Annotated in this window: 51 protein-coding genes (2 of these 51 cut by a window edge); 37 read left to right on the top strand and 14 right to left on the bottom strand. The window is 59.6% G+C overall.

Features of this window, described 5'->3' with window-relative positions:
• From leuO to lpxC, 21 genes are all read left to right on the top strand, one after another.
• Positions 1-101: the 3' portion of a transcriptional regulator LeuO gene (gene leuO / locus HF675_RS19820; protein WP_105229758.1), read on the top strand. Its footprint begins 847 nt before the window's first position; the window shows 101 of its 948 coding nt (coding positions 848-948); the start codon falls outside the window, past its left edge; it ends in the stop codon at positions 99-101.
• Positions 102-545: 444 nt separating this feature from the next.
• Entirely contained in the window at positions 546-2,345 is a 1,800-nt protein-coding gene (locus HF675_RS19815; protein WP_105229759.1) for a long-chain fatty acid--CoA ligase, read from the top strand.
• Between the two features lie 402 nt (positions 2,346-2,747).
• On the top strand, positions 2,748-4,466 hold the full coding sequence (gene ilvI / locus HF675_RS19810) for an acetolactate synthase 3 large subunit (protein WP_105229760.1): 1,719 nt from the start codon (positions 2,748-2,750) through the stop codon (positions 4,464-4,466).
• A gap of 2 nt (positions 4,467-4,468) precedes the next feature.
• Complete coding sequence (gene ilvN / locus HF675_RS19805) at positions 4,469-4,960, top strand: acetolactate synthase small subunit (protein ID WP_015670906.1); 492 nt, start codon at positions 4,469-4,471, stop codon at positions 4,958-4,960.
• A 206-nt stretch (positions 4,961-5,166) separates the two neighbouring features.
• Positions 5,167-6,171 carry a catabolite repressor/activator gene (gene cra, locus HF675_RS19800; protein ID WP_105229761.1) on the top strand — a complete coding sequence of 335 codons (1,005 nt, stop codon included), beginning with the start codon at positions 5,167-5,169 and terminating at the stop codon, positions 6,169-6,171.
• Positions 6,172-6,890: 719 nt separating this feature from the next.
• Positions 6,891-7,349 carry a division/cell wall cluster transcriptional repressor MraZ gene (gene mraZ, locus HF675_RS19795; RefSeq protein WP_105229762.1) on the top strand — a complete coding sequence of 153 codons (459 nt, stop codon included), beginning with the start codon at positions 6,891-6,893 and terminating at the stop codon, positions 7,347-7,349.
• A gap of 2 nt (positions 7,350-7,351) precedes the next feature.
• Positions 7,352-8,293: a 16S rRNA (cytosine(1402)-N(4))-methyltransferase RsmH gene (rsmH, locus tag HF675_RS19790; RefSeq protein ID WP_105229763.1), complete on the top strand. Its 942-nt coding sequence runs from the start codon at positions 7,352-7,354 to the stop codon at positions 8,291-8,293.
• On the top strand, positions 8,290-8,610 hold the full coding sequence (gene ftsL / locus HF675_RS19785; RefSeq protein WP_105229764.1) for a cell division protein FtsL: 321 nt from the start codon (positions 8,290-8,292) through the stop codon (positions 8,608-8,610). Before rsmH ends, ftsL begins: the two co-directional genes overlap by 4 nt.
• A 42-nt stretch (positions 8,611-8,652) precedes the next feature.
• Complete coding sequence (locus tag HF675_RS19780; RefSeq protein WP_105229765.1) at positions 8,653-10,416, top strand: peptidoglycan glycosyltransferase FtsI; 1,764 nt, start codon at positions 8,653-8,655, stop codon at positions 10,414-10,416.
• On the top strand, positions 10,403-11,890 hold the full coding sequence (gene murE, locus HF675_RS19775) for a UDP-N-acetylmuramoyl-L-alanyl-D-glutamate--2,6-diaminopimelate ligase (RefSeq protein ID WP_187043629.1): 1,488 nt from the start codon (positions 10,403-10,405) through the stop codon (positions 11,888-11,890). The genes HF675_RS19780 and murE overlap by 14 nt, the downstream gene beginning before the upstream one ends.
• Positions 11,887-13,248 (top strand): UDP-N-acetylmuramoyl-tripeptide--D-alanyl-D-alanine ligase, encoded by a 1,362-nt coding sequence (gene murF, locus HF675_RS19770; RefSeq protein ID WP_105229767.1) that lies wholly within the window; start codon positions 11,887-11,889, stop codon positions 13,246-13,248. The genes murE and murF overlap by 4 nt, the downstream gene beginning before the upstream one ends.
• On the top strand, positions 13,242-14,324 hold the full coding sequence (gene mraY / locus HF675_RS19765; protein ID WP_015670914.1) for a phospho-N-acetylmuramoyl-pentapeptide-transferase: 1,083 nt from the start codon (positions 13,242-13,244) through the stop codon (positions 14,322-14,324). The genes murF and mraY overlap by 7 nt, the downstream gene beginning before the upstream one ends.
• A 2-nt stretch (positions 14,325-14,326) precedes the next feature.
• Positions 14,327-15,646 (top strand): UDP-N-acetylmuramoyl-L-alanine--D-glutamate ligase, encoded by a 1,320-nt coding sequence (gene murD / locus HF675_RS19760; RefSeq protein ID WP_187043628.1) that lies wholly within the window; start codon positions 14,327-14,329, stop codon positions 15,644-15,646.
• On the top strand, positions 15,643-16,845 hold the full coding sequence (ftsW, locus tag HF675_RS19755; protein ID WP_187043627.1) for a cell division protein FtsW: 1,203 nt from the start codon (positions 15,643-15,645) through the stop codon (positions 16,843-16,845). Before murD ends, ftsW begins: the two co-directional genes overlap by 4 nt.
• Before the next feature lie 3 nt (positions 16,846-16,848).
• Positions 16,849-17,913, top strand: coding sequence for an undecaprenyldiphospho-muramoylpentapeptide beta-N-acetylglucosaminyltransferase (murG, locus tag HF675_RS19750; protein WP_105229770.1), 1,065 nt, complete (start codon positions 16,849-16,851; stop codon positions 17,911-17,913).
• A gap of 85 nt (positions 17,914-17,998) precedes the next feature.
• On the top strand, positions 17,999-19,480 hold the full coding sequence (murC, locus tag HF675_RS19745) for a UDP-N-acetylmuramate--L-alanine ligase (RefSeq protein ID WP_187043626.1): 1,482 nt from the start codon (positions 17,999-18,001) through the stop codon (positions 19,478-19,480).
• Entirely contained in the window at positions 19,473-20,393 is a 921-nt protein-coding gene (locus tag HF675_RS19740; protein ID WP_105229772.1) for a D-alanine--D-alanine ligase, read from the top strand. The genes murC and HF675_RS19740 overlap by 8 nt, the downstream gene beginning before the upstream one ends.
• A 1-nt stretch (position 20,394) precedes the next feature.
• Complete coding sequence (gene ftsQ, locus HF675_RS19735) at positions 20,395-21,249, top strand: cell division protein FtsQ (RefSeq protein WP_105229773.1); 855 nt, start codon at positions 20,395-20,397, stop codon at positions 21,247-21,249.
• Positions 21,246-22,502: a cell division protein FtsA gene (gene ftsA / locus HF675_RS19730; protein WP_015670921.1), complete on the top strand. Its 1,257-nt coding sequence runs from the start codon at positions 21,246-21,248 to the stop codon at positions 22,500-22,502. Before ftsQ ends, ftsA begins: the two co-directional genes overlap by 4 nt.
• A gap of 73 nt (positions 22,503-22,575) precedes the next feature.
• Positions 22,576-23,736: a cell division protein FtsZ gene (gene ftsZ / locus HF675_RS19725; protein WP_015670922.1), complete on the top strand. Its 1,161-nt coding sequence runs from the start codon at positions 22,576-22,578 to the stop codon at positions 23,734-23,736.
• Positions 23,737-23,839: 103 nt separating this feature from the next.
• Positions 23,840-24,757, top strand: a complete 918-nt coding sequence (lpxC, locus tag HF675_RS19720; RefSeq protein WP_105229774.1) for a UDP-3-O-acyl-N-acetylglucosamine deacetylase — start codon at positions 23,840-23,842, stop codon at positions 24,755-24,757.
• A gap of 21 nt (positions 24,758-24,778) precedes the next feature.
• On the opposite strand, the gene HF675_RS19715 is transcribed toward lpxC, so the two are convergent.
• Complete coding sequence (locus HF675_RS19715; RefSeq protein ID WP_187043625.1) at positions 24,779-25,303, bottom strand: DUF721 domain-containing protein; 525 nt, start codon at positions 25,301-25,303, stop codon at positions 24,779-24,781.
• A gap of 26 nt (positions 25,304-25,329) precedes the next feature.
• Here HF675_RS19715 and secM point away from each other — a divergent pair, with 26 nt between their 5' ends.
• From secM to mutT, 3 genes are all read left to right on the top strand, one after another.
• Positions 25,330-25,863 (top strand): secA translation cis-regulator SecM, encoded by a 534-nt coding sequence (secM, locus tag HF675_RS19710; RefSeq protein ID WP_105229776.1) that lies wholly within the window; start codon positions 25,330-25,332, stop codon positions 25,861-25,863.
• 82 nt (positions 25,864-25,945) lie between these two features.
• Positions 25,946-28,657, top strand: a complete 2,712-nt coding sequence (gene secA / locus HF675_RS19705; RefSeq protein WP_105229777.1) for a preprotein translocase subunit SecA — start codon at positions 25,946-25,948, stop codon at positions 28,655-28,657.
• A gap of 114 nt (positions 28,658-28,771) precedes the next feature.
• A complete protein-coding gene (gene mutT / locus HF675_RS19700; protein ID WP_105229778.1) occupies positions 28,772-29,176 on the top strand; it encodes an 8-oxo-dGTP diphosphatase MutT in 405 nt (134 codons plus the stop codon).
• A 44-nt stretch (positions 29,177-29,220) separates the two neighbouring features.
• Here the strand turns inward: mutT and yacG are convergent, their stop codons facing one another.
• Genes yacG through coaE form a run of 3 tightly spaced genes read right to left on the bottom strand, consistent with a single transcriptional unit; the run spans position 29,221 to position 30,829 of the window.
• Positions 29,221-29,412 (bottom strand): DNA gyrase inhibitor YacG, encoded by a 192-nt coding sequence (gene yacG, locus HF675_RS19695; RefSeq protein ID WP_105229779.1) that lies wholly within the window; start codon positions 29,410-29,412, stop codon positions 29,221-29,223.
• A gap of 44 nt (positions 29,413-29,456) precedes the next feature.
• On the bottom strand, positions 29,457-30,209 hold the full coding sequence (zapD, locus tag HF675_RS19690) for a cell division protein ZapD (protein ID WP_105229780.1): 753 nt from the start codon (positions 30,207-30,209) through the stop codon (positions 29,457-29,459).
• Between the two features lie 5 nt (positions 30,210-30,214).
• Entirely contained in the window at positions 30,215-30,829 is a 615-nt protein-coding gene (coaE, locus tag HF675_RS19685; protein ID WP_105229781.1) for a dephospho-CoA kinase, read from the bottom strand.
• Between the two features lie 340 nt (positions 30,830-31,169).
• On the opposite strand from coaE, the gene HF675_RS19680 reads away from it, so the two are divergent.
• Complete coding sequence (locus tag HF675_RS19680; RefSeq protein WP_105229782.1) at positions 31,170-32,213, top strand: GMP reductase; 1,044 nt, start codon at positions 31,170-31,172, stop codon at positions 32,211-32,213.
• A 44-nt stretch (positions 32,214-32,257) separates the two neighbouring features.
• Here HF675_RS19680 and hofC read toward each other — a convergent pair whose 3' ends face one another.
• The 4 genes from hofC to nadC form a co-directional block, all read right to left on the bottom strand.
• Entirely contained in the window at positions 32,258-33,457 is a 1,200-nt protein-coding gene (hofC, locus tag HF675_RS19675) for a protein transport protein HofC (RefSeq protein ID WP_187043624.1), read from the bottom strand.
• Positions 33,454-34,884 carry a type II secretion system protein GspE gene (gene gspE, locus HF675_RS19670; RefSeq protein WP_187043623.1) on the bottom strand — a complete coding sequence of 477 codons (1,431 nt, stop codon included), beginning with the start codon at positions 34,882-34,884 and terminating at the stop codon, positions 33,454-33,456. Before gspE ends, hofC begins: the two co-directional genes overlap by 4 nt.
• Entirely contained in the window at positions 34,884-35,330 is a 447-nt protein-coding gene (gene ppdD / locus HF675_RS19665; protein ID WP_187043622.1) for a prepilin peptidase-dependent pilin, read from the bottom strand. Before ppdD ends, gspE begins: the two co-directional genes overlap by 1 nt.
• Before the next feature lie 197 nt (positions 35,331-35,527).
• Positions 35,528-36,418 (bottom strand): carboxylating nicotinate-nucleotide diphosphorylase, encoded by an 891-nt coding sequence (gene nadC / locus HF675_RS19660; protein ID WP_105229786.1) that lies wholly within the window; start codon positions 36,416-36,418, stop codon positions 35,528-35,530.
• A gap of 215 nt (positions 36,419-36,633) precedes the next feature.
• Between nadC and ampE the strand changes: the two genes are divergently transcribed.
• The gene (gene ampE, locus HF675_RS19655; RefSeq protein WP_105229787.1) at positions 36,634-37,488 is read left to right on the top strand and encodes a beta-lactamase regulator AmpE; all 855 of its coding nucleotides are present in this window, start codon (positions 36,634-36,636) and stop codon (positions 37,486-37,488) included.
• Between the two features lie 69 nt (positions 37,489-37,557).
• On the opposite strand, the gene hemL is transcribed toward ampE, so the two are convergent.
• Complete coding sequence (hemL, locus tag HF675_RS19650; protein WP_187043621.1) at positions 37,558-38,847, bottom strand: glutamate-1-semialdehyde 2,1-aminomutase; 1,290 nt, start codon at positions 38,845-38,847, stop codon at positions 37,558-37,560.
• Between the two features lie 210 nt (positions 38,848-39,057).
• On the opposite strand from hemL, the gene clcA reads away from it, so the two are divergent.
• Together clcA and erpA are read left to right on the top strand one after the other, a co-directional pair.
• Positions 39,058-40,479: a H(+)/Cl(-) exchange transporter ClcA gene (gene clcA / locus HF675_RS19645; RefSeq protein WP_187043620.1), complete on the top strand. Its 1,422-nt coding sequence runs from the start codon at positions 39,058-39,060 to the stop codon at positions 40,477-40,479.
• Positions 40,480-40,582: 103 nt separating this feature from the next.
• Complete coding sequence (erpA, locus tag HF675_RS19640; RefSeq protein ID WP_015670939.1) at positions 40,583-40,927, top strand: iron-sulfur cluster insertion protein ErpA; 345 nt, start codon at positions 40,583-40,585, stop codon at positions 40,925-40,927.
• 43 nt (positions 40,928-40,970) lie between these two features.
• On the opposite strand, the gene HF675_RS19635 is transcribed toward erpA, so the two are convergent.
• From HF675_RS19635 to mtnN, 3 genes are read right to left on the bottom strand one after another with little or no spacing between them, the layout of a single operon-like run.
• The gene (locus HF675_RS19635) at positions 40,971-41,585 is read right to left on the bottom strand and encodes a TRIC cation channel family protein (protein WP_105229790.1); all 615 of its coding nucleotides are present in this window, start codon (positions 41,583-41,585) and stop codon (positions 40,971-40,973) included.
• Positions 41,585-42,391, bottom strand: a complete 807-nt coding sequence (gene btuF, locus HF675_RS19630; protein ID WP_187043619.1) for a vitamin B12 ABC transporter substrate-binding protein BtuF — start codon at positions 42,389-42,391, stop codon at positions 41,585-41,587. Before btuF ends, HF675_RS19635 begins: the two co-directional genes overlap by 1 nt.
• A 1-nt stretch (position 42,392) precedes the next feature.
• Complete coding sequence (gene mtnN, locus HF675_RS19625) at positions 42,393-43,094, bottom strand: 5'-methylthioadenosine/S-adenosylhomocysteine nucleosidase (protein WP_105229792.1); 702 nt, start codon at positions 43,092-43,094, stop codon at positions 42,393-42,395.
• Between the two features lie 138 nt (positions 43,095-43,232).
• On the opposite strand from mtnN, the gene dgt reads away from it, so the two are divergent.
• From dgt to HF675_RS19610, 3 genes are all read left to right on the top strand, one after another.
• On the top strand, positions 43,233-44,750 hold the full coding sequence (gene dgt, locus HF675_RS19620) for a dGTPase (protein ID WP_105229793.1): 1,518 nt from the start codon (positions 43,233-43,235) through the stop codon (positions 44,748-44,750).
• A 222-nt stretch (positions 44,751-44,972) separates the two neighbouring features.
• Entirely contained in the window at positions 44,973-46,400 is a 1,428-nt protein-coding gene (degP, locus tag HF675_RS19615; RefSeq protein ID WP_187043618.1) for a serine endoprotease DegP, read from the top strand.
• 179 nt (positions 46,401-46,579) lie between these two features.
• A complete protein-coding gene (locus HF675_RS19610; protein ID WP_054305125.1) occupies positions 46,580-47,731 on the top strand; it encodes a CdaR family transcriptional regulator in 1,152 nt (383 codons plus the stop codon).
• Between the two features lies 1 nt (position 47,732).
• On the opposite strand, the gene garD is transcribed toward HF675_RS19610, so the two are convergent.
• The gene (garD, locus tag HF675_RS19605) at positions 47,733-49,298 is read right to left on the bottom strand and encodes a galactarate dehydratase (RefSeq protein WP_187043617.1); all 1,566 of its coding nucleotides are present in this window, start codon (positions 49,296-49,298) and stop codon (positions 47,733-47,735) included.
• 451 nt (positions 49,299-49,749) lie between these two features.
• Here garD and HF675_RS19600 point away from each other — a divergent pair, with 451 nt between their 5' ends.
• The 6 genes from HF675_RS19600 to HF675_RS19575 are packed head-to-tail and all read left to right on the top strand — an operon-like array spanning position 49,750 to position 56,675.
• Entirely contained in the window at positions 49,750-51,102 is a 1,353-nt protein-coding gene (locus HF675_RS19600) for an MFS transporter (RefSeq protein ID WP_105229796.1), read from the top strand.
• Positions 51,102-52,439: an enolase C-terminal domain-like protein gene (locus tag HF675_RS19595; protein WP_187044773.1), complete on the top strand. Its 1,338-nt coding sequence runs from the start codon at positions 51,102-51,104 to the stop codon at positions 52,437-52,439. The genes HF675_RS19600 and HF675_RS19595 overlap by 1 nt, the downstream gene beginning before the upstream one ends.
• A 24-nt stretch (positions 52,440-52,463) precedes the next feature.
• A complete protein-coding gene (gudD, locus tag HF675_RS19590; protein ID WP_105229798.1) occupies positions 52,464-53,804 on the top strand; it encodes a glucarate dehydratase in 1,341 nt (446 codons plus the stop codon).
• Between the two features lie 44 nt (positions 53,805-53,848).
• Positions 53,849-54,622: a 2-dehydro-3-deoxyglucarate aldolase gene (gene garL / locus HF675_RS19585; protein ID WP_111737718.1), complete on the top strand. Its 774-nt coding sequence runs from the start codon at positions 53,849-53,851 to the stop codon at positions 54,620-54,622.
• Positions 54,623-54,632: 10 nt separating this feature from the next.
• Positions 54,633-55,517, top strand: a complete 885-nt coding sequence (garR, locus tag HF675_RS19580) for a 2-hydroxy-3-oxopropionate reductase (protein ID WP_105229800.1) — start codon at positions 54,633-54,635, stop codon at positions 55,515-55,517.
• 18 nt (positions 55,518-55,535) lie between these two features.
• Positions 55,536-56,675, top strand: a complete 1,140-nt coding sequence (locus HF675_RS19575) for a glycerate kinase (protein ID WP_187043616.1) — start codon at positions 55,536-55,538, stop codon at positions 56,673-56,675.
• Between the two features lie 42 nt (positions 56,676-56,717).
• Here HF675_RS19575 and barA read toward each other — a convergent pair whose 3' ends face one another.
• Positions 56,718-57,671: the final stretch of a two-component sensor histidine kinase BarA gene (barA, locus tag HF675_RS19570; RefSeq protein ID WP_105229802.1), read on the bottom strand. The gene runs 1,776 nt beyond the window's last position; the window shows 954 of its 2,730 coding nt (coding positions 1,777-2,730); its start codon lies off the right edge, out of view; the stop codon is at positions 56,718-56,720.

Below are 57,671 nucleotides of genomic sequence, written 5' to 3'. Positions count from 1 at the left end.
AACAGGTGACCTGCTATCTCTCTTGGCACGAGTCTGCCGAACGGGATAAAGGACATCAGTGGATGAAGTCTGTACTTAGCGAATCTGAAGCGCTGCGTTAACAGGTGGGAAATTAACCCGAGGGATCGCTCTCGGGTTAATTGTTTTTTATTATCCTCAGCGGTTTTATAAGTTAATCGAGTTTTTTATTTAGAATTTTCCTGTTTCAGTACGGCAGTGATTCATTTTTATCCCTTCAAAGCTAAAAACTACAATCTAATAAAATAATGGAATTTTGTACTGTCTGTGGGGCAGGGCGTTTCGGTATCGTGAGGGCGCTGTAGCGGAATGCTTTTAGACTGTCGTTCTCCTTGTCGCGTGCTTTGCATCACGTTCAACGGATTTACCCGGCGTTTGAGCTCACAGAACGACGCTGAAATTTCTTCCCCCTCAATCAGAGAGTCGGTAGACTGCGCGGAAAAAAGTAAACACGTGTAAGCTGAGATTTTGGGGCGTCGACGCCCGGCTACCGCTAACCGATTGATCCGTTTCAGGCTTAAGGCTTTATGACCAGACATTTACAGCACTACCATCTGATCCAGCGTATCCAGCAGCAACGCAGCCAGCGCGCCGAATGCATTGCTTTTCGCCAATGGACGCCAGAAGGGGAAACCCGCCTGAGCTGGCGGCAGGTCGGCACGCATATGGATCATATCGCCAGCGCTTTGCTGGCGTTAGGCGTTGAAGTGCAGGAGCGCGTGGCAATTTTTGCCAACAACAGCATGGCCTGGTCATTAACCGATTTGGCTATTTTGCAGCTGCGTGCGGTCAGCGTGCCGCTGTATGCGACGCATACCGCCGCGCAGGCGGCGTTTATTTTGAATGATGCTGATATCCGCATTCTGTTTGTCGGCGATCAGGCGCAAATGGATGCCGCCATTGCGCTGCGTGGGGTTTGCCCGCAGCTGACGCAGATTATTGCCTTTAACGACGCGGTGGAGCTGCACGGCTGCGAGATTGCCTGTTACCTGAACCAACTGGAGCGAGACGCGGACGTCGAGCGTTATCAGGCGCAGCTGGATGAGCGCATCAACGGTCGTGAACTGCAGGATCTATTCACGCTGATTTACACCTCGGGCACTACCGGCGAACCAAAAGGCGTGATGCTGGACTATCGCAATATGGCGGCTCAGCTGTATCAGCATGATGAGCGCCTGACGGTGGGCGAGGCAGATGTTTCCCTCAGTTTCCTGCCGCTGTCGCATGTGTTTGAACGTGCCTGGAGCTTCTTTATCATGCATTCCGACGCACAGAATGTTTTTCTGCCGAATACCGACTGGGTGCGTGAGGCAATGACGGCGGTGCAGCCAACCGTAATGTGCGCCGTGCCGCGCTTCTATGAGAAGATCTTTAGCGCGGTGCATGAGAAAGTCGCCCGCGCGCCGTGGTGGCGTCGTCTGTTGTTCCGCTGGGCGATTGGCTGCGGTGAGCGTAAATTCTTGCAGGAGCGTGCCGGTACGTCTGGCGGCCGGCTGTTTGCTCAGACGCATCGCTGGGCCGATAAGCTGGTACTCAGCAAACTGCGCGGTCTGCTGGGAGGACGGGTGCGCTTTCTGCCGGCGGCCGGGGCCAAGCTGGACGATAATGTGATCCTGTTCTTCCAGGCGCTGGGCGTAAACATCAAGTATGGCTACGGTATGACGGAAACCTGCGCCACCGTTTCTTGCTGGGAAGAACACGACTTCCGCTTCGGCTCTATCGGCAAACCGCTGTCTGACGTTGAGGTACGCATCGCCGAAGAGAACGAGATTCAGGTGCGCGGCCCGATTGTCATGCGCGGTTACTTCAATAAACCGCTGGAAACCGCGCAGGCGTTTACCGCCGACGGCTGGCTGAAGACCGGTGACGCCGGGGCGGTAGACGATCACGGCAATCTGTTTATCACCGAGCGGCTGAAGGATCTGATGAAGACCTCCGGCGGTAAATATATTGCGCCACAGATGCTGGAAGGCACGCTGGCGCAGGATCGTTTTATCGAACAGGTGGCGGTGATCGCCGATGCGCGCAAGTTTGTTTCCGCGCTGATCGTGCCGTGCTTCGAATCGCTTGAAGAGTATGCCAAATCGCTCAATATCAAATATCACGACCGTCTGGAACTGCTGCGCCATAGCCAGATTATCGAGATGTTTGAGACGCGTCTGCGTGAGATGCAAAGAGAGCTGGCCCGTTTCGAGCAGGTAAAGAAATTCACTCTGTTGCCGGCGGCATTCTCGATGGAACTGGGGGAGCTTACGCCGACGCTGAAGCTGCGGCGTAAGGTGATCTCTCAGCGTTATCAGAATGAAATTGAGGCCATGTATCAGTAAATCTTCTGACCGAGGACGGTTTACTATTCGCCGCTGCTGAAAAAAACGGCATAAAGTCAGCCTGATTTAGTTCTGTAATTACCGCCATTCATGAAACAATGCCTAGCCGCATCCGCTGTTGGCTAGTGCATTGTTTTAACCTGTCGCCAAATGCCAGATCGATAGCCATTTCCGCGTTTTCCTGCCGACGTTTTGCCGTTTGCCTGCCTCATATACTGACGTTATGTTAAGGGATTCTATACCCGTCATTTTCCGGATTAAGCGCCGGTTGGCCGCCTTCATTCATGACCTTATTCAGCGCGGCGATGGGTAGGCCAAAAACGCATCACGTCGGGGTATACCCGACGAGCAGGCGCCACGTTCCGGCGCCAGACAAGTATAAGTAAGCCTGGAGGCAAACCCATGGAGATGTTGTCAGGAGCCGAAATGGTCGTGCGATCGCTGATCGACCAGGGCGTTAAACATGTATTCGGTTATCCGGGCGGGGCGGTGCTTGATATTTATGACGCCCTGCACACGGTGGGCGGAATCGATCACGTACTGGTGCGCCATGAGCAGGGGGCGGTGCATATGGCCGATGGCTACGCACGCGCCACCGGCGAAGTCGGCGTAGTGCTGGTCACCTCCGGCCCGGGCGCGACCAATGCGATTACCGGTATTGCCACCGCCTATATGGACTCCATTCCGATGGTGGTGCTTTCCGGCCAGGTGCCGAGCTCGCTGATTGGCTACGACGCCTTCCAGGAGTGCGATATGGTGGGGATTTCGCGTCCGGTGGTGAAGCACAGTTTTCTGGTCAAGCGCACCGAGGATATTCCCGGCGTACTGAAAAAAGCGTTTTATCTGGCCGCCAGCGGCCGTCCCGGCCCGGTGGTAATCGATCTGCCGAAAGACATTGTCGGCCCGGCGGTGCGCATGCCGTATGCCTATCCGCAGGAGGTCAGCCTGCGTTCTTACAACCCGACGGTGCAGGGCCACCGCGGCCAGATCAAACGTGCCCTGCATACTCTGATGGCGGCGAAAAAGCCGGTGATGTATGTCGGCGGCGGCGCGATCAATGCCGAATGCCATACGGAGGTGGCGGCGTTGGCGGAACGGCTCAACCTGCCGGTCACCTGTACGTTGATGGGGTTGGGGGCTTTCCCGGGCACGCACCGCCAAAGCGTCGGTATGTTGGGGATGCACGGTACCTATGAAGCTAACAAGACCATGCACCACGCCGATGTGATTTTTGCCGTCGGCGTGCGTTTTGACGACCGTACCACCAACAATCTGGCGAAATACTGTCCGGACGCCACCGTGCTGCATATTGATATCGACCCGACTTCAATTTCCAAAACCGTGGATGCGGATATCCCGATCGTCGGCGACGCGAAGCAGGTGCTGGCTCAGATGCTGGAGCTGCTGGCGCAGAGTGACAGGCAGCAGGACTTTGATGCGCTGCGCGACTGGTGGCAGTCGATTGAGCAGTGGCGCGCGCGCGACTGTCTGGGGTATGACAAAAATGGCGATACCATCAAACCGCAGGCGGTGATTGAAGCTCTGCACCGGCTGACCAAAGGCGACGCTTATGTGACGTCTGACGTCGGCCAGCATCAGATGTTCGCTGCGCTGTATTATCCGTTCGACAAGCCGCGCCGCTGGATCAATTCCGGCGGACTAGGCACGATGGGCTTCGGCCTGCCGGCGGCACTCGGGGTGAAGCTGGCGCTGCCGGAGGAAACCGTGGTGTGCGTGACCGGCGACGGCAGTATCCAGATGAACATTCAGGAACTGTCCACCGCGCTGCAATACAATCTGCCGGTGGTGGTGGTGAATCTGAACAACCGCTATCTCGGCATGGTGAAGCAGTGGCAGGACATGATCTATTCCGGCCGTCATTCGCAGTCCTATATGGAGTCGCTGCCCGATTTCGTCGCACTGGCCGAGGCTTACGGGCATGTCGGTATCGCCATCCGCACCCCGGATGAACTGGAAAGTAAGCTGGCGCAGGCGCTGGCGGAGAAGGAACGACTGGTGTTTGTCGATGTGACCGTTGATGAAACGGAACATGTGTACCCCATGCAGATCCGCGGTGGCGGCATGGACGAAATGTGGCTGAGCAAAACGGAGAGGACCTGATCATGCGGCGTATTTTATCTGTATTACTGGAGAATGAATCCGGTGCGTTGTCGCGCGTGGTCGGGCTGTTTTCCCAGCGCGGCTACAACATTGAAAGCCTGACGGTCGCGCCGACCGACGATCCGACGCTGTCGCGTATGACCATCCAGACCGTGGGCGACGAGAAGGTGCTGGAACAGATTGAGAAGCAGCTGCATAAGCTGGTGGATGTGCTGCGCGTCAGCGAATTGGCGCAGGGGGCGCACGTCGAGCGTGAGATCATGCTGGTCAAGCTGCAGGCCAGCGGCTACGGCCGTGAAGAGGTGAAGCGCTGCGCCGATATTTTCCGCGGGCAGATTGTTGATGTCACCGCGACGCTGTACACCGTGCAGCTGGCGGGCACCAGCGATAAACTGGATGCTTTCCTGGGAACGGTGCGTGAAGTGGCGGAAATCGTCGAAGTGGCGCGCTCCGGCGTCGTTGGCGTCTCGCGTGGCGATAAGATCATGCGCTGAAAAGAGGGAGGGCAGGGCGCGCTGGCGCCCCTGTCTCAGGCATTCGCGGTAAAATTTTCCCGTTTGCCGGCACCTTGCGGCAAAATCGGTTGCCCGGTAGAGGTTTCTGCTGTTAGATCGTTAAGCCGGCTTGAAGCATTGCATGGCTGCGATGCTTGCTGAGGGCTGCCTTCACTCTCTATTTTCAGCATCAGTAAGGGGTTAACGTGAAACTGGATGAAATCGCGCGTCTCGCAGGTGTTTCGCGCACTACGGCCAGTTATGTCATCAACGGTAAGGCGAAACAGTATCGCGTCAGCGATAAAACCGTCGAAAAAGTGATGGCCGTGGTCAGGGAGCATAATTATCATCCGAACGCCGTGGCGGCAGGGCTGCGCGCCGGTCGGACACGTTCTATCGGATTGGTGATTCCCGACCTGGAAAACACCAGCTACACACGCATCGCCAACTATCTGGAACGGCAGGCGCGCCAGCGTGGCTACCAGCTGCTGATTGCCTGCTCTGAGGATCAGCCGGATAACGAAATGCGCTGTATCGAGCACCTGCTGCAGCGCCAGGTCGACGCGATTATCGTTTCGACCGCTTTGCCGCCGGAACACCCTTTCTACCAGCGCTGGGCGAATGGCTCACTGCCGATCATCGCGCTGGATCGCGCGCTGGATCGCGAGCATTTCATCAGCGTCGTAGGCGCCGATCAGGAAGACGCCTTCACCTTGGCGCAGGAGCTGCGCACTTTCCCGGCGGAGTCGGTGCTGTATTTAGGCGCACTGCCGGAACTGTCGGTCAGTTTCCTGCGCGAGCAGGGGTTCCGTCAGGCCTGGCAGGATGATGAACGCCAGGTGGATTACCTGTACGCCAATAGCTATGAGCGCGAAGCCGCAGGGACGTTGTTCGCCCAGTGGCTGCAAACCCACCCGATGCCGCAGGCGCTGTTCACCACTTCGTTTTCATTGCTGCAGGGCGTGATGGATGTGACCTTGAAGCAACAAGGGCGTCTGCCGACCGATTTGGCGATCGCCACGTTTGGCGATCATGAACTGCTGGATTTCCTGCAGTGTCCGGTGTTGGCGGTGGCGCAGCGCCACCGCGACGTGGCGGAGCGCGTATTGGAACTGGTGCTGGCCAGTCTGGACGAACCGCGCAAGCCGAAGCCGGGCCTGACGCGCATTCGCCGTAATCTGTTCCGCCGCGGTAGCCTGAGCAGAAAGTAAGCGGCAAGACGGGGGAGCAGCGCGCTGTTCCCTTGCCGCAAGACACACCTGCCTGATGTTTTTAATAAACCGATATAAAACAGTGGGTTGTGTTTTTCATGCGTTTTTCTAATTGAAATGTCAAAAACGATAGGAATAAACATGTAAGGAAATGCGGCCGCATTGTAAAGTTTTTTGGGAATAATCTTAGTAATATGATTTAAATCGCAATTAGCCCGCCTGGTAATCGTAAAAATATTTATTTTATTTCCCCCTCTCGGCATTCGCCGTTTAATTGCAGTAAAATAACGCCCCCGTTATCGGACTGCCGACATCAGCCTTAATTAATATAGGGCATTATCGTCAGCCCTTTCGGGGAGGCACCGTGCCGCTGGCCTGCGCCGTCGCGGGTTTGGCCGTCATGCCGTGGGGCAAAAGAACAATTGAAAAATGAGACTTCGATTACAGAAGAAAGTATTGAGCTAATTAATCGCCAATTTGTCAGATTGTTAACCGCCTACTTTCCTTTCAAAAAATTCTCCTCGTTTATCATGGTGTTAATTTTTAATTGCCGAATAAAAAGAGTTCCTTTCGCGAGTCAGCTCCCAAAACGAACAGAGAAATATTGCCAAAGCACCGCCGCTCTGGCTTGACAAGGTTTTAATACCCTCCGTAAACTCCTTTATGTGGGAATTTGTGGGGTAAAGTGGTGAAAAAGGTCACGAAGGGGTAGCTCAGGAATGTTTCGAGGGGCGACGATGGTCAACCTCGACAGCAAGGGGCGGCTTGCCGTACCAACCCGTTACCGGGACTCGCTGAACGAGGAATCGCAAGGCCAAATGGTCTGTACCATTGACCTCCATCAGCCCTGCCTGCTGCTTTACCCGTTGCCCGAATGGGAAGTGATTGAACAAAAGTTATCCCGTCTGTCGAGCATGAACCCTGCGGAGCGCCGCGTACAGCGCTTGCTGTTGGGACATGCCAGTGAGTGTCAGATGGATAACGCCGGCCGGTTGTTGATAGCCAGTACGCTGCGCCAACACGCCGGATTAACGAAAGAAGTGATGCTGGTCGGTCAGTTCAACAAGTTTGAACTGTGGGATGAACAGACCTGGTATCAACAAGTCAAGGATGATATTGACGCTGAACAGTCGTCTCAGGAACCGTTGTCTGAGCGGCTACAGGACTTGTCGCTATAAGCATGTTGGAAAATTATAAACACACTACCGTACTGTTGGATGAGGCGGTTAACGGCCTCAACATCCGCAGTAACGGCATATATATCGACGGTACTTTTGGTCGCGGTGGCCATTCTCGTCTGATTCTGTCCCAGCTCGGGCCGGAAGGACGCTTGTTGGCGATTGACCGCGATCCGCAGGCGATTGCAGCCGCCAAATCTATTGAAGATCCTCGTTTTAACATCGTACATGGCCCGTTTTCCGAGTTGTCGCATTATGTGCGGGAGCGCGGACTGGAAGGGCAGATCGACGGCGTTCTGCTGGATCTGGGCGTATCTTCACCGCAGCTCGACGACCCGGAGCGCGGTTTCTCCTTTATGCGCGACGGACCGTTGGATATGCGCATGGACCCTTCGCGCGGCCAGTCCGCCGCCGAATGGTTACTGAAAGCCGAAGCAGAAGATATCGCCTGGGTGCTGAAAACCTTCGGCGAAGAGCGTTTTGCCAAGCGTATTGCACGCGCCATCGTCGAGCGTAATAAAACCGAGCCGATGACGCGCACCAAAGAACTGGCCGAGCTGATTGCCGCTGCCAGTCCGTTCAAAGAAAAGCATAAACACCCGGCGACCCGCAGCTTCCAGGCCATCCGTATTTACATCAACAGCGAACTGGAAGAGATCGAACGTGCGCTGGAAGGCGCACTGGACGTGCTGGCACCGCAGGGGCGTTTGTCGATTATCAGCTTCCACTCGTTGGAAGACAGGATTGTAAAACGCTTTATGCGTCACCACAGCCGCGGCGCGCAGGTGCCGGCGGGACTGCCGCTGACCGAAGCGCAGTTGCGCGAACTGGGCGGTCGCAGCCTGAAAGCGCTGGGCAAGATGATGCCGCCGGCTGAAGAAGTCGCCGAAAATCCACGTGCGCGCAGTTCAGTGTTGCGCATTGCCGAGAGGGTATCCGAGTGATTGGGAATGAGCGCCATGGGTTGGTTGGGGTTATCGGCGGCGATTTGCTGCGCAACGCCAAGATCCCGCTGATTTTACTGATAGCCGTGCTGGTTTCCGCCATTTTGGTGGTAACCACCGCGCACCGTACCCGCCTGTTGACCGCCGAGCGCGAGCAGCTGGTGCTGGAGCGCGATGCGCTGGATATCGAGTGGCGCAACCTGATCCTCGAAGAGAATGCGCTGGGCGACCACAGTCGCGTGGAGCGTACGGCGACTGAGAAGCTGCAGATGCAGCATGTCGATCCATCGCAAGAAAATATCATCGTTAAACAATGAGTGGTTTAACCGACGTAATGAAACGGAGCAAAAAGGGAACGCATGAAAGCAGCACGCCCCGGTAAGTTGAAACGCCAGGAAGATCAAGCCAGCTTTGTCAGCTGGCGTTTTGCGTTGCTGTGCGGCTGTATTTTGCTGGCGCTGGTCGGGCTGATGCTGCGGGTGGCGTATCTGCAGGTGATTAACCCGGATCGGCTGGTGAAAGAAGGCGATATGCGTTCGCTGCGTGTACAGCAGGTGCCGACATCGCGTGGAATGATCAGCGATCGCGCCGGGCGGCCGCTGGCGGTCAGCGTACCGGTGAACGCCATCTGGGCGGATCCGAAAGAGCTGAACGAGCGCGGCGGCATTACGCTGGACAACCGTTGGAAAGCGCTGTCGGACGCGCTGGGCATCCCGCTCGATCAGCTCTCCAAGCGCGTTAACGCCAACCCGCGCGGACGTTTTGTCTATCTGGCGCGCCAGGTTAATCCGGCAATCGGCGAGTATATTCACAAGCTGAAGCTACCGGGCATTTACCTGCGTCAGGAGTCGCGCCGCTATTACCCTGCCGGGCAGGTCACCTCGCACATTATCGGCGTGACCAACATCGACGGTCAGGGTATTGAAGGCATTGAGAAAAGCTTTGATCACTGGCTGACCGGACAACCGGGCGAGCGTACTGTGCGTAAAGACCGCTATGGCCGCGTGATTGAGGATATCTCTTCGGTCGACAGCCAGGCGGCGCATAACCTGGCGCTGAGCATTGATGAACGTCTGCAGGCGCTGGTCTACCGCGAGCTGAACAACGCGGTGGCGTTCAACAAGGCGGAATCCGGTACGGCTGTGCTGATCGACGTCAACACCGGCGAAGTGCTGGCGATGGCCAACAGCCCGTCTTATAACCCGAACAATATGGCCGGCACGCCGAAAGAGACCATGCGTAACCGCGCCATTACCGATATTTTTGAGCCTGGTTCTACCGTCAAACCGATGGTGGTGATGACGGCGCTGCAGCACGGCGTAGTGAGAGAAAACAGCGTGCTGAACACCGTGCCTTACCGCATTAACGGCCATGAGATTAAAGACGTGGCGCGTTATCCGGAACTGTCGGTGACCGGGATCTTGCAGAAGTCGAGTAACGTCGGTGTTTCCAAGCTGGCGTTAGCGATGCCGTCCTCAGCGTTAGTAGATACTTACTCACGTTTTGGGCTGGGAAAAGCGACCAATTTGGGGTTGGTCGGAGAAAGCAGTGGCATATATCCAAAAAAACAACGGTGGTCTGACATAGAGAGGGCCACCTTCTCTTTCGGCTACGGGCTAATGGTAACACCGTTACAGTTGGCGCGAGTCTATGCAACGATCGGCAGCCTGGGCGTGTATCGCCCACTGTCGATTACCAAGGTTGACCCGCCGGTTGCCGGCAAACGCATATTCCCTGAACCGCTGGTGCGTACCGTGGTGCACATGATGGAAAGCGTGGCCCTGCCGGGCGGCGGCGGCGTGAAAGCCGCCATCAAGGGTTACCGTATCGCCATTAAAACCGGTACCGCGAAGAAAGTGGGGCCGGACGGTAAATACGTCAACCGTTATATCGCTTATACCGCCGGCGTTGCGCCGGCGAGTCAGCCCCGTTTTGCCCTGGTGGTGGTCATCAACGACCCGCAGGGCGGGAAATACTATGGTGGCGCAATCTCCGCGCCGGTGTTTGGCGCCATCATGGGCGGCGTACTGCGCACCATGAACGTTGAGCCGGACGCGTTGCCCACCGGTGATAAAAGCGAATTAGTGATTAATAAAAAAGAGGGTTCAGGTGGCAGATCGTAATTTGCGCGACCTACTCGCTCCGTGGGTGCCTTCGGCCCCCGAGCGCGCGCTGCGGGAAATGATATTAGACAGCCGGATTGCGGCTGCCGGGGATCTGTTTGTCGCCGTAAACGGCCACCAGACGGATGGTCGCCGCTATATTCCGCAAGCCATCGCCCAGGGCGTCGCCGCAGTGATCGCAGAAGCTGAAGGCGCCGCCGAAGACGGTGAAATTCGTACGATGCACGGTGTGCCGGTGATTTACCTCGGCCAGTTGAATCAGCGCCTGTCTGCGCTGGCCGGGCGTTTTTACCATCAGCCGGCAGAACGCCTGCGTCTGGTCGGCGTGACCGGTACCAACGGTAAAACCACCACCACCCAGCTGCTGGCGCAGTGGGGGCAGCTGCTGGGCGAAACCAGCGCGGTGATGGGCACCGTCGGCAACGGCCTGCTGGGCCAGGTGTGCCCGACAGAAAATACCACCGGTTCGGCGGTGGATGTGCAACATGTATTAAATGACCTGGCGGATCGCGGCGCGACGCTGGCGGCGATGGAAGTCTCTTCCCATGGTCTGGTGCAAAGCCGCGTTGCGGCGCTGCCGTTTGCCGCGGCGGTGTTCACCAACCTGAGCCGCGACCACCTGGATTACCACGGCGACATGGCCAGCTATGAAGCGGCGAAATGGTCGCTGTTCGCCGAGCACCAGGTCGGCCAGGCGATTATCAATGCCGATGATGAAGTCGGTCAGCGCTGGCTGGCGCAGCTGCCGGATGCGGTGGCTGTCACCATGCAGGATAACCTGCAGCCGGGCTGCCACGGCCGCTGGCTGAAGGCCACCTCGGTGGACTATCACGATAACGGCGCCACTATCCGTTTCAGCTCCAGCTGGGGGGATGGCGAGATTGAAAGCCGTCTGATGGGGGCATTTAACGTCAGCAACCTGCTGCTGGCGCTGGCGACGCTGCTGTCGCTGGGCTATCCGCTGGCGGCGCTGGTGGCCAGCGCGCAGCAACTGCAGCCGGTCTGTGGCCGCATGGAAGTGTTCAATGCGCCGGGCAAGCCGACGGTCGTGGTCGATTACGCCCACACGCCGGACGCGCTGGAAAAAGCGCTGGAAGCCGCGCGTCTGCACTGCCGCGGGCAGCTGTGGTGCGTCTTTGGCTGCGGCGGTGACCGCGACAAAGGCAAACGCCCGCTGATGGGCGCGATTGCCGAGCAGTTTGCCGACCGGGTGGTGATCACCGATGACAACCCGCGTACCGAAGAGCCGCAGGCGATTATCGCCGATATCCTGAACGGTCTGCTGGACGCCGGCCGGGCGCAGGTGATTCACGGGCGTGCCGAGGCGGTAACCAGCTCGGTGATGCAGGCGAAAGAACAAGACGTGGTGCTGGTGGCCGGTAAAGGTCATGAGGATTATCAACTGGTGGGCAATCGCCGTCTGGATTATTCCGACCGCACCACCGTCGCGCGTTTGCTGGGGGTGATGGCATGATTCCCGTTTCCCTTCAGGCCCTGTCCGATGTATTGCGCGCCGAGTTAATCGGCGTCGATTGCCAAATTGATGAAGTGACGACGGATACCCGCCAAGTGACCGCAGGCTGTCTGTTTGTGGCGCTGAAAGGCGAGCGTTTTGACGCACATGATTTTGCCGCAGATGCGGTTGCCGCCGGCGCAGGTGCTTTGCTGGTAAGCAAGCGCTTACCGGTGGAGGTGCCGCAGTTGGTGGTGGCGGATACCCGGCTGGCGCTGGGCGCGCTGGCGGGCTGGGTTCGTCAGCAGGTGCCGGCCAAAGTGGTGGCGCTGACCGGCTCATCGGGTAAAACCTCGGTGAAAGAGATGACCGCCACGATCCTGCGCGAGTGCGGGGACGTGCTGTATACCGCCGGCAACTTTAACAACGATATCGGCGTGCCGTTGACGCTGCTGCGTCTGCAGCCGCAGCATGATTTTGCGGTGATTGAGCTGGGCGCTAACCACATTGGTGAAATTGCCTACACCACCGCGCTGACGCGCCCGCAAAGCGCGCTGGTCAACAACCTGGCGGCGGCGCACCTGGAAGGGTTCGGTTCGCTGGCAGGGGTGGCGCAGGCGAAAGGTGAAATTTTTCAAGGTTTGCCAGCGGATGGCGTCGCCATTATCAACGCGGACAACAACGACTGGCCGCGCTGGCAAAACCTGCTGACGGATCAAACCGTCTGGCGCTTCTCGCCGCAGGCGGCGGAAGGCGTGGACTTCTTCGCCAGCGATATCACGGTTAACGGCAACGGCACGCAGTTTACCCTGCATACCCCGTTTGGCCGCACGGATATCGCACTGCCGCTGCCTGGGCGCCATAACGTAGCCAACGCGCTGGCGGCCACCGCCCTGGCGATGTCGGTAGGCGCGTCGCTGGAAGCGGTGCGCTGCGGTTTGCAGCAGCTGCAGGCGGTGCCGGGGCGTCTGTTCCCGATTGCGCTGGCGGAAGGCAAGCTGCTGCTGGACGACAGCTATAACGCCAACGTCGGTTCAATGACCGCCGCCGCACAGGTGCTGGCGGAGATGCCGGGTTACCGGGTGATGGTGGCGGGCGATATGGCGGAACTGGGCGATGACGCGGAAGAGTGCCATCGTCAGGTCGGCGAAGCGGCCCGGCAGGCGGGCGTAGATAAAGTGCTGAGCGTGGGGGTTCTGAGTCAGGCGCTCAGCGACGCGGCCGGCAACGGCGAGCATTTTCAGGATCAAGCGGCAGCAATCGCGCGCGTAGCGGAATTACTGCAGGAACATGCGGTCATTACCGTGTTAATCAAAGGGTCACGTAGTGCCGCGATGGAGCAGGTAGTACGCGCGTTACAGGAGAAAGCAGCATGTTAGTTTGGCTGGCCGAGCATTTGGTCAAATATTATTCCGGCTTTAACGTCTTTTCCTATCTGACGTTTCGCGCCATTGTCAGCCTGCTGACCGCGCTGTTTATTTCTCTGTGGATGGGGCCGCGGCTGATCAGCCGCCTGCAGCAGATGTCCTTCGGGCAGGTTGTACGTAACGATGGCCCGGAGTCGCACTTCAGCAAGCGCGGCACGCCGACCATGGGCGGCATTATGATTCTGACCTCCATCACCATTTCGGTGCTGATGTGGGCCTATCCGTCTAACCCGTACGTCTGGTGCGTGCTGTTTGTGCTGGTAGGTTACGGCATTGTCGGGTTCGTCGACGACTACCGTAAGGTGGTGCGTAAGGACACTAAAGGGCTGATTGCCCGCTGGAAGTATTTCTGGATGTCGGTGATTGCGCTGGCGGTGGCGTTCAGCATGTACATGGTCGGTAAAGATACCCCCGCCACCGAACTGGTGGTGCCGTTCTTTAAAGACGTGATGCCGCAGCTGGGGCTGCTGTATGTACTGCTGGCCTACTTTGTGATTGTCGGCACCGGCAATGCGGTCAACCTGACCGACGGCCTGGACGGCCTGGCGATTATGCCGACGGTGCTGGTGGCGGCCGGTTTTGCGCTGGTGGCCTGGGCGACCGGTAACATGAACTTTGCCAACTACCTGCATATTCCGTACCTGCGGCATGCCGGCGAGCTGGTGATTGTCTGCACCGCGATTGTCGGCGCAGGGCTGGGTTTCCTGTGGTTCAACACCTACCCGGCGCAGGTGTTTATGGGCGACGTCGGTTCGCTGGCGCTGGGCGGCGCGCTGGGCACCATTGCGGTGCTGCTGCGTCAGGAGTTTTTACTGGTGATTATGGGCGGCGTGTTTGTGGTTGAAACGCTGTCGGTGATCCTGCAGGTGGGATCGTTCAAGCTGCGCGGTCAGCGTATTTTCCGCATGGCACCGATTCACCACCACTATGAATTGAAAGGCTGGCCGGAGCCGCGCGTTATTGTGCGCTTCTGGATTGTTTCGCTGATGCTGGTGCTGATTGGCCTGGCAACGCTGAAGGTACGTTAATCATGGCGGATTATCAGGGTAAAAAAGTGGTCATCATCGGACTGGGCCTGACCGGCCTGTCCTGTGTTGATTTCTTTATAACGCACGGCGTGACGCCGCGCGTTATGGATACCCGCATGTCTCCGCCAGGGCTGGAGCAACTGCCGGAGAGCGTGGAACGTCATCTGGGCAATCTGCGTGAAGACTGGCTGCTGTCGGCGGACCTGATCGTCGCCAGCCCGGGCGTGGCGCTGTCTACACCGGCCCTCCTCAGCGCGGCGGAAGCCGGCGTGGAAATCGTCGGCGACATCGAACTGTTCTGCCGTGAGGCACAGGCGCCGATTGTGGCGATTACCGGCTCCAACGGCAAAAGCACCGTCACCACCCTGGTGGGTGAGATGGCGAAGGCTGCCGGCTGGGCGGTCGGCGTCGGCGGCAATATCGGGTTACCGGCGCTGAGCCTGCTGCGCCAGGCGTGCGATCTGTACGTGCTGGAGCTGTCGAGCTTCCAGTTGGAAACCACCAGCAGCCTGCGCGCCGCTGCCGCCACCGTGCTCAATATCAGCGAAGATCATATGGATCGCTATCCGCTGGGGTTGCAGCAGTACCGGGCGGCGAAATTGCGCATTTACGAACAGGCCAAGACCTGCGTGGTGAACGCGGATGATGGGCTGACCATGCCGGTGCGCGGCGCCGACGAGCGCTGCATTAGTTTCGGCGTCGACGTGGGGGATTACCACCTCAACCGTCAGCAGGGAGAGACCTGGCTGCGGGTGCGCGGCGAAAAAGTGCTGAACACCCGCGAGATGAAACTGAGCGGCCAGCACAACCTGACCAATGCGCTGGCGGCGCTGGCGCTGGCCGACGCGGTGCAAATTCCGCGCTCCTCCAGTCTGAAGGCGCTGACCACCTACGCCGGGCTGACGCACCGCTTCCAACTGGTGTTAGAGCATAACGGCGTGCGCTGGATTAATGACTCCAAAGCAACCAACGTCGGCAGCACCGAAGCGGCGCTGAACGGCCTGCAGGTCGACGGCACGCTGCATCTGCTGCTGGGTGGTGACGGTAAATCGGCCGACTTCTCGCCGCTGGCGCGTTATCTGCAGGGCGACAATATCCGTCTGTACTGCTTTGGCCGCGACGGCGCCCAGCTGGCGCAGCTGCGTCCCGATGTGGCGCTGCAGACTGAAACCATGGAACAGGCAATGCGGACGATAGCCGGCGTGGTGCGCTCCGGCGATATGGTGCTGCTGTCACCCGCCTGCGCCAGCCTGGACCAGTTCCGTAATTTTGAAGTACGCGGCGATGAGTTCGCCCGTCTGGCACAGGAGCTTGGCGGATGAAACTACAACTGCCGTCATTCGGCTTAGCGGAAAAACTGAAAGACTGGGTGATGGGCTCGCGTGAAAACGAGAACGCCACGCTGGTGCTGTATGACCGTACGCTGCTGTGGCTGACGTTCGGTCTGGCGATTATCGGTTTTGTGATGGTGACCTCGGCGTCGATGCCGATCGGCCAGCGTCTGGCGGACGATCCGTTCCTGTTCGCCAAGCGCGACGCGCTGTATCTGGGGCTGGCGTTCGGCCTGTCGCTGGTGACGCTGCGCGTCCCGATGGATGTCTGGCAGCGTTACAGCACCGCGATGCTGCTGGTGTCGATCGTCTTGCTGCTCATCGTACTGGTGGTCGGCAGCTCGGTAAACGGCGCATCGCGCTGGATTGCCCTGGGGCCGCTGCGTATCCAGCCGGCGGAGCTGTCGAAGCTGTCGCTGTTCTGCTACCTGGCGAGCTATCTGGTACGCAAGGTGGACGAGGTGCGCAGCAACTTCTGGGGCTTCTGTAAGCCGATGGGCGTGATGGTGGTGCTGGCGGTGCTGCTGCTGGCGCAGCCGGATCTGGGCACCGTGGTGGTGCTGTTTATCACCACGCTGGCGATGCTGTTCCTGGCCGGCGCCAAAATGTGGCAGTTCCTGGCGATTATCGGCTCCGGCGCGTTCGCCGTGGTGCTGTTGATTATCGCTGAACCGTACCGTATGCGCCGCGTGACCTCATTCTGGAACCCGTGGGCCGATCCGTTCGGCAGCGGCTACCAGCTGACCCAATCGCTGATGGCGTTCGGCCGCGGTGAATTCTGGGGGCAGGGGCTCGGCAACTCGGTGCAGAAACTGGAATATTTGCCGGAGGCGCACACCGACTTTATCTTCTCGATTTTAGGTGAAGAACTCGGCTATATCGGTGTGGTTTTCGCGCTGTTAATGGTATTCTTCGTCGCTTTTCGCGCGATGTCGATCGGCCGCAGGGCGCTGGAAATCGATCAGCGTTTTTCCGGTTTTCTCGCCTGCTCGGTCGGCGTGTGGTTCAGCTTCCAGGCGCTGGTTAACGTCGGCGCGGCGGCGGGTATGCTGCCAACCAAAGGCCTGACCCTGCCGCTGATCAGTTATGGCGGTTCGAGCCTGCTGATTATGTCGACGGCGATCGTGCTGTTATTGCGTATTGATTATGAAACGCGTCTGGCGAAAGCCCAGGCGTTTGTTAAGAGGTAAGGGATGAGCGGGAAAGCGAAGCGTTTAATGGTGATGGCAGGCGGTACCGGCGGGCATGTGTTCCCCGGGCTGGCGGTCGCTCATCATCTGATGGCGCAGGGCTGGCAGGTGCGCTGGCTCGGAACCGCAGACAGAATGGAAGCCGATCTGGTGCCAAAGCACGGGATCGAAATTGATTTTATTCGTATTTCCGGCCTGCGCGGCAAAGGCGTGATGGCGCAGCTGAGCGCGCCGCTGCGCATCTGGCGCGCGGTGCGTCAGGCGAAGGCGATTATGCGCAGCTACCAGCCGGACGTGGTGCTGGGCATGGGCGGTTACGTTTCCGGCCCGGGCGGCCTGGCGGCCTGGCAGTGCGGCGTTCCGGTCGTGCTGCACGAACAGAACGGCATCGCCGGCCTGACCAACCGCTGGCTGGCGCGCATCGCCACCACGGTGCTGCAGGCTTTCCCCGGCGCCTTCCCGAAAGCGGCGGTGGTGGGCAACCCGGTACGTACCGACGTGCTGGCGCTGCCGTTGCCGGCGGAACGCCTGGCCGGGCGTGAAGGCCCTGTCCGCGTGCTGGTGGTTGGCGGCAGTCAGGGCGCGCGCGTGCTGAATCAGACTGTTCCTGAAGTCGCGGCGCGTTTGGGCGATAAAATTACGCTCTGGCATCAGGTAGGCAAAGGCGCGTTGGACACGGTTCAGCGCGAATATGCCCGCGTCGGGCAGACGCAGCATAAGGTCGCCGAGTTTATCGATGATATGGCGGCCGCCTATGCCTGGGCTGACGTGGTGGTGTGCCGTTCCGGCGCGCTGACCGTCAGCGAGATTGCCGCGGCGGGACTGCCGGCGATTTTTGTGCCGTTCCAGCATAAGGACCGTCAGCAGTACTGGAACGCCCGCCCGCTGGAAGAAGCCGGTGCGGCGAAGATTATTGAACAGCCGCAGTTCAACGCCGATACGGTGGCCGAACTGCTGGCGAGCTGGGATCGTCCGACCCTGCTGGCCATGGCGGAGAAAGCGCGTTCGGTGGCGATCACCGATGCCACCGAACGGGTGGCGGCGGAGCTGATCCGCGTCGCGAAATAGAGATTGCAGGGGTTCGGTTCGCCGGGCCTGTAAATAAAGAAATATCATGTGGTGGGCGCTACGCGGGCCCTGGATTAGAGAGAGTATGAATACACAACAACTGGCGAAACTACGTACAATCGTGCCCGAGATGCGTCGCGTCCGGCACATTCACTTTGTCGGCATCGGTGGTGCCGGCATGGGTGGTATCGCCGAAGTGTTGGCTAATGAAGGGTATCAAATCAGCGGTTCGGATCTGGCGCCGAATCCGGTGACCCAGCAGCTGAGCGCGCTGGGGGCGACGATCTATTTCAACCATCGTCCGGAGAATGTGCTGGATGCGAGCGTAGTGGTGGTCTCCACCGCCATTGCTTCTGACAACCCTGAGATCGTCGCGGCGCGTGAAGCACGCATTCCGGTGATTCGCCGTGCCGAAATGCTGGCCGAACTGATGCGCTTTCGTCACGGCATCGCCGTGGCCGGTACGCACGGCAAAACTACCACCACCGCGATGGTGTCCAGTATTTATGCGGAAGCCGGTCTGGATCCGACCTTCGTCAACGGCGGTCTGGTGAAGGCGGCGGGCACGCACGCGCGCCTCGGCTGCAGCCGTTATCTGATTGCAGAGGCTGACGAAAGCGACGCGTCGTTCCTGCACCTGCAGCCGATGGTGGCGATTGTCACCAATATCGAAGCCGACCACATGGACACTTACCATGGCGACTTTGAAAACCTGAAGCAGACGTTTATCAACTTCCTGCACAACCTGCCGTTCTACGGCCGTGCGGTGATGTGCATTGATGACCCGGTGGTGCGTGAACTGTTGCCGCGCGTCGGGCGTCATATTACTACGTACGGTTTTAGCGAAGATGCCGACGTGCGTATTGAGAGCTACAGCCAGATTGGCCCACAGGGGCACTTTACCCTGAGCCGTCAGGATAAGCCGCTGATGACGGTTACCCTGAACGCGCCGGGACGTCACAATGCGCTGAACGCGGCGGCGGCGGTGGCCGTGGCTACCGAAGAGGGCATTGACGACGAGGACATTTTACGTGCGCTGGCCGGCTTCCAGGGTACCGGACGCCGTTTCGACTTCCTGGGCGAGTTCGCGCTGGATGCGGTGAACGGCAGCGCAGGCAGCGCGATGCTGGTGGACGACTACGGCCACCATCCGACTGAGGTGGACGCCACGATCAAAGCGGCACGCGCCGGCTGGCCGGATAAACGCCTGGTGATGGTGTTCCAGCCGCATCGCTATACCCGCACCCGCGACCTGTACGATGACTTTGCCAACGTGCTTTCTCAGGTGGACGTGCTGCTGATGCTGGAGGTCTATCCGGCGGGTGAAGCGCCGATTCCGGGCGCGGACAGCCGTTCGCTGTGCCGCACCATCCGTAACCGCGGCAAGCTGGACCCGATTTTAGTGTCCGACGCGGATACCGTGCCGGAAACGCTGGCCCAGCTGCTGCAGGCGGATGACCTGGTGCTGGTGCAGGGAGCGGGCAACGTCGGCAAAATTGCCCGTAATCTGGCGGAGCTGAAGCTGCAGCCGCAGCCGCAGAACAAAGAGGAGCAGCCGCATGACTGAGAAAGTCGCCGTCCTGCTGGGTGGCACCTCCGCTGAACGTGATGTTTCCCTGCAGTCCGGCGCGGCGGTGCTGGCCGGTCTGCGCGAAGCCGGCATTGACGCTCACGGCGTCGATACCCGCGACTTCCCGGTGTCGCAGCTCAAGGCGCAGGGCTTTAGCAAAGTATTTATCGCGCTGCACGGGCGCGGCGGCGAGGACGGCACCCTGCAGGGGATGCTGGAGTTCCTGGAATTGCCGTATACCGGTAGCGGCGTGATGGCCTCGGCGCTGACCATGGACAAATGGCGCACCAAGCTGGTGTGGCAGTCGCTGGGCCTGCCGATCGCCCCTTACGTGGCGCTGCATCGTGCGGGTTTTAGCGGCGATGACAAGCATCAGGCGCTGGCGAACATCGAAGCTCTGGGGCTGCCGCTGATCGTCAAGCCAAGCCGCGAAGGCTCCAGCGTCGGCATGAGCAAGGTTGAGTCATTCGGCGCGCTTGAAGCGGCGCTGGAAGAGGCCTTCCGCCACGATGACGACGTGCTGGTGGAGAAATGGCTGAGCGGCCCGGAGTACACCGTGGCGTTTATTGGCGACAGCGTGATGCCGTCGATTCGCATTCAGCCGGCCGGTGTGTTTTACGACTACCAGGCGAAATACATTGCGGACGATACGCAGTATTTCTGCCCGAGCGGTTTGTCGGCCGAGCAGGAGGCTGAACTGGCCGCGCTGGCGGTACGCGCCTACCGTGCGCTGGACTGCAGCGGCTGGGGCCGCGTTGATGTAATGCAGGATAACGATGGCAGCTTCTATCTGCTCGAGGTGAACACCTCGCCGGGCATGACCAGTCATAGCCTGGTGCCGATGGCAGCACGCCAGTTTGGATTAAGCTTCTCGCAACTGGTGGCGAGAATTTTGGAATTGGCCGACTGATATGTCGCAAGCTGCCCTGAATGCACGCGACCGCGAGGTGGAGAACAACAGCCCGCGGCGCAGCAATGGAACCCAACTGGCGGGAATACTTTTCCTGCTGATGGTGCTGGGGACCGTGTTATGGAGTGGTTGGGCGGTGATTGGCTGGATGAAAGACGCCAGCCGTTTGCCGCTCTCCCGCCTGGTGGTGACCGGCGAACGCCATTACACCACCAACGATGATATTCGCCAGGCTATCCTGGCGCTGGGATCGCCGGGCACGTTTATGACGCAGGATGTGAATGTCATCCAGCAGCAGATTGAACGCTTGCCGTGGATTAAGCAGGCCAGCGTGCGCAAGCAATGGCCGGATGAGCTGAAAATCCATCTGGTGGAGTATGTCCCGGTGGCGCGCTGGAATGATTTGCATATGGTCGATGCCGAAGGCAAATCATTCAGCGTTCCGGCGGAGCGCGTCGGCAAGCAGAAATTGCCACTGCTTTATGGTCCGGAAGGGAGCGAGCAGGACGTGCTGGACGGCTATCGCACCATGAGCAGCGCGCTGGCCGCCGGCAAGTTTACCTTGAAGATGGCGGCGATGACGGCGCGCCACTCCTGGCAACTGGCTTTGGACAACGATGTTCGGTTGGAACTGGGGCGTGACGATCGCATGGGACGCCTGCAACGCTTTATCGAGCTGTATCCGGTGCTGGTGCAACAGGGCCAGGCGGAAAACAAACGTGTCAGCTACGTCGACCTGCGCTATGACGCCGGTGCCTCGGTAGGATGGAGTCCGGTGTTAATCGACCCGCAGGCGGCACGTGAACAGCAAAACAGTAATCAGCAACAGAATCAGGCACAGGCAAAACAACGATGATCAAGTCGACGGACAGAAAACTGGTAGTTGGACTGGAGATCGGTACGGCGAAAGTCGCCGCACTGGTAGGGGAAGTTCTGCCCGATGGCATGGTCAACATTATCGGGGTGGGCAGCTGTCCGTCCCGGGGCATGGATAAGGGCGGCGTTAATGACCTGGAATCGGTGGTGAAGTGCGTGCAGCGCGCCATCGATCAGGCGGAACTGATGGCGGATTGCCAGATTTCTTCGGTCTACCTCTCATTATCGGGCAAACACATCAGTTGCCAGAATGAAATCGGGATGGTTCCTATTTCCGAAGAGGAAGTGACCATGGAGGATGTGGAAAACGTTGTGCATACCGCCAAATCGGTGCGTGTGCGTGATGAACACCGCGTGCTGCATGTGATTCCTCAGGAATACGCCATCGACTATCAGGAAGGCATCAAAAACCCGGTAGGGTTGTCCGGCGTGCGTATGCAGGCCAAGGTGCACCTGATCACCTGCCATAACGATATGGCAAAAAACATTGTTAAAGCGGTTGAACGTTGTGGTCTGAAAGTTGACCAACTTATTTTCGCCGGTCTTGCCGCCAGCTATGCGGTGTTAACCGAAGATGAACGCGAGCTCGGCGTCTGTGTGGTGGATATCGGCGGCGGTACCATGGATATGGCGGTGTATACCGGTGGCGCGCTGCGTCACACCAAGGTTATCCCGTATGCCGGTAACGTGGTCACCAGCGATATTGCTTACGCCTTCGGCACACCGCCGACGGATGCGGAAGCGATTAAAGTTCGACACGGTTGTGCGCTTGGATCGATTGTTAGCAAGGATGAGAGTGTAGAGGTGCCTAGCGTCGGGGGACGTCCTCCGCGCAGTCTGCAAAGACAGACGCTGGCTGAAGTTATTGAGCCACGCTACACCGAACTGCTGAATCTGGTTAACGATGAGATTTTGCAATTACAGGAGCAACTGCGTCAGCAAGGGGTGAAGCATCATCTGGCAGCGGGTATCGTGCTGACCGGTGGCGCCGCCCAGATTGATGGCCTGGCAGCCTGTGCGCAACGGGTGTTCCACACCCAGGTACGCATCGGCCAACCCTTGAACATCACGGGTCTGACGGATTATGCGCAGGAGCCTTACTACTCGACGGCGGTAGGTCTGCTGCACTATGGAAAAGAGTCTCACCTGAGTGGTGAGGCAGAAGTAGAAAAAGGCGCCTCAGTGGGCAGTTGGTTTAAACGTATCAACAGCTGGCTGAGAAAAGAGTTTTAATGTTTTAACAAAGAGACCATGCATCGGTATTTTTTATGGTCTCGCAGCGACAGGCACAAAACGGAGAGAAACTATGTTTGAACCAATGGAACTAACCAATGACGCGGTGATTAAAGTCATCGGCGTCGGCGGTGGCGGTGGCAACGCCGTTGAACACATGGTGCGCGAGCGCATCGAAGGTGTTGAATTCTTCGCCGTAAATACCGACGCCCAGGCGCTCCGTAAAACGGCTGTTGGCCAAACCATCCAGATTGGTAATTGCATTACCAAAGGTCTGGGTGCGGGCGCGAACCCGGAAGTGGGTCGTAATTCAGCGGAAGAAGACCGTGAAGCCCTGCGTACCGCGCTGGAAGGCGCGGATATGGTCTTCATCGCGGCCGGCATGGGCGGGGGCACCGGTACCGGCGCCGCGCCAGTGGTGGCTGAAGTAGCAAAAGATCTGGGTATTCTGACAGTGGCCGTGGTTACCAAGCCTTTCAATTTCGAAGGCAAGAAGCGCATGGCGTTCGCTGAGCAGGGTATTGCAGAGCTGTCCAAGCATGTGGACTCCTTGATCACCATCCCGAACGACAAACTGCTGAAAGTTCTGGGACGCGGTATTTCTCTGCTGGACGCGTTCGGCGCGGCCAACGACGTGCTGAAAGGCGCGGTGCAGGGCATTGCCGAGCTGATCACCCGTCCGGGCCTGATGAACGTCGACTTCGCCGACGTGCGCACCGTGATGTCTGAAATGGGCTACGCGATGATGGGCTCCGGCATCGCCTGTGGTGAAGACCGTGCGGAAGAAGCGGCCGAAATGGCGATCTCCAGCCCGCTGCTGGAAGATATCGACTTGTCCGGCGCGCGTGGCGTACTGGTTAACATCACCGCCGGCTTTGACCTGCGTCTGGACGAGTTTGAAACCGTGGGTAACACCATCCGCGCGTTTGCATCCGACAACGCCACCGTGGTGATCGGTACCTCTCTGGATCCGGAGATGAACGACGAACTGCGCGTGACCGTGGTTGCGACCGGTATCGGTATGGACAAGCGTCCGGAAATCACTCTGGTGACCAACAAGCAGCAGCAGGTCAGCCAGCCGGTGATGGATCATCGTTACCAGCAGCACGGTATGTCGCCGCTGCCGCAGGAAGTTAAGCCTGCCGCCAAGGTAGTGAACGATCAGAACGCGCAACCAAACAAAGAGCCTGACTATCTGGATATTCCAGCCTTCTTGCGTAAGCAAGCTGACTAAGAATTTCCTGAGAATTTGGCATCTCCGCTCTTTGTGCTAAACTGTCCCGCCGGCCATGCTGTATGCTTGGCCGGTAGGATGGATAACATTGCGAGATAAAACGATGATCAAACAAAGGACATTAAAACGTATCGTTCAGGCGACTGGCGTCGGTTTGCATACCGGCAAGAAAGTCACGCTGACGATGCGCCCAGCGCCGGCCAATACCGGGGTCATCTATCGTCGCACTGACTTGAATCCACCGGTTGATTTTCCGGCTGATGCAAAATCCGTGCGTGATACCATGCTCTGTACTTGCCTGGTGAATGAGCATGACGTGCGTATTTCTACCGTTGAGCATCTAAATGCCGCACTGGCTGGCCTTGGCATCGACAACATCATTATTGAAGTTGACGCAGCCGAGATCCCAATCATGGACGGTAGCGCCAGTCCGTTTGTGTTCCTGCTGCTGGACGCCGGCATTGAGGAACTGAACTCAGCGAAGAAATTCCTGCGTCTGAAAGACACCGTTCGCGTTGAAGATGGTGATAAATGGGCCGAGCTGTCCCCGCATAACGGGTTCCGCTTGGACTTTACCATTGACTTCAACCACCCGGCGATTGACGCCAGCGCGCAGCGCTACCGCTTAGATTTTTCTGCCGACTCGTTCGTGCGTCAAATCAGCCGTGCGCGTACCTTCGGGTTTATGCGCGATATCGAATACCTGCAATCCCGTGGCCTGGCCCTGGGCGGCAGCTTCGATTGTGCCATCGTGGTGGACGACTACCGCGTCCTGAACGAAGACGGCCTGCGTTTTGAAGATGAATTCGTTCGTCACAAAATGCTGGACGCCATCGGCGACCTGTTTATGTGCGGCCATAATATCATTGGCGCATTTACTGCCTATAAGTCCGGCCATGCACTGAACAACAAGTTGCTGCAGGCGGTACTGGCAAAACAGGAAGCGTGGGAATTCGTCACGTTCCAGGACGAAGCTGAAATGCCGTTGGCATTCAAAGCGCCGTCCACCGTATTGGCATAAGCATAGGCCTGAATTCGCTGGTTATTTCTCACGACTGGTAGTGTTGGCACCCTCTCCGGCCAGGGCTGCCAGTCGTTCTAATGTCTTGCGCAGTTTTTCCGGACTGCGGCTGGCTATTCCCCGTAATTGTTCCGCACTTTCCTCGCTCAGACGACGCATCTGCGCCGCGGCGGGTTCATCTGTTGTTTTTTGCAGCGAATTCTGCTGCTGATTGCCGCCTTTTGCCATCAACGCCGGATTAATCCTGATGTCGATCGATGACAATGATGGTAGAATTTGCGCTCGTAGTGCGGATAATAAGCTCGGCTGTTCGTAGCGCAGGCGCATCATCCAGCTGGCATTGGCCGTTTCCAGCACTAATACACCCTGTCTGAAGTTTGCGACACGGCACCAGGGATGCAGTTGAGCCGGCAATAGGCCCTTGACTGCGCGGTTGAGTTTCAGCAGGGCGGCAGCGCGTTGCTGAACGTTGTGCAACGGCCCTTTGTCTGCGGATGACGACTCAGAAAACAGGACATCTAATAATTGTGGACGGCTATCGCGCATAATGGCTCCGGCGGATTAACAAACTCGTGATCGGTATTCTAAATCGTTGGCGACAATTTGGCAGACGTTATTTCTGGCCGCATCTCCTGCTGGGGATGGTAGCGGCTACGCTTGGCGTACCGCAAAATCTGACGGGCGGCCCCGATCAAGCCGCGTTGCCGAGCACCTCGTCCAGCCTTAATCGGCAAAATTCCATCAGCCATGCCTTCAGCGGCCTGGCTTTGCTGCAAGAGGTTCACCGCCGGCCGAACTTCAGCGTCGACTATTGGCAGCAGCATGCGCTGCGCACCGTCATCCGTCACCTCTCTTTCGCCCTGGCGCCGCAGGTTGTTTATGCGCGCGTGCAGGAAAGCGACGCTGAACCGGTCGAGCCGCCGCTAAAAGCGGCGCAGCTGGCGCTGCTGTTTACGCTCAATACGCTGTTGACCCATGAGCCTAAGCCGCCGACCATCATCCGCGACACGCACCATTCCGTTCATCCGCCGCTGGCGCAGCATCAGGTCGGGCTGTGGCTGGCGCAGGTGCAGGGCATTCGAGCCGGCCCTGCGGCTGCAGTCTGATTTAGCCCTCTTGGCAACGATAACCAACAAATAACAGCAAGATGACGGCCTGTTTGGCGGTCATGAACGAGATATTAAACACATGTTAGTTAAATTATTGACCAAAGTCTTTGGTAGCCGTAACGATCGTACGCTGCGCCGCATGCGCAAAGTGGTTGAGCAGATCAACCGCATGGAACCGGACATGGAAAAACTGTCCGATGATGAGCTGAAAGCCAAAACCAACGAATTCCGCGAACGCCTGAAAAAAGGCGAGACGGTAGAGAGCCTGATTCCGGAAGCCTTTGCGGTGGTGCGGGAAGCCAGTAAGCGCGTATTCGGCATGCGTCACTTTGACGTGCAGCTGCTGGGCGGCATGGTGCTGAACGACCGCTGTATCGCCGAGATGCGTACCGGTGAAGGTAAAACCCTGACGGCGACCCTGCCGGCGTATCTGAATGCCCTGAGCGGCCGCGGCGTGCACGTGGTGACCGTCAACGATTATCTGGCGCAGCGCGATGCCGAGAACAACCGCCCGCTGTTTGAATTCCTGGGCCTCAGCGTCGGCATCAACCTGCCGGGCATGCCGGCACCGGCCAAACGTGAAGCCTATGCCGCCGACATCACTTACGGCACCAACAACGAATACGGCTTCGACTACCTGCGCGACAACATGGCGTTCAGCCCTGAAGAGCGCGTGCAGCGTAAACTGCACTATGCGCTGGTGGATGAGGTTGACTCCATCCTGATCGATGAAGCGCGTACCCCGCTGATTATCTCCGGTCCGGCTGAAGACAGCTCCGAGATGTATATCAAGGTCGACAAGCTGATCCCTAAACTGATCCGCCAGGAAAAAGAAGACTCCGACACCTTCCAGGGTGAAGGCCACTTCTCGGTGGATGAGAAGGCGCGTCAGGTGCACCTGACCGAGCGCGGCCTGATCCTGATCGAAGAGATGCTGGTGGAAGCGGGCATTATGGAAGAGGGCGAATCGCTCTATTCACCGACCAACATCATGCTGATGCACCACGTTACCGCTGCGCTGCGTGCGCACGTGCTGTTTACCCGTGACGTCGATTACATTGTGAAAGACGGCGAAGTGATCATCGTTGATGAGCACACCGGTCGTACCATGCAGGGGCGCCGCTGGTCTGATGGCCTACATCAGGCGGTGGAAGCCAAAGAAGGCGTGGAAATCCAGAACGAAAACCAGACGCTGGCGTCGATCACCTTCCAGAACTACTTCCGTCTGTATGAGAAGCTGGCGGGGATGACCGGTACCGCCGATACCGAAGCGTTTGAATTCAGCTCCATCTACAAGTTGGACACCATCGTCGTGCCGACCAACCGTCCGATGATCCGTAAGGATATGCCGGATCTGGTTTACATGACCGAGCAAGAGAAAATTGCGGCGATCATTGAAGATATTCGCGAACGTACCGCCAACGGCCAGCCGGTGCTGGTCGGGACCATCTCGATTGAGAAATCGGAAGTGGTATCCCGCGAGCTGACCAAGGCCGGCGTTGAGCACAAGGTACTGAACGCCAAATTCCACGCCATGGAAGCGGATATCGTTGCCCAGGCTGGTCAGGCCGGCGCGGTGACCATCGCCACCAACATGGCCGGTCGTGGTACCGACATCGTGCTGGGCGGCAGCTGGCAGACGGAAGTCGCACAGCTGGAAGAACCGACCGAAGAGCAAATCGCCGCGATTAAAGACGCCTGGAAAGTGCGCCACGACGCCGTGCTGGCCGCTGGCGGTCTGCATATTATCGGCACCGAGCGCCATGAATCCCGCCGTATCGATAACCAGCTGCGCGGCCGTTCCGGTCGTCAGGGCGATGCCGGTTCTTCTCGCTTCTACCTGTCGATGGAAGATGCGCTGATGCGTATCTTCGCTTCCGACCGCGTCTCCAACATGATGCGCAAGCTGGGGATGAAAGAAGGCGAGGCGATTGAGCACCCGTGGGTCACCAAGGCGATCGCCAACGCGCAGCGTAAAGTGGAAAGCCGTAACTTCGATATTCGTAAGCAGCTGCTGGAATATGATGACGTGGCGAACGATCAGCGCCGTGCCATTTACACCCAGCGTAACGAACTGTTGGACGTTTCCGACATCAGCGAAACCATCGCCAGCATCCGTGAGGACGTGTTCAAGGCCACTATCGACAACTACATTCCGCCACAGTCTCTGGAAGAAATGTGGGATGTGCAGGGGCTGGAAGAGCGTCTGAAAAACGACTTCGATCTGGAGATGCCGATTGCCGAGTGGCTGGACAAAGAGCCGGAGCTGCACGAAGAAACGCTGCGCGAGCGCATTCTGGAAAAGGCCAAAGAAGAGTATCTGCTGAAAGAAGACGTCGTCGGCAGCGAAATGATGCGCAACTTCGAGAAGGGCGTGATGCTGCAAACGCTGGATTCGCTGTGGAAAGAGCACCTGGCGGCAATGGATTACCTGCGTCAGGGCATCCACCTGCGTGGCTATGCACAGAAGGATCCGAAGCAGGAGTACAAGCGTGAATCCTTCGCTATGTTCGCCGCGATGCTGGAATCACTGAAGTATGAAGTGATCAGCGTACTGAGCAAGGTTCAGGTGCGGATGCCGGAAGAGGTGGAAGCGCTGGAGCAGCAACGCCGTGAAGAAGCGGAACGTCTGGCGCAGCAGCAGCAGCTGAGCCACCAGGATGAAAATGCGCTGGCAACGAGCGATCCGAATGCGCCGGCGGTGGCCGAACGTAAAGTGGGCCGCAACGATCCTTGCCCTTGCGGTTCCGGCAAAAAATATAAGCAGTGCCACGGCCGTCTGCAAAAGTAAGCCGTCGTGAAACAGGCGATTAATGCCTTGTGGGGCCGGACATGTCCGGCCCCAGCTATATCTGGCGTTACCCGTAAGCGGTGGCGCAGTTCAAGAATGATTTAGGAGTTAGCGATGAAACATCTGAACATCGCCGTGGGCATTATTCGTAATTCCCGGCAGGAGATCTTTCTTACCCGCCGCGGTGCGGATTCCCATATGGCAGGTTTTTGGGAGTTTCCTGGCGGCAAGATTGAAGCGGGTGAAACGGCGGAGCAGGCGCTGTACCGTGAGCTGCAGGAAGAAACCGGCATTGAGGCCGGGCAGGCCGTGCTGTTGGAGGTGCTGGAGCACCGTTTTACCGACCGTATTGTGACGTTGAATTTCTATCTGGTGGAGCACTGGCAGGGCGAACCGTTTGGCCGTGAAGGCCAGCCGATGCGCTGGGTAAAACAGGCGGAGCTGCGTGAAGATGAATTCCCGCCGGCCAACGCCGCGATTGTCCGGCAACTGGTTGCACAGGCCGGCGCGGCGCAGTGAATATCAGTTAACGAACGGCCTGGCAAGCCAGGCCGTATTGAGCGCTAGTAGTCTTCCTTTTCACTCCACTCGTCGCTGTCGGATAAGTCGCCATTGCTTGGGATGCGCTTTTCTTCGGCCGCCCATTCACCCAGATCGATCATCTGGCAGCGCTTGCTGCAGAACGGACGATACGGGCTGACTTCCCCCCAAACAACGTCTTTGCCACAGGTCGGGCAATTTACTACGGTAGTCATTACTCTTCCTTAGCCGGCTTTTCAACGGGCCATTTTATTGTTTACTAACAGCAGGCCAGATCGAACGTCAGGCGTTCCGGCACCTGAGTATGGTCGCCGTCCAGCGACAAGAAGCGAATGGCGTAACGCGTCTTGTGACCGGAAATTTGCGGATACAGCTGATGCGACAGGTCGATACGCAGGCGCAGCAGATCGGCATCTTCCGCATTATCCTGATAAAACCCGTTCAGACTGATTTGATTGCGGAACGGCCCGGACTGGCGGATCAGACTCAGGATCATCGTCAGGGCCTGATGCAACGGATCCAGGGTTTCCAGCCACTGGGCGACGTCGGCATCGCGCTCTGATTGAGGCACGTGCATCCACATGTGCAGCGTCGGCAGATCGAAACTGCAGCAGCCACCGGGAATGCCCAAACGTTGGCGCACCAGGCTGATGAGTTTATCTTCACGCAGTGGTTGGCCCATACGCGGCGCGGCGATAAGACGTGAAGAAAGGTCTTTCAACTGGCTGCGTAACTGTTCGACCAGCGACATATCAACGCCGGGCACGTCGGCCCACTGCAGCAGTTTTTGTTGCTGGCGTTCCAGTTCTTTCGCCAGTTCGGTGCGGACTTCACCGCGTTCCAGCACGTCCAGCAGATCGGAAACGGTACGGAAAAAGGTCAGGGCGATGGCGGTATCGCTCAATGCCCGGTGGCCATGTAACTGTTGCAGCAAAAATTCAATTCGCAGCCAGGTACGCATTTTTTCATTCAACGGGTGTTCAAAGAGAACGGTTGGAGAAGCGTCACTCATTCGGTTTAATCCTGTCGTTTTGCTGATGCCGCAAGGTCCAGATAGCGGCGATGCAAGGCGGCTACGTGTGATTCTATCTCTTGTGCGGCGCCGCAGTTGTCGATCACGTCGTCCGCCACTGCCAGTCGCTGCTCGCGCGTTGCCTGGGCAGATAAAATATTGAGTGCCTGCTGGCGGCTGACGCCGTCGCGGGCGATGGTTCTGAGCAACTGGGTATCGCTGTCGACGTCGACCACCACGACTCGGTCGGCACGTGACTGTAGCTGGTTTTCCACCAGCAGCGGCACCACCCAGAGCGCATAGGGGCTGTCGGCCAGCGCCAGCTGGCGCTGTGTTTCCTGCTGTATCACCGGGTGCAGCAGCTGATTCAGCCAGCGTTTTTCATCCGGCTGGCTGAAGATACGCTGACGCAGCGCCGCCCGATCCAAAGCGCCATCCGGCTGGAGTATCCCATGGCCAAAATGCGCGGTGATGGCCGCCAATGATGGCGTGCCGGGCTCTACAACCTGGCGGGCGATGATGTCGGCATCGACAATCACGATGCCATGACGCGCAAAAGCATTGGCGACGGTTGATTTACCGCTGCCGATGCCGCCGGTCAACGCAACAATGTAAGTCATGGCGTGAAGGGACACCCTAAGATTTATCCAGAAACAATAGACGAATCATAAAGCGATCGTGCAGAAGTGCAAGTCGACGCCGTCAGGCTGGCGTTTCTGTCGCCAGAATGGCAAAAATGGGCGCAATATCACATCGGAATGGCGCAGGTAAATTTCTGGGATTGTAGCGTAAATAAAGACGAAATCGCAGTCTTGCCGCGTGATTATTCCGGCGTATGATAACGTCACTGGAACTGGCATCAAGCTGTTCTGCGCAGGTGGCGGCATTAGCTGAAACCCGCGGGATAGAAGATTCGATCACCCTTGCGATCCGTCGCCATAAACCAGGAAATCCGTTGTCATGCGTATTGAAGAAGATTTGAAGTTAGGTTTTAAAGATGTGCTGATCCGCCCGAAGCGCTCTACGCTGAAAAGCCGCTCTGAAGTAGAACTGGAGCGCCAGTTTACCTTCAAACATTCGGGATGGAACTGGTCCGGCGTACCTATCATTGCCGCCAATATGGATACGGTCGGCACCTTCCGCATGGCAGAGGCTCTGGCGTCTTTCGATGTGCTTACCGCGGTACACAAACACTATTCGGTTGAACAATGGGCCGAATTCGTTCAGCGCGTACCGGCAGAGACGCTGCGTCACGTGATGGTTTCCACCGGTACCTCCGATGCCGACTTCGTAAAGATGAAGCAAATTCTGGCGCTGTCGCCGGCGCTGAAGTTTATCTGCATCGATGTGGCTAACGGCTACTCGGAGCACTTTGTCGCCTTCTTGCAGAAAGCGCGCGAAGCCTGCCCGCAACACGTGATCTGCGCCGGCAATGTGGTCACCGGCGAAATGGTCGAGGAGCTGATCCTGTCCGGCGCCGATATCGTTAAGGTCGGCATTGGCCCGGGTTCAGTGTGCACCACGCGGGTGAAAACCGGCGTCGGCTACCCGCAACTGTCCGCGGTGATTGAATGCGCGGACGCGGCGCACGGGCTGGGCGGGCAGATTGTCAGCGACGGCGGGTGCTCGGTGCCGGGCGATGTGGCGAAAGCCTTCGGCGGCGGCGCGGACTTTGTCATGCTGGGCGGCATGCTGGCCGGCCACGACGAGTGCGAAGGCACGGTGGTGGAAGAGAACGGCGAGAAATTTATGCTGTTCTACGGCATGAGTTCCGAATCCGCGATGAAGCGCCACGTGGGCGGCGTCGCGGAGTACCGCGCGGCAGAAGGCAAAACCGTGAAGCTGCCGCTGCGCGGCGAAGTGGAATTCACCGTACGCGATATCCTCGGCGGCCTGCGTTCGGCCTGCACCTACGTGGGGGCAGAGCGTCTGAAAGAGCTGACCAAACGCACCACCTTTATCCGCGTTGCAGAGCAGGAAAACCGCGTATTCGGCAGCAAGTAATCTCCTGTCGCCCCCGCACCGTGGGGGCGTTTCTCCCGTCTGTTTTATCCCAGCACCGTTCCCAATTGGAAAATCGGTAAATACATGGCGATCACCAGGCCGCCGACGATGATGCCGATGGTCAGCATCAGCAACGGTTCCAGCGTTTGCGCCAAAGCGTCCGCCAGCTCATGCGTCTGCTGTTCATGCCATAACGCCAGTTTGCCCAGCAGAGTGTCCAGAGTGCCGGACTCTTCCCCGACGCGCGCCAACTGCTGGCACAACGGTGGAAACAGCGGCTGTTCCGCCAGCGCCTGATACAGCGGCAGCCCCTGGTTCAGCCGCTGCCGAATATTCTCCAGTGCCTGATGGAAAAACAGATTCTCCATCGACAGCAGCGCCGCATCCAACCCTTCGAGCAGCGTCAGCCCCGCCTGTTGGGTCATATGCAGCGTACGGAAGATTTGGCTCAGGCAGGCGCCTTTAATCAGCTGAGCAATCAGCGGCAGACGCAGGCAGAGCCGCTGCTCCCGCCGCCGCCAGCGGGAATGTGGATGGCAGTAGCGCCAGTAGCCGCCCGCCAGCAGGGCGCCGGCCAGCAACACATAGGGGCCGGCGCTGACCAACAGCGCCGACAGATTCATTAACCCCTGAGTAAACAAGGGCAGCGGAGCGTCGAACGACTGATACACTTTGGCGAATTCCGGCAGCACCATCAACAGCATCAGTAGGCTGACCAGTATGGCCACCGCGCAGATAAACAGCGGATAGCGGATGGCCTTCAGCACTTTTTTGCGCAGCTTCTGCTGCTCTTCCTGCTGTTGCGCCAGCTGCTGGCAACAGCGATCGAGGTTGCCGGTCAGTTCGCCCAAGGTGATTAGCTGGCGATAAATAGGCGGAAACACGTAGTGGTAGCCGGCCGTCACTTCAGACAGCGGCTGGCCCTGAGCCACCCGCTCGCCGATCTCCTGTAGCAGACAGCGCCAGGGAGCGGACTGATGCTGCTGCGCCAGCAGCTGCAGTGCGTTCATCAGCGGCAGCCCGGCCTGCAGCAGCGTAGCCAGCTGGCGGGTGAACAGGATCAATGCCTCGCCACGCCATTGCCGCCGGCCAACCGGCTTGCCGCGTGCGACCTGATAGGGCTGCAGGTTCTGTTCAATCAGCAGTTGATAAACCTGCTCTTTGCGTTCAGCCAGCGACTCTCCTGGAACTATTTCACCCTGACTATTAATGGCCTGCCAGAGAAAAAGCCGCCGCGACGTCATGGCTGCAGCTCCGTGTGGCCTATCACGCGATACACTTCCTGCAGCGACGTGATACCTTCCGCCACCAGCGCCAGCCCGGCCTGCAGCAGCGAAGTCTGCCCCTGCCGCTGTGCGATCTCGTTTAACTGCTCCGCCGTTAACTGGTGCAGTAACCCGTGCTGTATCTCACTGGTGATGTGCAGTAATTCGTAGATGCCGATGCGGCCGTAATAGCCGCCGAAACAGTGTTCGCAGCCTTCGGCGCGCCATGGCGTCAACGGGCGGGGCCACAGCGCGGCGGGAAAGTGCAGCGCTTCCGTTTGCGGGCGGCGGCAGTGCAGGCACAGTCGACGCACCAGCCGCTGGGCGATCACCAGCTTGAGGCTGGCCGCCAGCAGATAACCGGGGATGCCCATATTGGTCAGGCGGGTCAGGGTTTCGCTGGTGGAGTTGGTATGCAGGGTCGATAGCACCAGGTGGCCGGTCTGGGCGGCCTTCACCGCAATTTCGGCGGTTTCCCCGTCGCGGATCTCGCCGATCATAATCACGTCCGGATCCTGGCGCAGCAGTGCCCGCAGCACGCGGGAAAAACTCAGGTCGATTTTTCCGTTGACCTGCGTCTGGTTGACGCCAAACAGCGGGATCTCGACGGGATCCTCGACGCTGCACAGATTGCGCTGCCGATCGTTCAACTGGTGCAGGCCGCTGTACAGCGTGACGGTTTTTCCACTGCCGGTGGGGCCGGTGACCAGAATCATGCCCTGTGGGCCGGCGAGGGCGGCGGCAAACTGCGCGCGATCCGCCTCCGTCATGCCCAACTGCTCCAGCGGCAGATCCTGCCGGTCGGTTTGCAGGATCCGCAGCACCACCTTTTCGCCGTATAGCGTCGGCAGGGTGGAGATGCGCATCGAGTAGCGGCTGCGATCCAGCTGAACGCCGAGCTGGCCGTCCTGCGGTAGCCGCCGTTCGGCAATGTCCAACTGAGCCATGATCTTCAACCGGGCGATAATGCGCAGGCCCAGGGCCAGCGGCGGCGGAGAGATCGTCTGCAGTACGCCATCGATGCGCAGGCGGATGCTGAGCTGTTGCTGGTAAGGCTCAAAGTGAATGTCGGAGGCGCGTCGCTGGATCGCGCTGCGCAGCGTTTGGTTGATAAAGTTGACCGCAGGCGTATCGGCATCGTCATCCAGCGTGGAGCTGTGTGCCTCGGCGGTCTCTGTCTGAGCCGGCTGAAGCGCCGGCGACTGAAACAGCGCCTGCTCCAGCCGCGCCAGCGGCCACTGTTCCAGCGCGATCTGTTTCCCGCTGGCGAAGCGCAGCGCATTGAGCAGCGGCGCCGGTGGTTCGCCGTGCAGGGCGATAGTCAGGCATTGCTCATCTTCGCTCAGCGCCAGCGCCTGGTAGCGCCGGCACAGGGTCTGTATTTCAGCGTTGATAGCCTGGCTCATCAGGATGGTTCCGCCGCATCGTCAAAGCGGAACACTTCCCGGCAGGTATCCTGCAGCGCGCTGCTTTCTGCGGCGCTGCAGCTGCGCGCCCAGCGCATCAGGCCGTTGCTGTCCGGTGTCGGCGTCATTGTGACCGTTAACCCCTGTAGCGTCTGGGCGCCTGTGAGTGTGATAACTCCCCGGCTGACGCTGACGGCGCTGACATAGCGCGAGGCGGCGCCTGTCGGGATGCCTTTGCTGCCGGCGTTGCATTCGTCGGCGGTGCCGCTGTCCAGCACGCACAGCTCCACCGCCATTTTATAGGGGGTCATCGCCTGCAGCATGTCGGTCATTGCGGCTTTCTGGATATAGCGCTGATAGGCGGGCACGCCGATGGCGCTCAGGGTGGCGATGATGGCGATCACCACCATCAGTTCGATCAGGGTAAATCCACGTTGTGTTTCCATGCGTTGCTTCCTCCTGGTTGTGGAGTGGCAACGGTAGCGTCAGGAGGCCGGGCGTGCGAGTGCATGCTGACAGGACTGCGTATGGCTTCCAGCACTATCTGGATGGTTACCGTTTTTCGCAGCGCGCAATGCGGCGCGGATCGCAGTGTAAAGCGGCCCACATCGCCGGGCTGGTGACGTGAGCGCGAAAGGGGGGATTATTTAAAGCGCATGGATAAATCGAGGGCGGTAACGTGCTTGGTGAGCGCGCCGACCGAAATATAATCCACGCCGGTTTCAGCGTATTGGCGCAAGGTGTCGCTGGTGACATTACCGGAGACTTCCAGCTGTGCGCGATGCTGGGTCAGTTCTACAGCCTGCTTCATCATCGGCACGCTGAAGTTATCCAGCATGATGATATCCGCGCCGGCGTCCAGCGCCTGCTGCAGTTCGTCCAGCGATTCCACTTCCACTTCGACCGGCACGTCGGCGTGTAGCCAGAAGGCTTTCTCCACCGCGTTCTTGATCGAGCCGGAGGCGATAATATGGTTTTCCTTGATCAGGAAGGCGTCGGACAGCCCCAGCCGGTGGTTATTGCCGCCGCCGCACAGCACGGCGTACTTCAGCGCGGTGCGCAGCCCCGGCAGCGTTTTACGCGTGTCCAGCAGCCGCGTCTGCGTGCCTTCCAGCAGTGCGACATAGCGGCTGACGGCGGTCGCCACGCCTGACAGGGTCTGTACAAAGTTAAGCGCGGTGCGCTCGCCGGTCAGCATAATGCGCGCCGGGCCGCTCAGACGGCACAGCGGCTGGTTCGGCGTGACCGTTTCGCCGTCGGCCGCCAGCCATTCCACGCGCACCTGATTACCCAGCTGAATAAAGACTTCATTTAACCAGCGCTGGCCGCAAAACACGCCGGCTTCACGGGTGATGATCGTGGCTTCGGCCTGTTTGTCCGCCGGCAGCAGTTGGGCGGTAATATCCCGTTCAGGATTGACTTCACCACCCAGATCTTCCCGTAACGCCTGGGCGACGGCAAAAGGGATATCATGTTCAATTCGTTCAAGAAGTTCAGCACGACGGCTGTCGGCACTGTAGCGGCGTGTCGGCATAGAAGGCTCCGAAAAGGGAACTAAGAATGTGGAGGAAACATGCTACTCTGTTGTGCAGGCAAGTACCACTGGCAGTGATAGCCAGCATGCGCTGTCGCTAAACAAGGAATCAGGTATTATCCGATACCGGTGGCGAGCAATATCTGGCATCTGTGGAACAACGTGGTTGGCCCCGGCGAGCGCTCGGGCGCAATGACAAGGGAGAGGCATAACAAATGACGCTGTTTTCGCTGTTACTGGTTCTGGCGTGGGAACGTTTATTCAAGCTGGGCGAGCATTGGCAGCTGGATCACCGGCTTGAAGTGGTTTTCCGGCGTCTGCGCCGTTTTTCGCTGCTGCAGACGCTGGCGCTGGCCTGCGGCTGGATGGTGGTGGTCTGGGGCATTTTATGGCTGGCGCAGGGGCTGTTTTTCGGTCTGCTGACGCTGCTGCTGTGGATTGTCGTGGCGCTGCTGTGCGTCGGGGCGGGCATTAAGCGCAAGCATTACCGCGCCTACCTGAAGGCGGCGCGTCAGGGCGACAGCCATGCGGTTGATGCCATGGCGGAAGAGCTGGCGCTGATCCACGGCCTGCCGGTGGACTGCAGCGAAGAAGAGCGTCTGCGCGAACTGCAAAATGCGCTGCTGTGGATTAACTACCGCTATTATCTGGCGCCGCTGTTCTGGTTTGTGGCGTGCGGTCCTTATGGGCCGATAGCGTTGGCCGGCTATGCTTTCCTGCGTGCTTACCAAACCTGGCTGGCGCGGCACAATACGCCGCTGGAGCGTTCGCAATCGGGGATTGATGCATTGCTGCACTGGCTGGACTGGATCCCGGTGCGGCTGGCGGGCGTGGCCTACGCGCTGATCGGCCACGGAGAAAGGGCGTTGCCGGCCTGGTTCGCCTCGCTGGGCGATCGCCGTACTTCACAGTACCAGGTGCTGACGCGTCTGGCGCAGTTTGCGCTGGCTCGGGACCCGCATGACGATCCGGTACAAACGCCGCGTGCCGCGGTGGTGTTGGCGCGTAAGGTGACGATGATTCTGGTGGTGGTGGTGGCGGTGCTGACGATTTACGGCACCTTGCTGTAATCCGCCATCGTGCGATAAAAAAGGGCTGAACGCAGGTTCAGCCCTTGTTGTTTGCGGCAACGCTCGTCGTTACAGCTTGGCGAAGCAGCGACGCGCGGCGTCGATGGTGCGCTGAATGTCTTCTTTGCTGTGGGCGACGGACATAAAGCCTGCTTCAAAGGCGGACGGCGCCAGATATACGCCTTCGTCCAGCATCAGGTGGAAGAAGCGCTTAAAGCGTTCGGCGTCGCACTGCATCACGTCCTGATAGCAGGTGACTGCGTCGGCATCGGTAAAGAACAGGCCGAACATGCCGCCGACGTTGTTGATCACCAGCGGGATGTTCTCCGCCTGTGCGGCATGGCGCAGGCCGTTCGCCAGCATTTCGGTCAGTTCGTTCAGCGTCTGGTGAACGCCCGGCTGCGCCACTTCGCTCAGGCAGGCAAAGCCCGCCGCCATGGCGATCGGGTTGCCGGACAGCGTCCCGGCCTGATACACCGGGCCGGTCGGCGCCAGCGCTTCCATCACGTCGCGACGGCCGCCGAATGCACCTACCGGCATACCGCCGCCGATAATTTTACCCAGGCAGGTCAGGTCCGGCTCAACGCCGTAGTGCGCCTGCGCGCCGGCCAGCGCCACGCGGAAGCCGGTCATCACTTCGTCGATAATCAACAGCGCGCCGTACTGGTCGCACAGCGCGCGCAGCCCCGGCAGGAAGTCCGGCTGCGGCGGTACGCAGTTCATATTGCCCGCCACCGGCTCGACGATAATACAGGCAATCTCTGACGGGAACTGTTCAAAGGCGCTGCGTACCGAGTCCAGATCGTTATAGGTGCAGGTCAGGGTATGTTTGGCGAAGTCCGCCGGTACGCCCGGTGAGTTCGGTTGGCCTAGGGTCAGCGCGCCGGAACCGGCTTTGACCAGCAGGCAGTCGGCGTGGCCATGGTAACAGCCTTCAAACTTGATGATTTTATCGCGCTGGGTGTAGCCGCGCGCCAGACGGATGGCGCTCATGGTGGCTTCGGTGCCGGAGTTCACCATGCGCACCATATCCATCGTCGGCACCAGTTCGGTCACCAGCGCGGCCATTTTCACTTCCATTTCGGTCGGCGCGCCAAAGCTCAGGCCGCGTTCGGCGGCGGCAATGACGGCGTTGCGAATGGCAGGATGGTTATGGCCCAGCACCATCGGGCCCCAGGAGCCGACGTAATCGATATAGGCTTTGCCGTCGGCGTCAAAAAGGTAGGCGCCGTCGGCACGTTCGATAAACAGCGGCACCCCGCCGACGCCGGTAAATGCCCGCACCGGGGAGTTCACCCCGCCGGGGATCAGCTGCTGCGCTTCGGCGTACAGACTTTCGGACTTGCTGTGTAAGCTCATAAATCGGCTCCAGGAATGTATATTGAATGTGTTTTACCGGGCTATTCTAGTGGAGTGCGCGCCGTTATGAAACGATCGCCGCAGCGTGATACGGGTAAACGGTGAGTTTCGCTGTTTGCCAAGAGAGGTGTGCCGTACGCTTTTTTGAGTATAGAATGGACGGCTCTGCGATTTATATGACTTATTCTTACCGGCGGTAACCAACCCCTTATGAGTGAGCAGCAACCACAACCCTCGTTAGTATTTACTCCGCGTGTGAAGCGCGTTGACAGTGTGCGTCAGTTTATTCGCCGTGATAAAACGCCGGTGGCGATCTTGTTGATGGCGGCCCTGGTGGGCGCGCTGGCCGGGCTGTTGGGCGTGGCGTTTGAAAAGTCGGTGGACTGGGTGCAGCAACAGCGTTTTTCCGCGCTGTCGTACGTCGCCGATGCTTGGTATCTGGTGTGGCCGCTGGCTTTTCTGTTGTCCGCCGGGGTGGCGATGCTGGGCTATTATCTGGTGCGGCGTTTTGCGCCGGAGGCTGGCGGGTCGGGCATTCCGGAGATAGAAGGCGCGTTGGAAGAGCTGCGTCCGGTGCGCTGGTGGCGGGTTCTGCCGGTAAAATTTGTCGGCGGCATGGGCACGCTGGGCGCCGGCATGGTGCTGGGGCGCGAAGGGCCGACGGTGCAGATGGGGGGCAATGTCGGGCGCATGGTGCTGGATATCTTCCGTATCCGCGGCGCCGAGGCGCGCCACTCGCTGCTGGCGACCGGGGCGGCGGCGGGGCTGTCCGCCGCGTTTAACGCGCCGCTGGCGGGGATTTTGTTTATTATCGAAGAGATGCGCCCGCAGTTTCGCTACAACCTGATCTCGATTAAAGCGGTATTTATCGGCGTGATTATGTCGACCGTGGTCTACCAGCTGTGCAATGGTCAGCATGCGGTGATCGAGGTGGGTAAACTCTCATCGGCACCGACCAACACTCTGTGGCTGTATCTGGTGCTGGGCGCGGTGTTCGGCGGCGTCGGCGTGATGTTTAACCGGCTGATCTTCCGTACCCAGGATATGTTTGCCCGCCTGCACGGCGGCGAAATGCGCAAAATTGTGCTGATGGGCGGCGGGCTGGGCGGCCTGTGCGGCGTACTGGCGCTGATTCAGCCGGAGGCCGCCGGCGGCGGTTTCGGCCTGATTCCGATTGCGGCGGCGGGCAACTATACCGTCGGCATGCTGATGTTTATCTTTATCGCCCGGATTGTCACCACGCTGCTGTGCTTTGGCTCCGGCGCGCCGGGCGGGATCTTTGCGCCGATGCTGGCATTGGGTACGCTGTTCGGCACCGCATTTGGCCTGGCGAGCAGCCACCTTTTCCCGCAGTATGGCATCGAGCCGGGGACGTTCGCCATTGCCGGCATGGGGGCGCTGTTTGCCGCGACGGTGCGCGCGCCGCTGACCGGCATCGTGCTGGTGTTGGAAATGACGGACAATTATCAGCTGATTTTGCCGATGATCATTACGTGCCTTGGCGCGACGCTGGTGGCCCAGTTCCTCGGCGGTCAGCCGCTGTATTCGTCGCTGCTGGCGCGCACGCTGGAGAAACAGCGGGCGGCGGAGAAAACAAGCAAAGAAAATGCAACAAATGCGGTGAATACTTGAACGCAACACTCAGGTATTGGATAATCACAGTATTAATCAGGTTGCCGGCACCCACCCGACGTATAAGGGAGCCTGATGCTGAATCATGTTGGGAGTTAAGAGTATGAGTGAAGAAACAGCACTGCCCCTGCAATTTACCGAGGCAGCAGCGAACAAGGTGAAATTCCTGATCGCTGATGAAGAAAATCCGAACCTGAAGTTGCGGGTTTACATCACCGGCGGCGGCTGCAGCGGATTCCAATACGGCTTCACTTTTGACGATAAGGTCAACGAAGGCGATATGACCATCGAAAAACAGGGCGTGGCTCTGGTGGTCGATCCGATGAGCCTGCAATATCTGGTGGGCGGTTCGGTGGATTATACCGAAGGTCTGGAAGGGTCGCGCTTTGTGGTGACCAACCCGAATGCCAAAACCACCTGCGGCTGCGGCTCGTCGTTCAGCATCTAATCTGACGTCCGATCTTAAGAAAACCCGCCGTAAGGCGGGTTTTTTACTGTTCGAGAATAAACGCCGGCAGCTTCAGGTGCCAGCGAATGGCCGCCAGCCGGATCAGCAGCGTAATGGTCATGCCGAGCATCATCGCCTGCTGCAGCGGCATGCCGAAGCTGGAATACGCCGTGGCGTGCACGATGCCGCCGATAATGCAGGCGGTGGCGTAGATTTCCGTGCGCAGGATCATCGGGATTTCGCGCGCCAGCACGTCGCGGATAATGCCGCCGCCGACGCCGGTAATCACGCCCATACATACCGCCACCAGCGCGCCGCTGCCGGCGGCAAAGGCCTTATTGACGCCGATGCCGACGAACACCGCCAGCCCGACCGCATCCAGCACCGGCAACACCCACTTCGGCAGGCGGCGCGGCTGGCGCACCAGCATCAGCGTCAGCACACAGGTGATCATCGCCACCACCAAATCGGTGGGATCCTGCACCCAGAACACCGGGCCATTGGCCAGCGCCATGTCGCGGATGGTGCCGCCGCCCACGGCGGTCACCACCCCGAGCACCAGCACGCCGAAAGGATCCATCCGCAGCTTGCCGGCCAGCAATACGCCGGAGATGGCGAACACCGCCGTGCCGAGGATATCCAGCCAGAACACCAGCATCAGCGAATCTCCGCCAGCTGGCTGCACAGCTGCTGCGCCGCCAGCATAATGCGCGGCCCTGCGCGGTTGAACCAGTCTTCATTCAGCGCGATGACCGGCACCTGCAGCTGAGGCGACCAGAATGCTTTGACGTTGGCAACCTCTTTGGCGCCGCCGCTGATGACGATCGCCTGCGGCTGACGAGCCAGCACCTGCTCGCGGCCGATTTGCGGCCAGGGTACGCGGCTGTCGGCAAAGATGTTTTCGCCGCCGCACAGGCTCAGCAGTCGGCTTTGCAGCGTCGCGGCGGAGCTGGTGAACAGCGGCTGGGTGCCGAACTGCAGCAGCACGCGGCGCTGTGGGTTATCGGCATAGCGGGCCTTCAGATGGGCGAGCTGCTGGCGTACCTGCGCTGCTGACTGATGCGCCTGCTCCGGGTGCGGACTGTAAGCGGCCAGATCGTCCAGCAAACGGGCGATCTCTTCCGGCGTTTTGGCGTCGGCGTAAAAGATCGGAATGCCGAATGCGGCGAGCTGATCCAGGACCCGCTGCGGATTGCCGCCGCGCCAGGCCAGGATCAGATCCGGCTTTAACGCCAGGATCCGCTCCAGATTAACCCCTTGCCACGACGCCACCTGTTCGAGCTTCTTGGCCTGCGGCGGGTAATCGGAAAAGGCGCTGGCCGCCAGCAGGGTATCCCCCATGCCGGCGGCGTAGGCCAGTTCGGTGGTATTGGGCGCCAGGCTGATCACCCGCTGTGCAGCAGCTGCGGGCAGGGAGACCGCCAGCGCCAGCAGCCACAACAGGCAGCAAAAGCGTCGTTTCACCTTAGTCGCGCTTTGCCAACATCTGCAGCATTGCGTTGACCATCAGCGAGGACTGTTTGGCGGCTACGGTCAGGAACTCGTCAAAGCTCATATGCGACTCGCTATCGGCCACGTCGGAGATGGCGCGCACCACCACAAACGGCGTACCGAACTGGTGGCAGACGTGGGCGATCGCCGCCGCTTCCATTTCCACCGCTGCGACGCTCGGGAAGGTGGCGCGAATGCGTGCCAGCGGTTCTGCGCCGTTGATAAAGGCGTCACCGCTGCAGATCAGGCCGCGTACCGCGTTAAGATCCAACTGGCGGATGCAGTGTTCCGCCAGGGCGATCAGCGCGTCGTTGGCGACGAACGCCGCCGGGCAGCCCGCCATCTGGCCCGGCTCATAGCCGAATGCGGTGACGTCGGCATCGTGGTAGCGGACTTCTTCGGACACCACGATATCCCCGACTTTCAGCGTGGCGGCCAGACCGCCGGCGGAACCGGTGTTGATCACCATATCCGGCTGGCAGTGCTCCAGCAGCAGGGTGGTGCCCATCGCCGCCGAGACTTTACCGATGCCGGATTTCAGCAGCGCAATCTCTACTCCGTTGATCTGGCCGGTGTAAATTTCACAGCCTGCGCGCTGGATGGTCTGACGGTTTTCGATTTGATCGCGCAGCAGGGTAACTTCCTGCTCCATGGCGCCGATAATGCCTACTTTCATAAATAATACTCGCTGATAGGGGGAAGAAGTGCCGCATAGTCTATCATGGCTGTTAAACAGAGATAATCCGTTGCATCCGCCGTGTGGAATTGTTATCACGGAGGCAGACGCGCCAGGGCCAAAACAGGGGAGCCGCAGATGTCCGGGATCGACTTTAAACAGAAAATCAGCTTTCAGCGCCCGTTCAGCAATCCGATCGCGGCGGAGCAGGAATATGACATTGTCCGCCAGTTTGAAAGCGACCGCGGGCGGATCGTCAACTCGGCGGCGATTCGCCGGCTGCAGCAGAAAACCCAGGTCTTCCCGCTGGAGCGCAACGCGGCGGTGCGCAGCCGGTTAACCCACTCGATGGAAGTACAGCAGGTGGGGAGGCACATTGCCAAAGAGATCCTCAACCGCTTTAAGCAAGAGCAGCGTATTGATGAACTCGGCCTGACCAATCTGCTGGATCCGTTTGAAAGCATCGTTGAAATGGCCTGCCTGATGCATGATATCGGCAATCCGCCGTTTGGCCACTTCGGCGAGTCGGCGATTAACGACTGGTTCAGCCAGCGGCTCGATCCGGCCAGCAGCGGCAGCGAGCCGAACAGCCAGGACGGCTGCCAGGTCGAGGTGCTGCGCCTGCGTGAAGGGGATGGCGATCTGAACCGGCTGCGCAGCCGCATCCGCCACGATCTGAGCCAGTTTGAAGGCAACGCACAGGCGATCCGGCTGGTGTATACGCTGCTGAAACTGAATCTGACCTATGCCCAGGTGGGCTGCATCCTGAAATATACCCGCCCGGCGTATTGGGCGCAGGATATCCCCGCCAGCCACAGCTATCTGATGAAAAAGCCGGGTTTCTATCTGGCGGAGGAAGCGTTTGTTGACCGCCTGCGGCGTGAATTGCAGATGGGGGAATTCGACCGTTTCCCGCTGACTTATATCATGGAAGCTGCCGATGATATTTCTTATTGCATTGCCGATTTGGAAGACGCGGTGGAAAAAAACATTTTCACCGTCGATCAGCTTTATCACTATTTGAGCCAGGAATGGGGCGCGGTGACGCCGGGCGATCTGTTTGATAAAACGGTGGCCGGCGCGTTTGGCAAAATAGCGCAGGGCGGCGCGCGACGCAGTTCGGAAGATCAGTTCTTTATGTACCTGCGGGTATTTACCGTTGCTAAACTGGTGCCTCATGCCGCCGGGCGTTTTATTGATAATCTGGACGCGATTTATCAGGGCAGCTTTAATCAGGCGCTGCTGGAGGATTCCAGTCCGGCATTCCGGCTGCTGAAAGTATTTAAAAAGGTGGCGTTTAAATACGTGTTCAACCATCCGGAAGTGGAACAGCTGGAGCTGCAGGGCTACCGAGTCATCAGCGGTCTGCTGGATATTTACAGCCCGCTGCTGGCGATGTCGCTGGCGGATTTCAGCCAACTGGTGCAGGAAGACAGCCACCGTGGTTTCCCGATTGAGACGCGGCTGTTTCATAAATTGTCCACCAAGCATCGGCTGGCTTATATCGAAGCCGTCGAGGGGATACAGTATTTATCCCCGGAGCAGCGGGAGATTCGAGAATATTATTTCCGCGCGCGGCTGTTACAGGATTATATCAGCGGTATGACCGATCTTTATGCCTATGATGAATACCGACGTTTAATGGCAGCAGAATAATCCCGGCGCGTAAACATCTCTTATCCCACCGCGTCATTCAGGGCGCGGTTTATTATTTAGAGAAGTGTAAAGACGAAGAATATTTTTTTACGCTTCTCAATACTCCACGGCTGAACTTCAGGTTATTAATAGGTTCTCATTGAGTACAACAAGCGCAATACCCTGCGGCGCCCGCTGAACGGGGTATGTCCCTGCATTGACTGACTTTATAGAGACACACAGATGAAAAAAACCGCATTAGTTCTGAGCGCCCTGGCTTTCAGCATGGGTATGGCCCTTGGCCCGGCAAGCGCCGCCGCCGCAGAAACGGCTTCCGCCAGCACGCCGTCGTCACAGTTGCCGAGCCTGGCGCCGATGCTGGAAAAGGTGATGCCGTCGGTGGTCAGCATCAACGTTGAAGGCAGCGCCGCCGTCAATACGCCGCGTATGCCGCAGCAGTTCCAGCAATTTTTCGGCGAGGACTCGCCGTTCTGTCAGGACGGTTCGCCGTTCCAGGGCTCGCCGATGTGTCAGGGCGGGCCGGGTGGCCAGGGCGCCAAAGAGAGCTTTAAGGCGCTGGGCGCCGGGGTGGTGATCGATGCGGCGAAGGGCTACGTGGTGACCAATAACCATGTGGTGGACAACGCCAGCAAGATCCAGGTGCAGTTGAGCGACGGCCGCCGCTTTGACGCCAAGATCATTGGCAAGGATCCGCGCTCTGATATTGCGCTGATCCAGCTGAAAAACTTCAAGAACCTCACCGCGATCAAAATGGCGGATTCCGATCGGCTGCGGGTCGGCGACTACACGGTGGCGATCGGCAACCCTTATGGCCTGGGTGAAACCGCCACCTCCGGTATAGTTTCGGCGCTGGGGCGCAGCGGCCTGAACCTGGAAAACTACGAAAACTTTATCCAGACCGATGCGGCGATCAACCGCGGCAACTCTGGCGGCGCGCTGGTTAATCTGAACGGCGAGCTGATCGGTATCAACACCGCGATCCTGGCGCCGGACGGCGGCAATATCGGTATTGGCTTCGCCATTCCGAGCAATATGGTGAAAAGCCTGACGGCGCAGATGGTGCAATATGGCCAGGTCAAACGCGGTGAGCTGGGCATTATGGGCACCGAGCTGAATTCCGAGCTGGCGCAGGCGATGAAGGTCGACGCCCAGCGCGGCGCCTTCGTCAGCCAGGTGATGCCGAAATCCTCCGCCGCCAAAGCGGGCATCAAGGCGGGCGATGTGATCGTCACCATGAACGGCAAAGCCATTTCCAGCTTCGCCTCGTTCCGCGCGCAGATCGGCACGCTGCCGGCCGGCAGCAAAATGTCGCTGGGGATTATCCGCGAGGGCAAACCGGTCACCGTGGATGTGACGCTGGAGCAAAGCAAGCAGACGCAGGTTGATTCCGGCAATATCAATGCCGGCATCGAGGGGGCCGAACTGAGCAACGTGCAGGCCGGCAACCATAAAGGGGTCAGGGTCGACAGCGTGAAGGCCGGCAGCGCCGCCGCCAGCATTGGCCTGAAGAAAGGCGACGTGATCCTGGGGGTCAACCAACAGCCGGTGCAGAACCTGAGCGAACTGCGCAAAATTCTCGACAGCAAGCCGCCGGTACTGGCGCTGAACATCCTGCGCGGCGACAGCACGCTGTACCTGCTGATGCAGTAATCTGCTTGCGCTCTCTCATCCGACAGGCACGCTACGGCGTGCCTTTTTCATGTTGCTAAATTGTGAAGCCTGCCACAACTCCCGGCGCTGCCGAAACGCTTTGGGCATCTGCACAATGTGCCGCTCTCAGCGCGTCGGTATGCTGGGCGATTATCTAAAATCGGGTTGGGGCGAATTGAATGGCGGAATACCATCTTGACGGCAAGCTGGCGCAGGAAATCGTGGCGCGCACCATGCAAATCATTGACGGCAATGTCAATGTGATGGACGCGCGCGGCAGGATCATCGGCAGCGGCGACCGCGAGCGGGTCGGTGAACTGCACGAAGGGGCGCTGCTGGTGCTGTCGCAGGCCCGCGTGGTGGATATTGATGAAGCCGTCGCCCGCCATCTGCACGGCGTGCGGCCGGGCATCAATCTGCCGCTGCGCATCGACGGCAGCATCGTCGGGGTGATCGGCCTGACCGGCAATCCGGCGCAGCTGCGCCAATACGGCGAGCTGGTGTGCATGGCGGCTGAAATGATGCTGGAGCAGGCGCGGCTGATGCACCTGCTGGCGCAGGACAGCCGTTTTCGTGAAGAGCTGGTGCTGAACCTGATCCGTGCGGAGGCGCTGTCGCCGGCGCTGATGGAGTGGGCGCAGCGGCTGGGTATCGACCCTGAAGAGCCGCGCGTGGCGGCGGTGGTCGAGGTGGACAGCGGACAGCTCGGCGTCGACAGCGCAATGGCGGAACTGCAGCAGCTGCAGGCGCTGCTGACGCTGCCGGAGCGCGACAATCTGATTGCCATCGTCTCGCTCAGCGAAATGGTGGTGCTGAAGCCGGCGCTCAACGGCCACGGCCGCTGGGACGCTGAAGATCATCGTCGCCGGGTAGAAAACCTGCTGTCGCGCATGAAAGAGAGCAGCCGGCTGCGGGTGCGGGTGGCGCTGGGCAATTACTTTACCGGGCCGGGCAGCATCGCCCGCTCCTACCGCACCGCGCGCACCACCATGGCGGTGGGCAAGCAGCGGATGTTCGAGCAGCGCGCCTACTACTACCAGGACCTGATGCTGCCGGTGCTGCTGGACAGCCTGCGCGGCGGCTGGCAGGCGGACGAGCTGGTCAGGCCGCTGGCGCGCCTGAAGGCGATGGACGGCAACGGCCTGCTGCGGCGTACCCTCAGCGCCTGGTTTTTGAATAACGTACAGCCGAGCGCCACCGCCAAGGCGTTGTATATTCACCGCAACACCCTGGAATACCGCCTGAACCGTATTTCCGAACTGACCGGCCTGAACCTGTCCAGCTTCGACGCACGTTTACTGCTGTATATCGGCCTGCAGCTGGACGAATAGCTCAGGTGACCGGCGCCGGGTTGAACACCGCCAGCGCATTGTGCAGTCCCCATTGATCCGACCAGGTTTTCTTGCGCCCGCTGGCGATGGCCAAAATCAGTTCAAACAGTTGCCAGCCCACCTGCTCGATGGTGGCTTCGCCGCTGGCGATGCTGCCGGCGTCGATATCCATCAGATCGTGCCAGCGTTCGGCCAGCGCGCTGTGCGTCGCCATTTTGATCACCGGAACGGCGGTCAGGCCGTAAGGCGTGCCGCGTCCGGTGGTGAACACCTGCAGGGTAATGCCGGAGGCCAGCTGCTGCGTACCGCAGACGAAGTCGCTGGCGGGCGTGGCGGCGAAGATCAGGCCGCGTTTACTCGGGCGCTGGCCGGGGGAGAGCACTTCGACAATCGCGCTGGCGCCGGACTTGGCGATCGATCCCAGCGCCTTTTCCACCACGTTGGCCAGCCCGCCTTTTTTATTGCCGGGCGACGGGTTGGCGCTGCGGTCGGTCTGCCCCTGACTGAGATAATCGTCGTACCAGCGCATCTCCTCCAGCAGGCGCCGGCCTACTTCCTGGTCGGCGACGCGCGGCGTCAGCAGATGAATGGCGTCGCGCACTTCCGTCACTTCCGAGAACATCACCGTAGCGCCGCAGCGCACCAGCAGATCGGAGGCATAGCCCACCGCCGGGTTGGCGGTCACGCCGGAGAAAGCGTCGCTGCCGCCGCACTGCATGCCGACCACCAGCTCTGACGCCGGGCAGGGTTCGCGCCGGCGTTGATTGAGTTTGCGCAGATGCCGTTCCGCCAGCGCCAGAATATCGTCCACCATTGATTTAAACCCGATATGCTTCTCATCCTGCAGACGCACGATCTGCCCGGCGTCCAGCGAGATCGGCTGCACATCGGGGGTGCCCTGCAGCAGCCGTTCCGGCTGCAGTTTCTCGCAGCCAAGGCCGACCACCATCACTTCGCCGCCGAAATTGGGGTTAAGCGCCAGATTATGGATAGTGCGGATCGGTACCACGGCGGCCGGCGCGTTGATGGCGACGCCGCAGCCGTAGAGATGGTTCAGCGCCACCACGCCGTCTACGTTGGGGTAGTTCGGCAGCAGATCGCGCTCGATGATTTTCACCACGAAGTCGACCACGCCGGCGACGCAGTGCACGCTGGTGGTAATCCCCAGCAGGTTTTTAGTGCCGACGCTGCCGTCGGCGTTGCGGTAGCCCTCGAAGGTGTAGCCCTCCAGCGGCGGCAACGGCGGCGGCACGCGATTGGCCAGCGGCAGGCTGTCCAGCGCCGGCGCTTCCGGCAGCGTCACCAGCGACTCATCAATCCAGCTGCCGCGTAAGATATCGCGCTGTGCATAGCCGATGGTTTCCCCGTAGCGAATAATCGCTTCGCCGGCGGCGATATGATTCAACGCCACCTTATGCCCCTGCGGCACATGTTCAATTAACTGTAAACCGCAGGGAAACAGCGTGCCTTTGGCTAATCCCTGCTTATTGACCACGATAGCGACATTATCATCGGCGTGCACCTTAATATATAGCGGCGCGTCGTGGCGGATATTTATTTCAGACATTACAACCTCACTTGCCTTAATTATTATTTTTGCTGCGAGATTAATCGGCAGATGTGCTCACCTGAGTAAGTATAGGTTTACCAGTCAGAGGGCGATATTATGCAAATGACCGGTATTACGCGGCGGCAGCGGTAAATTATTTGGCATTGCGCCAACGGCACGTGAGGCCGATCACGGCCTGACGGGGTTTCGTGAGCCGTCCGGCGTTATCTTGGGCAGATGCCCCAAACTAACGCGCATATTGGGCTGATACTTGGAATATTGCCCGATGAGCTTCGTTTGCGGGCTACATATACTTTTCGCAGAGCAAAATTATTGGGCTTTGATATTAACCGCAACGGAATTAATCGCACTGCTCACAGGTGAGGTTTATTTAATTCAACCCATTTCGTTCTGAGATATTCATGCAGTTCAGGATGAAGATAGCAATGGCTAGATTCAGGAGAACACCATGTCAACAATCAGTTCCGCAACCGGCGCAATAAAAAGAACCAATACGCGCTACTGGATTGTGGTGATGCTGTTTATCGTCACGTCATTTAACTACGGCGACCGCGCCACGCTGTCGATCGCCGGTTCGTCAATGGCTCAGGATATCGGGCTGGATCCGGTCGGGATGGGCTACATCTTCTCCGCCTTTTCCTGGGCGTACGTCATCGGCCAGATCCCCGGCGGCTGGCTGCTGGATCGTTTTGGATCGAAGCGCGTCTATTTCTGGAGCATCTTTATCTGGTCGCTGTTCACCCTGCTGCAGGGGTTTGTCGATATCTTCAGCGGCTTCGGCATTGTGGTGGCGCTGTTTGCCCTGCGTTTTCTGGTCGGACTGGCGGAAGCGCCGTCGTTCCCGGGCAACAGCCGCATCGTCGCCGCCTGGTTCCCCGCTCATGAGCGCGGCACGGCGGTGTCGATTTTCAACTCGGCGCAGTATTTCGCCACGGTGATCTTCGCGCCGATCATGGGTTGGCTGACGCACGCCGTCGGCTGGTCGCACGTGTTCTTCTTTATGGGCGGGCTGGGGATTGTGCTGAGTTTTATCTGGCTGAAGGTGGTGCATAACCCGAAAGATCACCCGCGCATTAACCAGGCCGAAATGGACTATATCGAAGCCGGCGGCGCGCTGACCAATATGGATCAGAAGCAGCCGCAGGCGCAGCCGGTGAAAGGCGAGAAATGGCGGCAGATCAAACAGCTGCTGCAGTCGCGCATGATGGTCGGCGTTTATATCGGCCAGTACTGCATCAACGCGCTGACCTACTTCTTTATTACCTGGTTTCCGGTCTATCTGGTGCAGGCGCGCGGCATGTCGATTCTGAAAGCCGGCTTTGTCGCCTCGGTGCCGGCCATCTGCGGCTTCGTCGGCGGCGTGCTGGGCGGGGTGATCTCTGACTATCTGATGCGCCGCACCAACTCGCTGACCTTCTCGCGCAAGGCGCCGATCGTGATCGGCATGCTGCTGTCGATGTCGATGATCTTCTGTAACTACGTAGACACCGAGTGGATGGTGGTCGGCATTATGGCGATGGCGTTCTTCGGCAAGGGGCTGGGGGCGTTGGGCTGGGCGGTGATGGCCGATACCGCGCCGAAAGAGATCAGCGGCCTGAGCGGCGGGCTGTTCAATATGTTCGGCAATATCTCCGGCATCGTGACGCCGATCGCCATCGGCTACATCATCGGCACCACCGGCTCATTCAACGGCGCGCTGCTGTACGTCGGCATCCATGCGCTGCTGGCGGTGGTCAGCTATCTGTTTATCGTCGGTGAAATCAAACGCATCGAACTGAAACCTGTCGCACGGGGGGCATGATGAGCGATACGCAGAGCACGCCAACCATCACCGCCATGCGCGTGATCCCGGTCGCCGGCTACGACAGCATGCTGCTGAATATCGGCGGCGCCCACGGCGCCTGTTTCACCCGCAATATCGTGGTGCTGACCGACAGCGCCGGCCATACCGGCGTGGGCGAAGCGCCGGGCGGCGAGGTGATTTACCAGACGCTGACGGCGGCGATGCCGCAGGTGGTGGGGCAGCAGGTTGCGCGAATGAACAGTCTGGTGCACGCGCTGCACGGCGGCAGCCAGCCGGCAGATTTCGACGCCTTCGCCAGCGGCGCCTGGACGTTTGAACTGCGGGTCAACGCGGTGGCGGCGCTGGAGGCCGCGCTGCTGGATCTGCTGGGGCAGTGTCTTGGCGTACCGGTGGCGGAGCTGCTTGGCCCCGGCAAACAGCGCGATGCGGTGACGGTGCTGGGCTATCTGTTTTACATCGGCGACCGCCGGCGCACCGATTTGCCGTATCAGGCCGGTGAGCAGGGCGGCCACCCGTGGTATCACCTGCGCCATCAGGAAGCGATGGATACGGCAGCCATCGTCGAGCTGGCGGCGGCGGCGCAGGATCGCTACGGCTTTAAGGATTTTAAACTCAAGGGCGGCGTGCTGCCTGGCGAGCAGGAGATCGAGGCGGTGTGCGCCCTGGCGCAGCGCTTCCCGCAGGCGCGCATCACCGTCGATCCCAACGGCGCCTGGCGGCTGGATGAGGCTATCGCGCTGTGCCGCGGCATGAACGGCATTCTGACCTATGCGGAAGACCCGTGCGGCGCAGAGCAGGGCTTTTCCGGCCGTGAAGTGATGGCCGAGTTCCGCCGGGCAACCGGCTTGCCGGTGGCGACCAATATGATTGCCACCAACTGGCGGGAAATGCGCCACGCCACACAGCTGCAGGCGGTGGATATTCCGCTGGCGGATCCGCACTTCTGGACGATGTCCGGCGCGGTGCGGGTGGCGCAGCTGTGCGACGTGTGGGGGCTGACCTGGGGCTGCCACTCCAATAACCACTTCGATATTTCTCTGGCGATGTTTACCCACGTCGGCGCGGCGGCGCCGGGGAAACCGACCGCCATCGATACCCACTGGATCTGGCAGGAAGGCCAGCATCTGACGAAAAACCCATTGCAAATCGTCGACGGAAAAATTGCGCTGCCCGACGCGCCGGGTCTCGGCATCGAGCTGGACTGGCAGGCGCTGGAACAGGCGCACCGGTTGCATCAGACGCTGCCGAGCGGGGCGCGCAACGATGCCCAGGCGATGCAGTATCTGGTGCCCGGTTGGCGTTTTGACCGCCGGCGCCCGGCGTTCGGCCGTTGATTTCACTCTGAAAAGGACAGACTTATGACCACGTTTCACAGTGCTCCAAAAATTATCGCCATGCAGGTGGTGCCGGTCGCCGGCCATGACAGCATGCTGCTGAACCTGAGCGGTGCCCACGCGCCGTTTTTCACCCGCAATATTGTGATTCTGCAGGATAACGCCGGCAATACCGGCGTCGGAGAAGTGCCGGGCGGCGAAAAGATCCGCCAGACGCTGGAGGATGCGCAGCCGCTGGTGGTGGGGAAAACGCTCGGCGAATATAAAAACGTGATGACGGCGGTGCGCCAGCGCTTCGCCGATCGCGATGCGGCGGGGCGCGGCCAGCAGACGTTCGATCTGCGCACCACCATCCACGTGGTGACCGGCATTGAAGCGGCGATGCTCGATCTGCTGGGGCAGTTCCTGGAGGTGCCGGTGGCGGCGCTGCTGGGGGACGGGCAGCAGCGCGAGTCGGTGGAGATGCTCGGCTATCTGTTCTATATCGGCGACCGCAATAAAACCCCGCTGCCGTATCAGAGCCAGCCGGACGATGCCTGCGATTGGTACCGGCTGCGCCATGAGGAGGCGCTGACGCCGCAGGCGGTGGTGCGCCTGGCGGAAGCCGCCTATGAGAAATACGGTTTTAACGACTTCAAGCTGAAAGGCGGGGTGCTGGCCGGCGAAGAAGAAGCCGATGCGGTCACCGCGCTGGCGGAGCGTTTCCCGCAGGCGCGCATCACGCTCGATCCGAACGGCGCCTGGTCGCTGGAAGAAGCGATCCGTCTGGGCAGGCGGCTGCGCAACGTGTTGGCTTACGCCGAGGATCCGTGCGGCGCCGAGCAGGGCTTCTCCGGTCGCGAAGTGATGGCGGAGTTCCGCCGCGCCACCGGCTTGCCGACCGCCACCAATATGATCGCTACCGACTGGCGCCAGATGCACCATACGCTGCAGCTGCAGTCGGTGGATATCCCGCTGGCGGACCCGCACTTCTGGACGATGCAGGGATCGGTGCGGGTGGCGCAGCTGTGCCACGAATTCGGTCTGACCTGGGGATCGCACTCCAATAACCATTTCGATATCTCGCTGGCGATGTTCACCCACGTGGCCGCCGCCGCGCCGGGCAACATCGCCGCCATTGATACCCACTGGATCTGGCAGGAAGGCAACCAGCGCCTGACGCGCGAACCGCTGACCATCGCCGGCGGCCGCGTGGCGGTGCCGCAGAAGCCGGGGCTGGGGATCGAGCTGGATCGCGATCGCCTGATGAAGGCGCATGAGCTGTATAAAACCCACGGCCTCGGCGCGCGCGATGACGCGATGGGTATGCAGTTCCTGGTGCCGGATTGGGCCTTCGATAATAAACGCCCTTGCCTGGTGCGCTAATCCGCCTTGTTCGTCTTTTCACCCTTCAACGTAAAGGATACGCCATGAACAGTTGTCACAACCGCTTTCGTCAGTCTCTGCAGCAGGGGGAAACCCTTATCGGCTGTTGGTCGGCGCTGGGCAACCCGATCTCGACCGAAGTGCTGGGGCTGGCCGGTTTCGACTGGCTGGTGCTGGACGGCGAGCATGCGCCGAATGATATCACCACCTTTGTGCCGCAACTGATGGCGCTGAAGGGCAGCAGCAGTGCGGCGGTGGTGCGGCCGCCCTGTAACGAGCCGGTGATTATCAAACGCCTGCTGGATATCGGTTTTTTTAACTTCCTGATCCCGTTTGTGGAGAGTGAAGAGCAGGCGCTGCAGGCGGTGGCGGCCACGCGCTATCCGCCGGCCGGCATTCGCGGCGTGTCGGTCTCCCACCGCAGCAACGGCTACGGCACGGTCAGCGATTACTTCAGCAGCGTTAACGACAATATCAGCGTGCTGGTGCAGATCGAAACGCAGGCGGGCATCGACCATCTGGATGCCATTGCCGCGGTGGAGGGCGTTGACGGTATCTTCGTCGGCCCCGGGGATCTGTCCGCCGCGCTGGGTTATCTCGGCCAGCCGAATCATCCGCAGGTGCAGGCGGCGATCCGGCATATTTTTGAGCGCGCGGCGGCGGCGGGGAAACCGAGCGGCATTCTGGCACCGGCCGAAGCCGATGCGCGCCGCTATCTGGAGTGGGGGGCGAAATTTGTCGCCGTCGGCAGTGATTTAGGCGTGCTGCGCGGTGCGACGCAGGCGCTGCGCGACCGTTTTAAACCTGGTGTGAAATAAGGAGCAGAAGATGAAAATTGGATTTATCGGCCTGGGCATTATGGGCAAACCGATGAGCAAAAACCTGTTGAAAGCCGGCTATGCGCTGGTGGTGCTGAATCATCGGGCGGAAACCACCGCCGAGCTGAGCGAGCTGGGTGCGGAGAGCGCCGATACGCCTAAAGCGGTGGCGGCGCAGTGCGACATCGTGATCACCATGCTGCCCAACTCACCGCAGGTGCAGGAGGTGGTGCTGGGGGAGAACGGCGTTATTGAGGGGGCGAAGCCGGGCACGGTGGTGATTGATATGAGTTCGATCGCACCGTTGGCCAGTCGGGAAATCAGCGCCAGACTGGCGGAAAAGCAGGTTGCCATGCTGGATGCGCCGGTCAGCGGCGGCGAGCCGAAGGCGATTGACGGCACGCTGTCGGTGATGGTCGGCGGCGAGAAGGCGGTGTTCGACCGCTGCTATGAGGTGATGAAGGCGATGGCCGGATCGGTGGTGCATACCGGCGAGATCGGCGCCGGCAACGTGACGAAACTGGCGAACCAGGTGATCGTCGCGCTGAATATCGCCGCGATGTCGGAAGCGCTGGTGTTGGCCACCAAGGCCGGCGTCGATCCTGAGCGGGTATATCAGGCGATTCGCGGCGGGCTGGCGGGCAGCACGGTGCTGGACGCCAAAGCGCCGATGGTGCTGGCGCGTAATTTCAAACCGGGGTTCCGCATCGAATTGCACATCAAGGATCTGGCTAACGCGCTGGACACTTCGCACGGTATCGGTGCGCAGCTACCGCTGACCTCGGCGGTGATGGAGATGATGCAGGCGCTGCGGGTCGACGATCTGGGCGGTGCGGACCACAGCGCTTTGGCCTGTTATTACGAGAAGTTGGCCAAAGTCCAAGTCACGAGTTAGGGATTGTGCAGGCAGCTTATGAAAATAGTGATCGCGCCGGATTCATATAAAGAGAGTTTATCCGCGCTGGCGGTGGCCACCTGCATTGAGGACGGGTTCCGCGAGGTTTTCCCCGCTGCGGAGTTCGTCAAACTGCCGCTGGCCGACGGCGGAGAAGGAACGGTGGAAGCCATGGTGGCGGCGACCGGCGGGCGGATTATCAAGGTGGACGTTACCGGGCCGTTAGGCGAGACGACGCCGGCGTTTTTCGGCCTGTCCGGCGACGGGCGTAGCGCGTTTATCGAGATGGCAGCGGCCAGCGGGCTGGAGCGACTGCCCACCGGGCGGCGCAACCCGCTGAAAACCACCTCCTACGGTACCGGAGAGCTGATCCGCTGCGCGCTGGAGCACGGCGTCAGGCACTGCATTATCGGCATTGGCGGCAGCGCGACCAATGACGGCGGTGCCGGCATGGTACAGGCGCTGGGCGCGCGGCTGCTGGACGAGCGCGGCGAGGAGATCGGTTTTGGCGGCGCCGCGCTGGCGACGCTGACGCAGATTGACCTCAGCCGGCTGGATGCGCGTATCGGCCAGTGCCGGTTTGAGGTGGCCTGCGATGTGACCAACCCGCTGACCGGGCCGGAGGGCGCTTCCGCCATTTTCGGCCCGCAGAAAGGGGCGACGCCGCAGATGGTGGCGGAACTGGACGGCGCGCTGGCGCACTATGCACAGGTGATCAAGCGTACGCTGGGCGTGGATGTCCAGCAGGTGCCCGGCGCCGGCGCGGCCGGCGGCATGGGCGCCGGACTGCTGGCGTTTTGTCGGGCAGAACTGCGCCAGGGGATTGAGATCGTCACCGAGGCGTTGGGGCTGGACGCGCTGGTGCGTGACGCGACGCTGGTGATCACCGGCGAAGGACGCATCGATAGCCAGAGCATCAAAGGCAAGGTGCCGATTGGCGTGGCGCGGGTCGCCAAACGTTACGGCAAACCGGTGATCGGCATTGCCGGCAGCCTGAGCGACGATGTCGGCGTGGTGCATCAGCACGGAGTGGATGCGGTGTTCAGCGTGCTGTATCGCGTCTGTACGCTGGAAGAGGCGTTGCACGACGCTGCTGAAAACGTGCGGGCGACGGCGCGCAATATTGCGGCGACGCTGAAGGTGGCGCAGGGGCAGTAACGGCGGCCTCTTCCTGACGGGGAAGAGGCCGTATTCTGACGGTTAACCCAGGTGTTTTCTGGCCGCCTGGCTGACCAGCTCGATTTCATCGAGCAGCTCCAGCCACTCCGGCTCCAGATCCTCGATGGCGACGCCCTGACGCAGCTGTTGTTCAATATAGAAGCAGGTCTGCTTCAGCCGCGGCACGCCGCTGTAGCTGCAGCTGCCGTGCAGTTTGTGGATCAGATCCAGCAGCGTGTCGTCCTGCGCGCCGTCCAGTACCGCCTGCACCCGCTCCCTCACCTGCGGCAGGAAGTCGAGCAGCATTTGCAGCAGGTCGCGCGCCAGATCCTGTTTATTGGCCGCCTGACGCAACGCCAGCGGCCAGTCCAGCGACGCCAGCGGTTCTGTGCCAGGCGGCGGTGTGGCCTCCGCCTCTTGTACGCCGCTGTGGTAGCGCGACAGAACGCGCGTCAGCATCGCTTCGTCAATCGGTTTCGCCAGATAATCGTCCATGCCGGCCTGCAGCAGGTGCTCCCGCTCGCCGCTGACCGCGTGGGCGGTGACTGCAACGATCGGCGTGGAGTTATGGTGCGGCAGCTGGCGGATCAGCTCGCTGGTGCGGATTCCGTCGATATTCGGCATCTGGATATCCATCAGAATCAGGTCCAGCACGTTGTCACGCGCCAGCGCAATGGCTTCTTCGCCGCTTTCGCACAGCAGCGTTTTTTCCACCTGTTCCGCCAGCAGGGTGCCGATCAGTTTCAGGTTGGCCGGGTTGTCGTCCACCGCCATCACGGTCAGCGGCAGGCGTTTACGCGCCGGCGCGGCGTGTTCCTGACGCGGCGTTTCCATGCGCAGCAACGGGAACAGGCGGGTGCTGGTGACCGGCTTGACCAGGCAGCCTATAGCGCCCTGTTCTTTCAGCAGTTCGGCATCGATCTGTGACTGATACGGCAGGGCCAGAATTACCCGTCTGGCATAGTTGAGCGCTTTCAGCAGTTTGTCCTGATGCTG

It is taken from the genome of Serratia sp. JUb9 (assembly GCF_014298095.1).
In the GTDB taxonomy this organism is placed as follows: domain Bacteria; phylum Pseudomonadota; class Gammaproteobacteria; order Enterobacterales; family Enterobacteriaceae; genus Serratia_B; species Serratia_B rhizosphaerae.
Note: the sequence above shows the minus strand (reverse complement) of the source record. Positions and strands in the feature narration are given on the sequence as shown.

Coding starts and splice junctions, on each gene's coding strand:
- HF675_RS19815 (WP_105229759.1), top strand. CDS start 546: ATGACCAGACATTTACAGCACTACCATCTGATCCAGCGTATCCAGCAG.
- ilvI (WP_105229760.1), top strand. CDS start 2,748: ATGGAGATGTTGTCAGGAGCCGAAATGGTCGTGCGATCGCTGATCGAC.
- ilvN (WP_015670906.1), top strand. CDS start 4,469: ATGCGGCGTATTTTATCTGTATTACTGGAGAATGAATCCGGTGCGTTG.
- mraZ (WP_105229762.1), top strand. CDS start 6,891: ATGTTTCGAGGGGCGACGATGGTCAACCTCGACAGCAAGGGGCGGCTT.
- rsmH (WP_105229763.1), top strand. CDS start 7,352: ATGTTGGAAAATTATAAACACACTACCGTACTGTTGGATGAGGCGGTT.
- HF675_RS19780 (WP_105229765.1), top strand. CDS start 8,653: ATGAAAGCAGCACGCCCCGGTAAGTTGAAACGCCAGGAAGATCAAGCC.
- murF (WP_105229767.1), top strand. CDS start 11,887: ATGATTCCCGTTTCCCTTCAGGCCCTGTCCGATGTATTGCGCGCCGAG.
- mraY (WP_015670914.1), top strand. CDS start 13,242: ATGTTAGTTTGGCTGGCCGAGCATTTGGTCAAATATTATTCCGGCTTT.
- murD (WP_187043628.1), top strand. CDS start 14,327: ATGGCGGATTATCAGGGTAAAAAAGTGGTCATCATCGGACTGGGCCTG.
- ftsW (WP_187043627.1), top strand. CDS start 15,643: ATGAAACTACAACTGCCGTCATTCGGCTTAGCGGAAAAACTGAAAGAC.
- murG (WP_105229770.1), top strand. CDS start 16,849: ATGAGCGGGAAAGCGAAGCGTTTAATGGTGATGGCAGGCGGTACCGGC.
- murC (WP_187043626.1), top strand. CDS start 17,999: ATGAATACACAACAACTGGCGAAACTACGTACAATCGTGCCCGAGATG.
- HF675_RS19740 (WP_105229772.1), top strand. CDS start 19,473: ATGACTGAGAAAGTCGCCGTCCTGCTGGGTGGCACCTCCGCTGAACGT.
- ftsQ (WP_105229773.1), top strand. CDS start 20,395: ATGTCGCAAGCTGCCCTGAATGCACGCGACCGCGAGGTGGAGAACAAC.
- ftsA (WP_015670921.1), top strand. CDS start 21,246: ATGATCAAGTCGACGGACAGAAAACTGGTAGTTGGACTGGAGATCGGT.
- ftsZ (WP_015670922.1), top strand. CDS start 22,576: ATGTTTGAACCAATGGAACTAACCAATGACGCGGTGATTAAAGTCATC.
- lpxC (WP_105229774.1), top strand. CDS start 23,840: ATGATCAAACAAAGGACATTAAAACGTATCGTTCAGGCGACTGGCGTC.
- HF675_RS19715 (WP_187043625.1), bottom strand. CDS start 25,303: ATGCGCGATAGCCGTCCACAATTATTAGATGTCCTGTTTTCTGAGTCG.
- secA (WP_105229777.1), top strand. CDS start 25,946: ATGTTAGTTAAATTATTGACCAAAGTCTTTGGTAGCCGTAACGATCGT.
- mutT (WP_105229778.1), top strand. CDS start 28,772: ATGAAACATCTGAACATCGCCGTGGGCATTATTCGTAATTCCCGGCAG.
- yacG (WP_105229779.1), bottom strand. CDS start 29,412: ATGACTACCGTAGTAAATTGCCCGACCTGTGGCAAAGACGTTGTTTGG.
- zapD (WP_105229780.1), bottom strand. CDS start 30,209: ATGAGTGACGCTTCTCCAACCGTTCTCTTTGAACACCCGTTGAATGAA.
- coaE (WP_105229781.1), bottom strand. CDS start 30,829: ATGACTTACATTGTTGCGTTGACCGGCGGCATCGGCAGCGGTAAATCA.
- HF675_RS19680 (WP_105229782.1), top strand. CDS start 31,170: ATGCGTATTGAAGAAGATTTGAAGTTAGGTTTTAAAGATGTGCTGATC.
- hofC (WP_187043624.1), bottom strand. CDS start 33,457: ATGACGTCGCGGCGGCTTTTTCTCTGGCAGGCCATTAATAGTCAGGGT.
- gspE (WP_187043623.1), bottom strand. CDS start 34,884: ATGAGCCAGGCTATCAACGCTGAAATACAGACCCTGTGCCGGCGCTAC.
- ppdD (WP_187043622.1), bottom strand. CDS start 35,330: ATGGAAACACAACGTGGATTTACCCTGATCGAACTGATGGTGGTGATC.
- nadC (WP_105229786.1), bottom strand. CDS start 36,418: ATGCCGACACGCCGCTACAGTGCCGACAGCCGTCGTGCTGAACTTCTT.
- ampE (WP_105229787.1), top strand. CDS start 36,634: ATGACGCTGTTTTCGCTGTTACTGGTTCTGGCGTGGGAACGTTTATTC.
- hemL (WP_187043621.1), bottom strand. CDS start 38,847: ATGAGCTTACACAGCAAGTCCGAAAGTCTGTACGCCGAAGCGCAGCAG.
- clcA (WP_187043620.1), top strand. CDS start 39,058: ATGAGTGAGCAGCAACCACAACCCTCGTTAGTATTTACTCCGCGTGTG.
- erpA (WP_015670939.1), top strand. CDS start 40,583: ATGAGTGAAGAAACAGCACTGCCCCTGCAATTTACCGAGGCAGCAGCG.
- HF675_RS19635 (WP_105229790.1), bottom strand. CDS start 41,585: ATGCTGGTGTTCTGGCTGGATATCCTCGGCACGGCGGTGTTCGCCATC.
- mtnN (WP_105229792.1), bottom strand. CDS start 43,094: ATGAAAGTAGGCATTATCGGCGCCATGGAGCAGGAAGTTACCCTGCTG.
- dgt (WP_105229793.1), top strand. CDS start 43,233: ATGTCCGGGATCGACTTTAAACAGAAAATCAGCTTTCAGCGCCCGTTC.
- degP (WP_187043618.1), top strand. CDS start 44,973: ATGAAAAAAACCGCATTAGTTCTGAGCGCCCTGGCTTTCAGCATGGGT.
- HF675_RS19610 (WP_054305125.1), top strand. CDS start 46,580: ATGGCGGAATACCATCTTGACGGCAAGCTGGCGCAGGAAATCGTGGCG.
- garD (WP_187043617.1), bottom strand. CDS start 49,298: ATGTCTGAAATAAATATCCGCCACGACGCGCCGCTATATATTAAGGTG.
- HF675_RS19600 (WP_105229796.1), top strand. CDS start 49,750: ATGTCAACAATCAGTTCCGCAACCGGCGCAATAAAAAGAACCAATACG.
- HF675_RS19595 (WP_187044773.1), top strand. CDS start 51,102: ATGAGCGATACGCAGAGCACGCCAACCATCACCGCCATGCGCGTGATC.
- gudD (WP_105229798.1), top strand. CDS start 52,464: ATGACCACGTTTCACAGTGCTCCAAAAATTATCGCCATGCAGGTGGTG.
- garL (WP_111737718.1), top strand. CDS start 53,849: ATGAACAGTTGTCACAACCGCTTTCGTCAGTCTCTGCAGCAGGGGGAA.
- garR (WP_105229800.1), top strand. CDS start 54,633: ATGAAAATTGGATTTATCGGCCTGGGCATTATGGGCAAACCGATGAGC.
- HF675_RS19575 (WP_187043616.1), top strand. CDS start 55,536: ATGAAAATAGTGATCGCGCCGGATTCATATAAAGAGAGTTTATCCGCG.